The following is a 56,711-nucleotide window of genomic DNA, read 5'->3' as shown; positions in this document are numbered from 1 at the left end:
GGCGTACCTGGCCAGGTCAGCGATGTTTTTCAGGTCCGGTGCCTTGGCTTCCAGCTTGCGTTTGGCATCACCTTCGATCACATAGCGCGGCACGTACCAGCCCTCCACCGCACCAACCACCGGGGCGCCAACACCGACAACCTTGCCGGCCTTTTCGGCCTTGTTCCAGACTTCGCTGCGGCCCACCCACTCTTCGGCGAACACCTGAATATCGTTGCTGCTCAAGGCGTTTTCCATGGTGATGGAGTTGCCCGGCAGGCTGTCGGTTTTGCAGTCGTAGCCTTTTTCCAGCACGGTTTGCAGGATGTCGGTGAGCAACATGCCGCTTTCCCAATTCAGCCCGGCGAATTTCACCGGCTTGCCGGATTCGCACCAGCCGGCCGCCTGGGCGCCGGCACTCGCCAGCAAGCCCGCAGAGAGCAACGTAGTCAGCAGGGTCTTATGCATTTTCATTGTTGTGACGCTCCCAATCATGAAATGGATTACGGCAGTCAAAAGGCGTCCTGCCTCGTCCACGTCCCATCAGGCTTGTGCAGCCAGCCCGTCTGTTGTGGGTAAAGCGCCCTGCTCTTTTGGCAGGATCAGGTGATCGGGTACCGTGCCGTGCCATTTTTTCGCACACACGTAATAGAGGGCCGCAGGCAGCACCAGGCCGATGATCCAGGAAATATCCACGTCACCCAGCGCGGCCACCAAAGGACCGGTGTAGAACTTGGTCGAGATGAACGGCAACTGCACCAGCACGCCGAAGACATACACGCTGATACCCAGCAAGTTCCAGCGACCATAACGACCGTTGGGGTCGGCCAGTGCCGGCACGTCATAGCGTTCGCGGGTTATGCAGTAGTAATCCACCAGATTGATCGCGCTCCAGGGCGTGAAAAACGCCAGCAGGAACAGGATGAACGACTTGAATGCACCGAGGAACGAGTGCTGGCCGAGCAAGGCGATCAGGGTTGCCGTACCGACGATGGCCAGCACGAACACCAGGCGTTGCAGACGCGTGACCTCCAGGCGTCCACGGAAACCGCTGATGATGGTCGCAATGCACATGAAGCTGCCGTAGGAGTTGAGCGTGGAGATGGTGACCTTGCCGAATGCGATGCTGAAATACAGCAACGCAGCGGTGGCTCCCGTGCCGCTCAATCCCACGATGTAGGCCACTTCATGCCCGGCAAACTGGCCGTTGGACATGGCCGCGGCGAACACGCCGAGCACCATTGCCACCTGCGCGCCGATGACCGATCCCGCGCCGGCGGCGAGAAAGGTTTTCACTGACGACGTATTGCTCGGCAGGTAACGCGAATAGTCCGCCACGTAGGGGCCGAAAGCGATCTGCCAGGAGGCCGCAAGCGACACGGCCAACAGAAAGCTGCTCCAGCTGAAGTGGCGGATTTGCAGGAGCGCGCCAACGTCGGTCTGGCTCATCAGGCGACTGAACAGATATACAAAGGCAATCACGCCGATGATGCTGGCGACACGGCCGATGAAGTGGATCACCCGGTAACCCAGTACGGTGACCAGCACGATGACACTGGCGAAAATCAGAATACCTACGCTGTCGCTGACTCCGAACAATTGGCCCAGTGCCTGACCCGACAGCACGGTGCCGGTCGCGGTGAAACCCACGTACATCAAGCACACCAGCACGATCGGGATAGCCGCACCATACACGCCGAACTGCACCCGACTGGAGATCATCTGCGGCAAGCCGAGCTTGGGCCCTTGCGCGGCATGCAACGCCATGACGCCGCCGCCGATCAGTTGACCGATGAGCAGGCCGATCAACGACCAGAACACATCACCACCCAGCACCACGGCCAACGCCCCGGTGACAATCGCAGTGATCTGCAGGTTGGCACCCATCCACAGGGTGAACTGGCTGAATAGACGACCATGTCTTTCCGCTTCCGGGATGTAGTCGATCGAACGTTTCTCGATCAACGGGGTGGTGTCGTTTGCAGCCATGTTGTTCAACCTCTGATGGATTGTTTTGTATGCATCTTGCTCTTCTGTGGGAGCTGGCTTGCCTGCGATAGCATCGCCTCGGTCTTACTGTCAGACCGCGTCGTCTGCATCGCAGGCAAGCCAGCTCCCACAGGTACTGCGCCAGCCGTTACTTGATCATCGGCAGGTTCAGGCCCTGTTCCTTGGCGCAGTCGATAGCAATCTGATAACCCGCATCGGCATGACGCATCACCCCGGTCGCCGGGTCGTTGTGCAGCACCCGCGCAATCCGCTCGGCCGCTTCGTCAGTACCGTCGCAGACGATTACCATCCCTGAGTGCTGGGAGAAGCCCATGCCCACACCGCCGCCGTGGTGCAACGAGACCCAGGTCGCACCGCTCGCGGTATTGAGCAAGGCATTGAGCAACGGCCAGTCGGACACGGCATCGGAGCCATCCTGCATGGCTTCGGTTTCACGGTTGGGGCTGGCGACAGAGCCCGAGTCCAGGTGGTCACGGCCAATCACGACCGGCGCGGACAGCTCGCCGCTGCGCACCATTTCGTTGAACGCCAGGCCCAACTTGGCGCGTTGGCCCAGGCCGACCCAGCAGATACGTGCCGGCAGGCCCTGGAAGCTGATGCGCTCGCGGGCCATGTCCAGCCAGTTGTGCAGGTGGGCGTCATCCGGGATCAGTTCTTTGACTTTGGCGTCGGTCTTGTAGATGTCTTGCGGGTCCCCGGACAGCGCCGCCCAGCGGAACGGGCCGATACCACGGCAGAACAGTGGGCGGATGTAGGCCGGTACAAAACCCGGGAAGTCGAACGCGTTTTCCACGCCCTCTTCCTGGGCCATCTGGCGAATGTTGTTGCCGTAGTCGAAGGTCGGGATGCCTTGCTTCTGGAATTCGAGCATGGCTTTAACGTGCACGGCCATGGACTGTTTGGCGGCCTTGATCACGGCAGCCGGCTCGGTTTTGGCGCGAGCGCGGTATTCGTCCCAGGTCCAGCCGGCAGGCAGGTAGCCATTGAGCGGGTCGTGGGCGCTGGTCTGGTCGGTGACCATGTCCGGGCGCACGCCACGCTTGACCAGCTCCGGCAGAATCTCGGCGGCGTTGCCCAGCAGGGCGATGGAGATGGCTTTGCCTTCCTTGGTGTATTTGGCAATGCGCGCCAGGGCGTCGTCGAGGTCGGTGGCTTGCTCGTCGACATAGCGGCTGTTCAAGCGGAAGTCGATGCTGACCTGTTGGCACTCGATGTTCAGCGAGCAGGCGCCGGCCAGGGTCGCGGCCAATGGCTGTGCGCCGCCCATGCCGCCGAGGCCCGCGGTGAGGACCCAACGGCCGGTGAGGTCACTGTTGTAATGCTGGCGCCCGGCTTCGACGAAGGTTTCGTAGGTGCCCTGGACGATGCCCTGGCTGCCGATGTAGATCCAGCTGCCGGCGGTCATCTGGCCGTACATGGCCAGGCCTTTGGCATCCAGCTCGTTGAAGTGTTCCCAACTGGCCCAGTGCGGCACCAGGTTGGAGTTGGCGATCAACACGCGCGGGGCGTTGCTGTGGGTCTTGAACACGCCGACCGGCTTGCCGGATTGCACCAGCAGGGTTTCGTCGTCGTTCAGATTGGTGAGGCTCTCGACGATCTGGTCGTAGCATTCCCAGTTGCGCGCCGCACGGCCGATACCGCCGTAAACCACCAGTTCCTTGGGGTTCTCGGCCACTTGCGGGTCGAGGTTGTTCATTAACATGCGCAACGGCGCTTCGGTCAGCCAGCTTTTGGCGGTGAGCTTGTTACCGCGGGCGGCGCGGATTTCGACGTCACGGTATTTTGTAGGCTTGGTCACAGCTAGGACTCCTCGGCGAACGATGCGCGGACACTGATGGTGCGAAGTCTTACGCACACATCTTTACTTGTATGTACAAGCATATGCAATCGAGCGGCCAACTTTAGCCGGGAGGGGTTGGGATTTTTTTGCACGGGGCGTGCGAGCCTTGTAAATCAAGGCTTCAACGCTTGATGAAATTTCTTACGGAGGTTTTTTGCAGCTAGGGGAATTTGTCACGGCAGCGAAGCTTTGCATCACGCTGGGGCGTTCGGTAACAAATGGGTGCGCGGGTTGGAAACAGATTCTGTGAACAATGCAAAAACAAATGTGGGAGCTGGCTTGCCTGCGATAGCAGTGTGTCAGTCAGCACATCCTAGGCTGATACACCGCTATCGCAGGCAAGCCAGCTCCCACAGTTTTTAACCGAGTGCGGTCAGTTCGATTACGCAGCTGCGGCCGCTGACCGAGATATCCAGCAAGCCAGTGTTACCGTCCACTTGCAGGCAATCGTGATGGCCGAGCTTCTCGCCCAGCACCTTCACCTCATCCGCCACGCTGAACACCAGCACCGTCTGCGCCGTGCTGAAAAACTGCTGCACGCCATCCACCCACTGCAACCGTGCGTGGTAACGCTGTGGCGAGTAGATCAGGTTGAAGTCGCGGATCGGCCCGGTGATCAAACGGCATGACACCTGGCTTTCGCCGTTGAACGCGAACGGCTGCAACGGTAACAAGCCGCGTTGCTCCTCACCGTCTACGGTCAACACCATACCGGCGCCTTTGATCACGGTGATCACGCGCTGGTAACCGGCAAAGGTAGAAAACCCACCCGACTCGGCGATATCGGCAATCGACAAACGCCAGCCAAATCCATCCAGGCCGGTGCCGGCGTCGCGGCTGATTTCTTCGGTGCTGCCGCCCCCGTTTTTCCACGGCATGCGCACGTAGTCGGCGGCGCGCCAGACCTTCGCTGTACTCATTTGCTGAACCGTCCTTCCAGGCTGTGACGGGAACCGGGGTGGATCAATCGCGCAGCGGTGACCGGCTGGCGACCCGACCAGGTGCGACGGCGAATCAACAGGCAGGGCTCGCTCGGCTCGATCTGCAACAGCTTGCACTCGTCTGCATCGGCCAGGATCGCTTCGACCACATGTTCACCCTCGGTGAGCGGCGCGACCTGGTTCAGATAGGCATAAGGGGTTTGCTGGGTGAAGTCCTGATGCAAGTACTCGGGTGCGACCAGGGCGTTGACGAAACGGTCTTCGATTTGCACCGGAATGTCGTTCTCGTAATGCACGATCAGCGAGTGAAACACGCGCCCGCCTTCGCGCATTTCCAGGGCGACGGCGCGTTCGGAGCCCGCGGCCTCTTCGCCCAGGGTGATGACCTGGCACGTATGCCGATGCCCACGGGAAGCGATTTCATCGGCAATGTTATGCACTTCAAACAGTGCCGACTGGCTCTTCGGCTCGGCCACGAAGGTCCCGACGCCTTGCATACGCACCAGCAAGCCTTCGGCGGTGAGTTCGCGCAGGGCACGGTTGATGGTCATGCGGCTGAAACCCAACTGGCTGACCAGTTCGCTTTCCGACGGAACGCGGTAATGGGGCGGCCAGTTGCCGTTGAGGATCTGCTGGCTGATCATCTGTTTGACGCGGGCATACAAGGGCGCCGGACTTTCGTCCATGTGGGCAGCCAGCGAAGACTTGGCAGGCGGAGTCGGCACGAGGAATCCTTGCAGGGGAAAAAGATGCATAGATTGCCGGAGTTTACCGAGCAGGCAAACGTCTGTATATGTATATACAAATAAACACACGACCGGGGTGCCTTGATCATGTCCGCTTTCTTTGCCGAACGCGCACTGCTGCCTAATGGATGGGCCAACGATGTACGTCTTGAAGTCAGCGCCGGTGGCCTGCTGACAAAGGTTGAGCCCAATGCCGGTGCAGAAGGCGCCGAACGGCTCAGAGGCCCGGTTTTGGCGGGCATGCCGAACCTGCACTCCCATGCGTTCCAGCGCGCCATGGCGGGTTTGGCCGAAGTGGCCGGCAACCCCAATGACAGCTTCTGGACCTGGCGCGATTTGATGTACCGGATGGTCGGCAAAATCAACCCCGAGCAGTTACAGATCATCGCCCGTCAGCTGTATATCGAAATGCTCAAGGCCGGCTACACCTCGGTGGCCGAGTTTCATTACGTGCATCACGATACCAATGGCCAGCCTTACGCCGACCGTACGGAACTGTCACGCCAGATCAGCCTGGCGGCCGCCGGCAGCGGCATCGGCCTGACCTTGCTGCCGGTGCTCTACACCCACGCAGGCTTTGGTGGCCAGGCGCCAAATGAAGGCCAGCGACGGTTTATCAACAGCACAGAACACTACCTGGACCTGCAAGCCCGCTTGCAGCCCATTCTGGCGGCACAACCAGCGCAGCAACTGGGCCTGTGCTTCCATTCCCTGCGCGCCGTCACCCCCGAACAAATCCACACCGTGCTGGCCGCCAGTGACAAGACCTGCCCGGTGCATATCCATATCGCCGAGCAACAAAAAGAAGTCGACGATTGCCTGGCCTGGAGCGGCAAGCGCCCGCTGCAATGGCTGTATGACAACGTTGAAGTGGACGAGCGCTGGTGCCTGGTACACGCCACCCATGCCGATGCTGACGAAGTGACACGCATGGCCAAGAGCCGAGCGATTGCCGGTTTGTGCCTGACCACCGAAGCCAACCTGGGCGATGGGATTTTCCCGGCGGTGGATTTTCTCGCCCAGGGCGGACGCATGGGTATCGGCTCCGACAGCCATGTGTCGCTGAGCGTGGTGGAGGAGCTACGTTGGTTGGAATATGGCCAGCGCCTGCGTGACCAACGGCGTAATCGCCTGTATCGCAGTGATCAGCCGATGGTTGGCCGCACGCTGTTCGATGCTGCGCTGGACGGTGGCGCACAAGCGCTGGGCCAGCCGATTGGGCGGCTGGAAGTAGGCAAGCGTGCGGATTGGATTGTGCTGGACGGTAGCGACCCGTACCTGGCGACGGCCAGTGAGGATGGGATTCTCAATCGCTGGCTATTTGCAGGTGGCGATCGCCAAGTGCGCGACGTGCTGGTCAATGGCAAGTGGGTGGTGCGAGATGGGCATCATGCAGGTGAAGAAGACAGCAGCCGGGCATTCACCCAGGTATTGAAGGATTTGCTGAACTAACGGCCAACCCATAACAACTGTGGGAGCTGGCTTGCCTGCGATACAGACACCTCGGTGCATCAGTTACACCGGGTGGATGCTATCGCAGGCAAGCCAGCTCCCACGTTTGATTGGGGATGCTGCCAATTACTGGGACGTCTTTGCCATCTGCTTGTCCGACGTACGCCAGATCAACCGCGTGGTGTCATAGCCTTGCTGTCGCGCCCTGCTGAGCAGGTCTTCGCGGGTATCGGCACTCACCGTCGGCGTGCGCGACAGGATCCACATATAGCGACGGCTCGGGCTGCCGACGATGGCGGTCTTGTAGTCATCGCTGACATACAGCACCCAGTAGTCGCCCTTGGCAACGCCCGGCAACAGTGATGTAAACCAGTTATTGAATTCCACCCACAGCTTGTCGGTCTTGCCTGGCACCTGCGGCGTGGCCGTGCCTTTGGCTTCTTGCCACTTCCATTCAGGCGTCAGGCAGCGGTTGAACACCGACATGTCGCCATCGGGCAGCAAGGTGTAACGCGCCTCGGATTGCGCGCAGTTGCGCTGGAAGTACATCGGCAATCGAGCCAACTCATACCAGGTGCCCTGGTAACGCTTGAGGTTGACGTTGGTTGCCGTCTTGGGTTGCAGATCATCGCCAGAATGGCTGGCGCAGCCCGCCAAAAACAGGCTGGCGCAAAGGAACAAAACAAAACGCATCATTCTTCTTCTCCCGCAGGCTCGCGCCCCGGTTTACTTCAGGCCTTGCCCGGAAAACATCAGAACTTTGTCACCGGCGTACTGCACGCTGATAAAGCTGTTTTTATCGCCCCAGGTGCAGCTGGACATGCCCAGTGCGCCGGAACAATCGGTCGGCTTGCCCAGCAACGACTCCACCTCGGCCTTGGCCATGCCGGCCGACAGTTTCTGGTAGTTTTCTTGATTGACCTTGCTGCAAGCGGCTAAGAGCACGCAAAAAGCCAGCAGGGCGAGACGGCGTAAAGACATGGAAAAGCTCCTGGAGAGACAAAGCAGCTGGGGTATCTGCCAGAAGCTTAGAAGGGAAAAGGGGTGTCTGGTTCCCGATGGGGGGTGGTATTTATTTTTTCTGTGAACTGGGCCCTTTAAGCGTATTCGGGAATGAATAATCACTGCCTTTGATCAGATCCGCCCTGTACCAGACCAAATTAAGACTAAAATCAGTCCCAAACTGTGTGAGGGTCATCCCATGAAATTCTCTTCCCAAATAAAACCGATCAGCTACTTGAAAAGTCATACCGCCGAGATCGTCAAAACCCTCACCGAAAGCCGTGAACCACTGGTTATCACCCAAAATGGCGAAGCGAAGCTGGTGGTGATGGATGTGAAGAGTTTTGAAGAACAGGCAGAAACCATGGCCTTGTTAAAGCTACTGGCCTTGGGCAACCGGCAAATTGAATTGGGGCAGTTTCAGGATATGGAGGACGTGTTCGCCGAACTGGACAAGGACGACGCTCAATGACCTTCAAGGTTGTGATTCTCCACTCGGCAAAACGCGACCTTAAAGACCTCAAGTCGTACCTCAGCCGGCAGTTCTCGGCAGCGACCTGGCAGCAGTCCTACGACGCGATCAAACAGGCAATACGCCTGCTTGAGGCTCAACCCTATGCAGGCTCGATACCGGAAGAAATCGAGAAGTTGAACCTGAGCCAATATCGACAGGTTGTCAGCGGAATGAACCGGATCATCTACGAAATCCGAGCCCCGTTCATTTACGTGCATATCATTGCCGACACACGTAAGAACCTGCAGGCGCTGCTGCTCAAGAACCTCATCCAATAAGAAAGCCCCGAAACGCTGACAGCATTTCGGGGCTTTTTTATTACCGCAAGATCTTATTTCTTGTGATAAGCCGTCACACGCTCAACTTCTTCCTTGGAGCCAAGGAACACCGCCACACGCTGGTGCAGGCCTTCAGGCTGGATGTCGAGAATGCGCTGATGGCCGTCGGTCGAAGCACCGCCTGCCTGCTCAACCAGGAACGACATCGGGTTGGCTTCGTACATCAGGCGCAGCTTGCCTGGCTTTGACGGCTCGCGGCTGTCGCGTGGGTACATGAACAAGCCACCACGGGTCAGGATGCGGTGTACATCGGCGACCATCGCGGCGACCCAGCGCATGTTGAAGTTCTTCTTCAACGGGCCTTCTTCGCCTTCCATCAACTCGTTGACGTAGCGCTTCACCGGTTCTTCCCAGTGACGCTGGTTGGACATGTTGATGGCGAATTCCTGGGTAGAAGCAGGAATCGAAATATCTTCGTGGGTCAGCACGAAGCTGCCCATTTCGCGGTCCAGAGTGAAGCCTTTGACGCCGTCGCCCAGGGTCAGCACCAGCATGGTCTGTGGGCCGTAGATCGCGTAACCGGCAGCCACCTGCTCGGTGCCTGGCTGCAGGAAGGCCTTTTCGTTCAGGGCTTCGTTCTGGCTCAGGTATTCGTTGGGGCAACGCAGTACCGAGAAGATGGTGCCGACCGGTGCGTTGATGTCGATGTTGGACGAACCGTCCAGTGGGTCGAATACCAACAGGTATGCGCCCTTCGGGTATTTGCCCGGGATCTGGTAGGCATTGTCCATTTCTTCGGACGCCATACCGGCCAGGTGGCCGCCCCACTCGTTGGCTTCGAGCAGGATTTCGTTGGACAGCACATCCAGTTTCTTCTGCACTTCGCCCTGCACGTTTTCAGTGCCCATGCTGCCCAGGACACCGCCCAGTGCGCCTTTGGAAACGGCGTGGCTGATTTCCTTGCAAGCACGCGCCACCACTTCGATAAGGAAGCGCAGATCGGCAGGCGTGTTGTTGCTGCGGGTCTGCTCGATCAAATAGCGACTCAAGGTAACGCGGGACATGGAAGGCTCCGGAGAATGGGGGGCTAAAAACCCGCGCAGTTTAGCGCGAGTCGGGGCTGATTTCCTCTAATCAGAGGATTTAACGCCAATAGAGTTCACGACCCGGCTTGATGTGGGAGGGGGCTTGCCCGCGATTGCGGTCATTCAGTCAATGCATGAGTGACAGATCAACCGCTATCGGGGGCAAGCCCCCTCCCACATTTTTAACCGCAGGGGTCAGTCGAGGGCTTTCCAGATCTCGGTGGCGTACTCGCGGATGGTGCGGTCCGAGCTGAACCAGCCCATGCGCGCGGTATTGAGCACCGCCGAACGCCACCACGCCTTGGAGTCGTGCCAATGCGCTTCGACCCGCGCCTGAGCGTCCCAGTAAGAGTCAAAGTCAGCACATACCAGGAAGCGGTCATAGTCGATCAGCCCGTCGATCAGGCCCACATAGCGCCCAGGATCATCCGGCGAGAACACCCCACCACGGATCGCTTGCAGCACGTCGTTTAAACGATGGGACGCAGCGATGTCCGGCCCGGCGTTGAATTCACCGGCGTGCTTGCGGGCTTCCACCTGCTGGGCACTGAGGCCGAAGATAAACATGTGCTCGGCGCCGACCCGCTCGTGCATTTCCACGTTGGCGCCGTCCATGGTGCCGATGGTCAGCGCACCGTTGAGGCCGAACTTCATATTGCTGGTGCCCGAGGCTTCAAAGCCGGCCGTGGAGATCTGCTCGGACAAATCCGCCGCCGGAATAATGCTTTCCGCCAGGCTGACGTTGTAGTTGGGCAGGAACACCACCTTGAGCAAACCGCGCACGGTCGGGTCGTTGTTGACGGTGCGGGCGATGTCGTTGGTCAACTTGATGATCAGCTTGGCCTGGTGGTAACTGGCCGCAGCCTTGCCGGCGAAGATCTTCACCCGAGGCACCCAGTCGGTGCCCGGCTCGGCGCGAATCGCCTGATACAGCGCCACGGTGTGCAGCAGGTTAAGCAGTTGGCGCTTGTACTCATGGATGCGCTTGACCTGCACATCGAACATCGCCGCCGGGTTAATCGCGATACCCAGGCGCTCATGAATGATCTGGGCCAGTGCACGCTTGCTGTGCAGGCGCTGTTCGGCGAAGGACTTGCGAAAAGCCTGTTTCTCGGCGAACGGCTCCAATTCGATCAAACGCTGCTCGGGCTGGTCGAGAATATCCGGCCCCAGGGCTTCCACCAGCATATCGGTGAGCTTGGGGTTGGCCTGGTACAGCCAGCGGCGGAAGGTAATGCCGTTGGTTTTGTTGTTGATGCGCTCGGGATACAGCTTGTGCAGCTCGGAGAACACCGTGCTGCGCATCAATTGGGTATGCAGGCCCGATACGCCATTGACGCTATGGGAGCCGAGGAAGGCCAGATTGCCCATGCGCACGCGGCGGCCGTTGTCTTCTTCGATCAGCGAGACGGCGCGCAGCACGTCGAAGTCATGGATGCCCTTGGCGCGCAGCGAGTCAATGTGCTGGGCGTTGATCAAGTAGATGATCTGCATATGCCGGGGCAACATGCGCTCCATCAGACCTACCGGCCAGGTTTCCAGCGCTTCGGGCAGCAAGGTGTGGTTGGTGTACGAAAGCGTCTCGACGGTGACATCCCACGCGGCTTCCCACGGTACATCGTGCAGGTCGACCAGTTGGCGCATCAACTCGGCCACGGCGATGGACGGGTGAGTGTCGTTGAGCTGGATGGCGGCGTGTTCGCCCAGGCTGAGCACCGAACCGTGCATGTTCTTGTGGCGGCGCAGCAAGTCCTGCAGGGACGCGGAGACGAAGAAGTATTCCTGGCGCAGGCGCAGTTCCTGCCCTGCTTCGGTGCTGTCGGCCGGGTAAAGCACGCGGGAGATGCTTTCGGCACGGGCCACTTCGGCGACGGCGCCCAAGTGGTCACCGGCATTGAAGCGCTCCAGGTGCAAGTCTTCCACCGCCCGTGCCCGCCAAAGGCGCAGGGTGTTGACGCTGGCGCCACGCCAGCCGACGACCGGGGTGTCATAGGCCACAGCCCTGACGGTTTCGTTGGGTGACCACACCTGGATCATCTTGCCGGAGGCGTCCGCCAGGGTTTCGACGCTGCCGCCAAAGCCGATCGGGTAAATCACTTCGGCGCGTTCGAATTCCCAAGGGTTACCGAAATCCAGCCAGCGTTCGGTCTGTTCCTGCTGCCAGCCGTCAACGATGGCCTGGCGGAACAAGCCGTGTTCGTAGCGGATGCCGTAACCGTGACCGGCAATACCCAGGGTCGACATGCTTTCCATAAAGCACGCCGCCAAACGGCCCAGGCCACCATTGCCGAGCGCCGCGTCGGGCTCCAGCAGGCGAATGCGCTCCAGATCCACGCCCAGCTCCGACAGCGCTTCACGGGCGATCTCCAACACGCCCAGATTGCTCAGGCTGTCGTACAGCAGACGGCCAATGAGAAATTCCAGCGAAAGGTAGTAAACGCGCTTCTGGCCTTTGCGATAAATACGCCGCGTGTGGTCCATCCAGTGATCGACCATCTGGTCGCGGGCGGCCAGGGCAATGGCTTCGAACCAGTCATGGTCGAAGGCGTGATCCGGGTCCTTGCCCACCGCGTAGGTGAGTTTGGTCAAGACAGCATCGCGGAATGCGGCTACCTCTGCTTCTCGTGCAAGCGGTTCCTGAGACATCGGTGCGACCTCGGGCGAGATTGAAGGAGTTGCTAGAGCCTAGTCGGTCTGACAGACGGTAGACGTGCTGGTTCGGCAGTTTTTTAACTCATTCACCATTGGCTTGAATTTGATGCAGGGGTCGTGCCCGATCTGGCCGCGGCGAAGCCTTTGAGCTGAAACCTGCAAAATATTGTTCAAAAAACCACCAATCCCGGTATGATCCCGCGCCCGTATACCGCCCCACCCTGGAACCCTGATGAAGCCTCAACTGATCGCCGCCGCGGAACTCGACCGTCTAGAGACCTGGCAGAAATATTCCGCCCACATGTGCGGCGGCTGCGTGTCCAGCTGCTGCACCCTGCCGGTTGAGGTGAAGATCAAGGACCTGATCCGCATTGGCATCGTCGATGAGTTCGAGCGCGGCGACCCGCCGAAGAACATCGCCAAGCGCTTGCAGAAAGAAGGCATCGTCGAGCGCTACAACAATAAATCCGAGATTTTTACCCTGCAGCGCATGAGCAACAATGATTGCCTGTACCTGGATCGTAAGACGCGCTTTTGCACTATTTATGACAAGCGTCCGGATACCTGCCGCAACCACCCGAAAATCGGGCCGCGGCCGGGTTACTGTGCCTACAAGCCCAAGGAAGTGGTGCGCGAGACCAACTTCAAGACCCTCGACAAGTTCTGATCCGGATTTTGTAGTGCCCTCAAGGGCCTCATCGCAGGCAAGCCAGCTCCCACATTTGAATGTATTCACAGATCCAAAATGTGGGAGCCGGGCTTGCCCGCGATGAGGCCGGCACAGTCACCACAAAACCTGCAGGCACAAAAAAACGCCCCCGGCCTTTCGACCGGGGGCGTTTTTCATTCAGCCTGAGTTAACTCAGTTCTTGGCTTTCTTGGCAGCGCGGGTACGCTCGCCTTCGTCCAGGATCTTCTTACGCAGGCGGATCGACTTAGGCGTGACTTCGCACAGCTCGTCGTCCTGGATGAATTCCAGGGCCTGTTCCAGGGTGAAGCGAACAGGTGGAACCAGAGCGATGGTTTCGTCTTTGCCCGAAGCACGCATGTTGTCGAGCTTCTTGCCTTTGGTTGGGTTGACGCCCATGTCGTTGTCACGGCTGTTCAGACCAACGATCTGGCCGTTGTAGATCTCTTGACCGTGTTCAACGAACAGCTTGCCACGCGCCTGGAGGGTTTCCAGGGAGTAGGTCAGCGCCTTGCCGGTTTCTACCGATACCAGAACACCGTTCTGACGGCCGGACATGTCGCCGGACTTCATGGTGTCGTAGCGATCGAAGATCGAGGTCAGGATGCCAGCACCGTTGGTCAGGGTCAGGAACTGGTTACGGAAACCGATCAGACCACGAGCAGGGATGTTGTATTCCAGACGTACACGGCCTTTGCCATCCGGCACCATGTTGGTCAGGTCGCCCTTACGCAGGCCCATCTCTTCCATGACCTTGCCCTGGGATTCTTCAGGGGTGTCGATGGTGACGTTTTCGAACGGTTCCTGCTTCACGCCGTCAACCTGACGGATGATCACTTCCGGACGACCAACACCCATTTCGAAGCCTTCGCGACGCATGGTTTCGATCAGTACCGAGAGGTGCAGCTCACCACGGCCGGAGACCTTGAACTTGTCAGCCGAGTCGCCTTCTTCAACGCGCAGAGCAACGTTGTACAGCAGCTCCTTGTCCAGACGTTCCTTGATGTTACGGGAGGTCACGAACTTGCCTTCTTTACCGCAGAACGGCGAGTCGTTTACCTGGAAGGTCATGGAAACGGTTGGCTCGTCAACGGTCAGAGGCTTCATCGCCTCAACGTTGTCCGGCTGGCACAGAGTGTCGGAGATGAACAGCGAGTCCATACCGCTCACGCAGACGATGTCGCCAGCGAAAGCTTCTTCAACGTCGATGCGGTGCAGGCCGTGGTGACCCATCAGCTTCAGGATACGACCGTTACGCTTCTTGCCGTCGGCGCCGATAGCGACAACCGGAGTGTTCGGCTTGACGCTACCACGAGCGATACGGCCAACGCCGATAACACCCAGGAAGCTGTTGTAGTCCAGTGCCGAGATTTGCATCTGGAACGGGCCGTCACGGTCAACTTTTGGCGCAGGTACGTTGTCGACGATCGACTGGTACAGCGGGGTCATGTCTTCAGCCATGTCGGTGTGGTCAAGACCAGCAATACCGTTCAGGGCCGAGGCGTAGATGACTTGGAAGTCCAGTTGTTCTTCGGTAGCACCCAGGTTGTCGAACAGGTCGAAGATCTGGTCCAGAACCCAGTCCGGACGCGCGCCTGGACGGTCAACCTTGTTGATGCACACGATCGGACGCAGGCCGGCTTCGAAAGCCTTCTTGGTCACGAAACGGGTTTGCGGCATAGGGCCGTCTTGAGCGTCAACCAGCAGCAGAACGGAGTCAACCATCGACATTACGCGTTCTACTTCGCCGCCGAAGTCGGCGTGGCCCGGGGTATCCACGATGTTGATGTGGTAGCCGTTCCAGTTGATAGCGGTGTTTTTTGCCAGGATGGTAATACCGCGCTCTTTTTCCTGGTCGTTGGAGTCCATCACGCGCTCGTCGTTGAGCTCGTTGCGCTCCAGGGTGCCGGATTGACGCAGGAGTTTGTCTACCAGGGTGGTTTTACCATGGTCAACGTGAGCAATGATGGCGATGTTACGTAGATTTTCGATCACTTGTGTATCTCGATCAGAGGATTCGGTGTGCTGACAGGTCGTGGCAGCGATTAACAGTAGAGTCAGGCCTTGCCGTTACAGCTTGACGGCAGAGTCGGGGGGCCGGTGACGCAGGCCACAGGCAAACAGCCCCGGGCTCTTAGCTCGGTCGATAAACGCGCACATTGGCATGCCCCTCACTGAGCAAATGGTGGGCATGCAGGCGACTCATCACGCCTTTGTCGCAATACAACAGGTACTGACGGCTGTTATCCAGTTCCTTGAAACGCGCGTTCAGTGCGTAGAACGGCAGCGTTTGCACGTCGATGCCAGCGATTTCCAGCGGCTCATCCTCAGCGGCATCCGGGTGACGGATGTCGATGACGATCTGGCCGGCCAGGGCTTCGCTGACTTCTTCGATTTTTACATCCTGGCCCAATTCGTCGATCACCCGATCGATTGGGACCAGCTTGGCGTTCTCGAGCGCACGCTCCAGAATCGCCATGTCGAATTCTTTCTCTTCATGCTCCACACGGTGACGCTTGGCGTGGGTCTTGGGGTTCACCGAGATGACCCCGCAGTACTCAGGCATGTGCTTGGCAAAGTCGGCGGTGCCGATTTGCTCTGCCAGGTCGATGATGTCCTGCTTGTGGCTGGCGATCAGCGGGCGTAGCACCAGCTTCTCGGTCACGCAGTCGATGATCGACAGGTTCGGCAGCGTCTGGCTGGACACTTGGGAAATCGCCTCACCGGTCACCAGGGCGTCGATCTGCAATTGATCGGCGATTCGGGACGCGGCGCGCAACATCATACGCTTCAATACCACGCCCATATGACTGTTATCGACTTTGCCGAGAATTTCGCCCAGCACTTCCTCGAACGGCACGCTTACAAATAGCACGCGCTGGGAGCTGCCGTACTTCTTCCAGATAAAGTGCGCAACTTCCATCACGCCCAATTCGTGTGCACGCCCGCCCAGGTTAAAGAAGCAGAAGTGGCTCATCAGGCCGCGGCGCATGATCTGGTAGGCCGCCACCGTGGAATCGAAACCGCCGGACATCAATACCAGGGTCTGTTCCAGGGCGCCCAGCGGGTAGCCGCCGATGCTGTTGTGCTGGCTGTGGATCACAAACAACCGTTGGTCGCGAATTTCCATGCGCACTTCAATTTGCGGCGCTTTAAGGGAAATTCCAGCGGCGCCGCACTCGCGACGCAGCTTGCTGCCGACGTATTTTTCGACATCCATGGAGCTGAAGGTGTGCTTGCCGGCACGCTTGCAGCGCACCGAAAAAATCTTGCCTTCAAGCGCACTGCCGTAGTGCTGCTTGCACTTTTCGGTGATGTCGTCGAAGTCGCCCAGCGGGTACTCATCCACCTGCAGGAAATGCGCGATACCCGGCATGCAGCTCAGGCGCTCGGTCATGTCCTTCAAGGCTTTGGCGTCGGTAATGCGGGTTTCCAGCTCGAGGTTGTCCCACACGCCGTTCACCACCACAGCCGGGTCCAGGTCACGGAGCACGGCACGGATGTTCTTGGCCAACTGACGGATGAAACGCGTCCGTACCGGTCGGCTTTTGATGGTGATCTCGGGGAAGACTTTAACGATTAATTTCATGGAAACAGCGCGCGCCGGGCCTGCTGAAAAAGGGGGGCGCGGATTATAGCGGAAATCGCTCAAGGTTTAACCAGTTAATATGCATCGAACGCGCAACGCACCAAAACGGGTCATTTATGTAAATTAACGCTACATTGCAGTGCGCTATTTACCGCGCTTTGGCCGTTTGCACCGCAATAGGGGCCATTTTGAGGCAAAAAGACCATATTGGCGCACTGGCATGTAATTTGCTCTCTTGTGAGGCAGGTTGCCTTGGCGGAGTATCCGCGCCGGCATCACCCACATTCTAAGGGCTAACTCCACTACCCAAGCCCGAAGCCACCCGGAGGACACCATGTCGAAGTCGGTTCAACTCATCAAAGATCATGACGTTAAATGGATTGATCTGCGCTTCACGGACACAAAAGGCACTCAGCACCACGTGACCATGCCGGCTCGCGACGCGCTGGATGATGCTTTCTTCGAAGAAGGCAAAATGTTCGACGGTTCCTCCATCGCCGGCTGGAAAGGCATTGAAGCTTCCGACATGATCCTGATGCCGGAGGACAGCACTGCCGTGCTGGACCCGTTCACCGAAGAGCCGACCCTGATCCTGGTCTGCGACGTGATTGAGCCGTCGACCATGCAAGGCTACGACCGCGACCCACGTGCGATCGCCAAGCGTGCCGAGGAATACCTGAAGTCCACCGGTATTGGTGACACTGTATTCGTGGGCCCGGAGCCAGAGTTCTTCATCTTTGACCAGGTGAAGTTCAAGTCCGACATCTCCGGTTCCATGTTCAAGATCTACTCCGAGCAAGGCTCGTGGATGTCCGACCAGGACGTGGAAGGCGGCAACCATGGCCACCGTCCAGGTATCAAAGGCGGCTACTTCCCGGTTCCACCGTTTGACCACGACCACGAAATCCGTACCTCCATGTGCAACGCCATGGAAGACATGGGCCTGGTCATCGAAGTGCATCACCACGAAGTGGCGACTGCCGGCCAGAACGAAATCGGTGTGAAGTTCAACACCCTGGTGGCCAAGGCTGACGAAGTTCAGACCCTGAAGTACTGCGTACACAACACTGCCGTTGCTTACGGCCGTACCGCTACCTTCATGCCCAAGCCTCTGTACGGCGATAACGGTTCGGGTATGCACGTTCACCTGTCCATCGCCAAAGAAGGCAAGAACACCTTCGCGGGTGAAGGTTATGCCGGCCTGTCCGACACCGCCCTGTACTTCATCGGCGGCATCATCAAGCACGGTAAGGCTTTGAACGGCTTCACCAACCCGTCCACCAACTCCTACAAGCGTCTGGTGCCAGGTTTCGAAGCGCCGGTGATGCTGGCCTACTCGGCACGCAACCGTTCGGCCTCGATCCGTATTCCTTACGTGTCCAGCCCGCGCGCTCGCCGTATCGAAGCTCGCTTCCCGGACCCGGCAGCCAACCCATACCTGGCCTTCGCTGCCCTGGTGATGGCTGGCCTGGACGGTATCCAGAACAAGATCCACCCTGGCGACGCCGCCGACAAAAACTTGTACGACCTGCCGCCTGAAGAGGCCAAAGAGATCCCACAAGTGTGCGGCAGCCTGAAAGAAGCCCTGGAAGAGCTGGACAAGGGCCGTGCGTTCCTGACCAAAGGCGGCGTGTTCAGCGACGACTTCATCGACGCTTACATTGCCCTGAAAAGCGAAGAAGAAATCAAGGTGCGCACCTTCGTACACCCACTGGAATACGAGCTGTACTACAGCTGCTGATCCGGTAGCGCTGCTTCTTAAGAGCGGCGTGACGAAAAAGACCTCCCCCGGGAGGTCTTTTTTTTGCCTGGGCGTTACGCTACGCCAGCTCTGCAAACCCAATCAAAGTGTGGGAGCTGGCTTGCCTGCGATAGCGCACTACCGGCCACCTGCTGTAACACTGACACACCGCCATCGCGGGCAAGCCCGCTCCCACAGGAGATCACCTTTGAGACATCGACTTGTATTTGCCCTGCTGTTCATCAGTGCCAGTGCGAGCGCTGCGCCGCCTACGCTCGAACCCCTGCTCAACAGCATTGCCGAACGCCTGGAGATTGCCGACCAGGTGGCGCTGAGTAAATGGGACAGCCACAAGCCCGTGGAGGACAAGAAGCGCGAGCAAGAGGTGATCGCCAGCGTCACTGCCCAGGCGCCGAGCTACAAGCTGGACCCGGCCGCTGCCGAGCAGTTCTTCGCCGCGCAGATCGAGGCGAACAAACTGGTGCAATACACCCACCTGTCCGACTGGCAGTTCCAGGGCAAGGCCCCCGATGATCCGCGCCCGGACCTGATCAAGCAGATTCGCCCGCAGCTCGATGAGCTGCAAAAACGCTTGCTGCAACAACTGGCCGACTTCACCCCCCAGCGCACCGACCCGCAGTGTCCGCAGTGGCTGGCCGCAGCAGTGCATGAGCCCTTGAACGATCCGCTGCGCCAGCTGGCAATGATCCGCGCCACGGCCGAGCTGTGCCTCTACAAAGCCCCCTCCCCCACTTAAACCCCGTCCACTCCTGACAGCGACTGAGCAACCTTCACAAAACCGCACTATATTGGTGCGGTAGGTTGCACCCTCCCCGCAGGCACAGCCCATTTTGGTTCGATTCTTCCCGATCAAGCTGGCAGAACGCCACAGTTTCGCGCCTAAAACCCCTATTTCAGGGCTTTAACGCTTCTTTTCGGAGCCTTGGTTTGGTTTTTGCATTTTCCTTGTATCAGCGTGTGCCTCAAGCCTGCGCCTTGCTCCAAAAGAGGTCCCGATGACCATCAGTGATGCACTGCACCGTTTGTTACTCGACAACCTGACCACCGCGACCATCCTGCTCAATGCCGATTTGCGCCTTGAGTACATGAACCCGGCGGCGGAGATGCTGCTGGCCATCAGCGGCCAGCGCAGCCATGGGCAGTTCATCAGCGAGCTGTTCACCGAGTCGGCCGAAGCCTTGAGCTCGTTGCGCCAGGCCGTGGAGCAGGCACATCCGTTCACCAAGCGCGAAGCGATGCTCACCGCCCTCACCGGCCAAACGCTGACGGTCGATTACGCCGTAACCCCCATTCTGAGCAATGGCGCCACGCTGTTGTTGCTCGAAGTCCACCCCCGCGACCGCCTGCTGCGCATCACCAAGGAAGAGGCGCAGCTGTCCAAGCAGGAAACCAGCAAGATGCTGGTGCGCGGCCTGGCCCATGAAATCAAGAACCCGCTCGGCGGGATTCGCGGCGCTGCGCAACTGCTGGCGCGCGAGCTGCCCGAAGAGCACCTCAAGGACTACACCAACGTCATCATCGAAGAAGCCGACCGCCTGCGTAACCTGGTGGACCGTATGCTCGGCTCCAACAAGTTGCCGTCATTGGCGATGACCAACGTGCATGAGGTGCTTGAGCGCGTCTGCCAACTGGTCGAGGCCGAGAGCCAGGGCTGCATCACCCTGGTACGCGACTATGACCCGAGCATTCCCGATGTATTGATCGACCGCGAGCAGATGATCCAGGCGGTGCTCAATATCGTGCGCAACGCCATGCAAGCCATCAGCAGCCAGAACGAACTGCGCCTTGGCCGCATCAGCCTGCGCACCCGCGCCCTGCGCCAGTTCACCATCGGCCATGTGCGCCATCGCCTGGTGACCAAGGTCGAAATCATCGACAACGGCCCGGGCATTCCCGCCGAGCTGCAGGAAACCATCTTCTTCCCCATGGTCAGTGGCCGCCCGGACGGTACCGGGCTGGGCCTGGCCATTACCCAGAACATCATCAGCCAGCACCAGGGCCTGATCGAATGTGAGAGCCATCCCGGCCACACCACGTTCTCGATCTTCCTGCCATTGGAACAAGGAGCCCCCACGACATGAGCCGTAGTGAAACTGTCTGGATCGTCGATGACGACCGTTCTATCCGTTGGGTCCTGGAAAAAGCCTTGCAACAGGAAGGCATGACCACCCAAAGCTTCGACAGCGCCGACGGGGTGATGAGCCGCCTGGCACGCCAGCAGCCGGACGTGATCATTTCCGACATCCGTATGCCCGGCGCCAGCGGCCTGGACTTGCTGGCGCGCATCCGCGAGCAGCACCCGCGCTTGCCGGTGATCATCATGACAGCGCACTCGGACCTGGACAGCGCTGTCGCGTCCTACCAGGGCGGCGCTTTTGAATACCTGCCCAAGCCGTTCGACGTGGATGAGGCGGTGGCGCTGGTCAAGCGCGCCAATCAGCACGCCCAGGAACAACAGAACCAGGAAGCCCCGCCAACCCTGACCCGCACCCCGGAAATCATCGGGGAAGCGCCGGCGATGCAGGAAGTGTTTCGCGCCATCGGGCGCTTGAGCCACTCCAACATCACGGTGCTGATCAATGGCGAGTCGGGCACCGGTAAAGAACTGGTGGCCCACGCCCTGCACCGTCACAGCCCGCGGGCGGCCTCGCCGTTTATCGCGCTGAACATGGCGGCGATCCCCAAGGATTTGATGGAGTCCGAGCTGTTCGGCCATGAGAAAGGCGCGTTCACCGGCGCAGCCAACCTGCGTCGCGGGCGCTTTGAACAGGCCGACGGCGGCACACTGTTTCTCGATGAAATCGGCGATATGCCGGCCGATACCCAAACTCGTTTGCTGCGCGTGCTGGCCGACGGTGAGTTCTACCGTGTGGGCGGGCATACGCCGGTCAAGGTCGATGTGCGCATCATTGCGGCCACCCACCAGAACCTGGAAACCCTGGTACACGCCGGCAAATTCCGCGAGGACTTGTTCCACCGCCTCAACGTGATCCGCATCCATATCCCGCGCATGTCGGACCGCCGCGAAGACATCCCCACCCTCGCCCGCCACTTCCTCAGCCGTGCCGCGCTTGAGTTGGCGGTGGAGCCCAAACTGCTCAAAAGCGAGACCGAGGAATACCTCAAGAACCTGCCGTGGCCCGGCAACGTGCGCCAGCTGGAGAACACCTGCCGCTGGATCACCGTGATGGCGTCCGGGCGTGAAGTACACATCAGCGACCTGCCACCGGAGCTGCTGAGCCTGCCGCAGGATTCGGCACCCGTGACCAACTGGGAACAAGCGCTGCGCCAATGGGCCGACCAGGCGTTGGCGCGCGGCCAGTCGAACCTGCTGGACAGCGCCGTGCCGGCGTTCGAACGGATCATGATCGAGACCGCGTTGAAGCACACTGCCGGCCGCCGCCGCGATGCGGCGGTGCTGCTGGGCTGGGGGCGCAATACCCTGACGCGCAAGATCAAGGAGTTGGGGATGAAGGTGGATGGCGGGGATGATGATGAGGGTGATGAGGCCTGAACCCCTGGACCGCTGAAGGCCCAGCGTGGGAGCCGGGCTTGCCCGCGATGACGGTGTGTCAGTCACCCTGTATAGGGCTGACACGCCGTCATCGCAGGCAAGCCAGCTCCCACATTGGTTTTGTGCAATGCCTGCAGACTGTGCACCGCTTCAATGCACGATGAACCGGCATTGAGCACAGACCAGAAAACCTGCATATCGCTTTCGCTACAAATTTCTTGGCAGCAGAAACAATCAAAGCCCCGTATTCCGGGGCTTTGCGCTTTTTGGCATTTTTTTCCAGCAGCAATGGCAAGTTTTGGCACGCCCCCTGCAATAACCCCAGCACAACCCAGTTTCGGGGACCTTGGTACAGGCAGGCCGAGAATCCCCTCTTTAACACCGAAGCCCTTGGCTTCAACCGTTTTGGGAGCCCTGGTACAGGCAGGCCGGGAACTCCCTCTTTTATTGCTCCTGGAGATGGATCTCCAACCGCCAGCGGTCGTCGACCTCCTGGCCCTTCCACTCCCCACGCAACGGCCGCGCCGCCACCAGGTTCAGCAGCAAACCGCCATCGGTCTTGCGCACACGCCAATTCACGTCCTTGTCATTGACCTTCAGTTGCCCGCCGGCAGGTTTGCCCAAGGCGTCGAACAGCAGCGCCACGGTACCGTCGATATGCTCACCGTGCAGCTTGGGTTCGCGGCTGAACCACACCGCTACACCGTCGACAGCCGGTACTACCTCCAGTAACTGGACCGGGTCCGGCGTGGTCAGGCGACCGATCATCAAGCCGACCATCAGGCCGACAATCGCCAACGAGCCCAAAACCCTCGGCAATAGCTTCGGCCTCGGGTCTTCTTCAGGGGTAGAATGCAGCGCATCTTTGCCTTCGGAGCCGTGCATGTTTCACGTCATCCTTTTTCAACCAGAAATTCCGCCGAATACCGGCAACGTTATCAGGCTGTGCGCCAACAGTGGCTGCCACCTGCATTTGATCGAGCCGTTGGGCTTCGACATGGACGACAAGCGCCTGCGCCGCGCCGGGCTGGACTACCACGAGTACGCCACCCTCAAGCGTCACGCCGACCTGGCCAGTTGTCTGGAAAGCCTGGGCCATCCGCGCTTGTTCGCGTTCACCACCAAGGGTTCGCGCCCGTTTCACGATGCCAGCTTTGCCGAGGGCGATGCCTTCCTGTTCGGCCCGGAAAGCCGGGGCCTGCCGGCCGAGGTGCTCGACGCATTGCCCGATGGCCACCGCCTGCGCTTGCCGATGCGTGAAGGCTGCCGCAGCCTGAACCTGTCCAACACCGTGGCCGTCGCTGTTTACGAAGGCTGGCGCCAACTGGGCTTCAAGTAATACGCAAAACAAATGTGGGAGGGGGCTTGCCCCCGATGGCGGAGTGTCAGTCATCACTTATGTGACTGGTCCACCGCTATCGGGGGCAAGCCCCCTCCCACATTGTTACCGCATCGACTTACTGAACCGTCGGCGCGCCTTCCTGTTGCATGCGCTGAAGCTCTTGGGCGTACAGGGCATCGAAGTTCACCGGAGCCAGCATCAGCGCCGGGAACGAGCCACGGGTGACCAGGCTGTCCAGGGTCTCACGGGCATACGGGAACAGGATGTTCGGGCAGAACGCGCCCAGGGTGTGGCTCATGGAGGCTTCGTCCAGACCCTGGATCAGGAAGATACCGGCCTGTTGCACTTCAGCGATGAAGGCCACTTCTTCGCCGTTCTTGACGGTAACCGACAGGGTCAGCACCACTTCGTGGAAGTCGCCTTCCAGGGCTTTTTGACGGGTGTTCAGGTCCAGCGCAACGCTTGGGGTCCATTCCTGACGGAAGATCGCCGGGCTTTTCGGCGCTTCGAACGACAGGTCGCGCACGTAGATGCGCTGCAGCGAAAACTGTGGGCCTTGAGCTTCTGCTGCTTCGGTGTTCTGTTGATCAGTCATCGCAGATCCTTCTTTATCTTGGGGTTCTTAAGGGGTTAGCAGTCAGACGGACAGCAGCGCATCAAGTTTACCGGCGCGCTCCAGAGCGAACAGGTCATCGCAACCACCGATATGCCGGGCGCCGATCCAGATCTGCGGGACCGACGTGCGGCCAGCCTTCTGGGCCATTTCGGCGCGCACCTGAGGCTTGCCATCGACCTTGATCTCATCGAAGGCGACCTTCTTGCTCTGCAGCAGCTGCTTGGCTCGAATGCAAAACGGGCAATAATCGCTGGAATATACGACAACCTGGCTCATATCACTTCACCAACGGCAGGTTATCGCCACGCCAGCTGCTGATACCACCCGACAGCTTGGCGGCGGTGAAGCCGGTCTTGAGCATCTCGCGGGCGTGGGTGCCGGAGTGCTGGCCTTGGGCGTCGACCAGAATAATGGTCTTGGCCTTGTATTTTTCCAGCTCGGCCAAGCGTGCGATCAGCTTGTCCTGGGGAATGTTCAGGGCGCCAACGATATGGCCGGCGGCATAATCCTTGGCCGGGCGAATATCGACGACAACGGCCTCATCCTTGTTGACCAGCGCGGTCAGCTCCGACGTGCTCAGGCTGCGACCACCGCGGCTCAGTTCATGCGCGATCAGCAGCGCCAGCAGGATGACGAAGGCACCCACGAGCAGGTAGTGGGCAGTGGCAAATGCAATCAGGTGATCAACCATCAAGGAGGTTCCAGGGCGTTAAAATGGCGGTAAGTATACACAGCCGCCAAGGAGGGCCAACCCCCGTAAAGCGGTGACGCGCTCGGAACTTCGCTTTAAACTGCCACTCCCTTTTCCATTGTCTTCCTTTATTACCGCCGCGAGAGGATCTATGACTACCACGCCTAAACCTTTGGTCCTGATAATTCTCGATGGCTTCGGACACAGTGAAAGCCACCACGACAACGCCGTGTACTCGGCCAACAAGCCCGTGCTGGACCGCCTGACGGCAACGGTTCCCAACGGTCTGATCTCCGGTTCCGGCATGGACGTGGGCCTGCCGGACGGCCAGATGGGCAACTCGGAAGTCGGTCACATGAACCTCGGCGCCGGACGAGTGGTATATCAAGACTTCACCCGTGTGACCAAAGCGATCCGCGATGGCGAGTTTTTCGAAAACCCGACCATCTGCGCTGCGGTCGATAAAGCCGTCGCCGCCGGTAAAGCCGTGCACTTCATGGGCCTGCTGTCGGACGGCGGCGTCCACAGCCACCAGGATCACCTGATCGCCATGGCCGAACTGGCCTTCAAGCGCGGTGCCGACAAGATCTACCTGCACGCCTTCCTCGACGGCCGCGACACCCCGCCCAAAAGCGCGCAATCGTCGATCGAGCTGCTCGACGCCACCTTCGCCGCACTCGGCAAGGGCCGCATCGCCAGCCTGGTGGGCCGTTACTTCGCCATGGACCGTGACAACCGTTGGGACCGCGTCTCCCAGGCCTACAACCTGATCGTCGACGGCCAGGCCGAATTCAACGCCGCCACCGCCCAGGAGGGTCTGGAAGCAGCCTATGCCCGTGGCGAGAGCGATGAGTTCGTCAAGGCCACCACCATCGGTGAGCCGGTGAAGGTCGAAGACGGCGATGCCGTGGTGTTCATGAACTTCCGCGCCGACCGTGCCCGCGAGCTGAGCCATGTGTTCGTCGATGACGGCTTCAAGGATTTTGCGCGTGCACGCCAGCCGAAAGTCGAGTTCGTCATGCTCACCCAATACGCTGCCAACATCCCGGCCCCGTCGGCATTCGCCCCGGGCAGCCTGGAAAACGTGCTGGGCGACTACCTGGCCAAGAACGGCAAGACCCAGCTGCGCATCGCCGAGACCGAAAAGTACGCCCACGTGACCTTCTTCTTCTCCGGTGGCCGCGAAGAGCCGTTCCCCGGCGAGGAGCGCATCCTGATCCCGTCACCAAAAGTCGCTACCTACGATTTACAGCCGGAAATGAGCGCACCGGAAGTGACCGACAAGATCGTCGACGCCATTGATCACCAGCGTTACGACGTGATCGTGGTCAACTACGCCAACGGCGACATGGTCGGCCACAGCGGCAACCTGGAAGCGGCGGTCAAGGCCGTGGAATGCCTGGACAAATGTGTTGGCCGCATCGTGGATGCGCTGGAAAAAGTCGGCGGCGAAGCGCTGATCACCGCTGACCACGGTAACTGCGAGCAGATGTCTGACGAATCCACCGGCCAGGCACACACCGCCCACACCACCGAGCCGGTGCCGTTCATCTACGTCGGCAAGCGTGATTTCAAAGTGCGTGATGGCGGCGTACTGGCGGATGTAGCGCCGACCATGCTGATGCTGATGGGGCTGGAGAAGCCGAAAGAGATGACCGGGACCTCAATCCTGGTCTGATCCAAAGTACGCCACAAAACAGTGTGGGAGCGGGCTTGCCCGCGATAGCGGCTAATCAGTCGACATCTATGTCGCTGACCCACCGCAATCGCGGGCAAGCCCGCTCCCACATTGGTTTTGTGGTGTTTGGTAGATGTCTTTTCGCCATACCATCGCCACTCGGCAGCTATCTTGCCCTACCGCCCCAATTGGGCGTTTTTTTTGCAGCGCTTGGCGGGCATACTAGGCCGTCCTTTTCCCCTGGTGTCGCCCGCCTCTATGCTTCGCGCCTTGATAACCCTCGCTCTTGTCTGCCTGCTCCAACCGGCGTTTGCCGATGAGCGCGCACAAACCCAACAACAGTTGGACGCTACGCGTCAGGACATTACCGAGCTGAAAAAGCTGCTCGGCAAGCTCCAGGAAGAAAAATCCGGAGTGCAGAAAGACCTGCGCGGCACGGAAACCGAGATGGGCAAGCTGGAAAAGCAGGTCCAGGAGCTGCAAAAAGAACTAAAGAAGAGCGAGTCGGAACTGGAGCGACTCGACGCTGAGAAAAAAAAACTCCAGAGCGCCCGCGTTGAACAGCAACGCCTGATCGCGATCCAGGCCCGCGCCGCCTACCAAAGCGGCCGCCAGGAATACCTCAAGCTGCTGCTCAACCAGCAAAACCCTGAGAAATTCGCCCGCACCCTCACTTATTACGACTACCTGAGCCAGGCGCGCCTGGCGCAATTGAAGGGGTTTAACGAAACCCTGCGCCAACTGGCCAATGTCGAACAGGAAATCGCCGACCAGCAATCACAACTGCTCGACCAGAAAACCGCCCTCGACACCCAGCGTGATCAGTTGGACAAGGTGCGCAAGGAACGCCAGCAGGCCCTGGCCAAGCTCAATAGCGATGTAAAAGCCCGCGACGCCAAGCTCCAGGCACGCGAGCAGGACCAGGCCGACCTGGCCAAAGTGCTCAAAACCATCGAAGAAACCCTGGCGCGCCAGGCACGTGAGGCCGAAGAGGCGCGGCAAAAAGCGCTGATCGCCCAGCAGGAAGCGGAAAAAAAGCGTCAGCGTGAGGCCGAACTGGCAGCCACCAGCGACGCGCCAGCACCGCGCAAACCCGAGCGTGCAAGCCCTGGCCCGCTGGTTTCCAGCAGCGGCGAGTCGTTCGGCGGCCCTTTTGCTTCAGCGCGGGGCAAACTTCCATGGCCGGTTGATGGTCGACTATTGGCACGCTTTGGAGAAACCCGCGGCGATGACACTCGCGCCAAGTGGGATGGGGTGATGATCAGCGCCTCCGCCGGCAGCCAGGTCCACGCCGTTCACGGTGGGCGCGTGGTATTTGCCGATTGGCTGCGGGGCGCCGGTTTGCTGGTGATTCTCGACCACGGAAATGGCTATTTGAGCCTTTACGGCCACAATCAGACATTACTCAAGTCGGCAGGTGATGTTGTAAAAGCCGGTGAATCCATCTCCACTGTCGGTAACAGTGGCGGCCAGGACACCCCGGCGCTGTACTTCGCTATTCGTCAGCAGGGTCGCCCGAGCGATCCCGCACAATGGTGCCGTTCCCAAGGATAGGGCCGCATCTACATTAGGAGTTCGTTCGACATGCTGCATTTGTCCCGCCTCACTTCGCTGGCCCTGACGATCGCCCTGGTGATCGGCGCGCCTCTGGCTTTTGCCGACCAGGCCGCACCAGCTGCACCCACCACGGCTGCGACGACCAAGGCGCCGTTGCCGCTGGATGAGCTGCGCACCTTTGCCGAGGTCATGGACCGGATCAAGGCAGCGTATGTCGAACCTGTAGACGACAAGGCTCTGCTGGAAAATGCCATCAAGGGCATGCTGAGCAACCTTGATCCGCACTCCGCCTACCTGGGCCCGGAAGATTTCGCCGAGTTGCAGGAAAGCACCAGCGGTGAGTTCGGCGGCCTGGGCATCGAAGTGGGCTCTGAAGACGGCCAGATCAAAGTGGTCTCGCCCATCGACGATACCCCTGCATCCAAGGCCGGTATCCAGGCTGGCGACCTGATCGTGAAGATCAACGGCCAGCCGACCCGCGGCCAGACCATGACCGAAGCCGTCGACAAAATGCGCGGCAAGCTCGGCCAGAAGATCACCCTGACCCTGGTGCGCGACGGCGGCAACCCGTTTGACGTGACCCTGGCCCGCGCGACCATCACGGTCAAGAGCGTGAAGAGCCAGTTGCTGGAGTCGGGCTACGGTTACATCCGTATCACCCAGTTCCAGGTCAAGACCGGCGACGAAGTGGCCAAGGCCCTGGCCAAGCTGCGCAAAGACAACGGCAAGAAGCTCAACGGCATCGTGCTTGACCTGCGCAACAACCCAGGCGGCGTGTTGCAGTCGGCGGTTGAAGTGGTCGACCACTTTGTCACCAAGGGCCTGATCGTCTACACCAAGGGCCGTATTGCCAACTCCGAGTTGCGCTTCTCGGCCACCGGCAACGACTTGAGCGAGAACGTACCGTTGGCGGTACTGATCAACGGCGGCAGCGCCTCGGCCTCGGAAATCGTCGCCGGCGCCCTGCAAGACCTCAAGCGCGGCGTGCTGATGGGCACCACCAGCTTCGGCAAAGGCTCGGTGCAGACCGTGTTGCCGTTGAACAACGAACGCGCACTGAAAATCACCACGGCGCTGTACTACACGCCTAACGGCCGCTCGATCCAGGCCCAGGGCATCGTGCCGGACATCGAAGTACGCAGAGCCAAGATCACCAACGAGATCGACGGCGAGTACTACAAAGAGGCCGACCTGCAAGGTCACCTGGGCAATGGCAACGGCGGTGCCGACCAGCCTACCGGCAGCGGCGCCAAGGCCAAGCCGATGCCGCAGGATGATGACTACCAGTTGGCCCAGGCACTGAGCCTGCTCAAGGGCCTGAGCATCACGCGCAGCCGTTGATCATGCGTTTTGCCCTGATCATCGCTGTGCTGTGCAGCCTGGCAGGGGTCGCTCACGCGGCCCCTGCCGACGAACCCCACAAAGCCTACCTGACTCTCATCATCGACGACCTGGGGCAAAACCTGCCGCGCGATCGCCGTGTGCTTGGGCTGCCCGGCCCGGTAACGGCCGCGATCATGCCCGACACGCCCCACGCCACTGAATTCGCCCGCGAGGCCCACAAGGCCGGCAAGATCGTGATCCTGCACATGCCCATGGACCCGGCCACCGGCCCCTTCGCCTGGCACCCGCAGCTGTCTATCGAAGAACTGGGCAAGCGCCTGGATGCCGCGTTTGAAGCGGTGCCCTACACCGCCGGTATCAACAACCATATGGGCAGCCGCATGACGGCGCAGCCCCAGGCGATGGCGTGGTTGATGGGTGAGTTGCAACGGCGTCATAAGTTCTTCGTGGACAGCCGCACCAGCGCGCAGACCGTCGCCGCCGCCGAGGCGCAGAAGATCGGTTTGGCCCATGTTTCGCGGGATGTGTTCCTTGATGACGAACGCACCGAGGCAGCGATTACCACACAACTGCAAACCGCGATCAAGCTGGCGCACAAGCAGGGCTCGGCGGTGATGATCGGGCACCCTTACCCGCAGACCCTGGCAGTGCTGGAGCGCGAATTGCCCAAGCTCAAGGCCCAGGGCGTGGAGTGGATCGATATCAAATTGATGATCAGCGTGCGCAGTAACCGGGCGATGAGTGCCCACGGCAAAAACGGCATCTATCGCTAAATGAAGGCAGCGAAGATCCAATGTGGGAGGGGGCTTGCCCCCGATGGCGGTGTGTCAGCTGAAAATGTCTTGGCTGATCTACTGCTATCGGGGGCAAGCCCCCTCCCACATTTTGACCGCGTTTATTCTGCGCAACTGCCAACTTCAGAGGTAACGCGCCATGATTTCGTCTACACGACCGCTCTTGCGTAACTCATCCAGCGCAGCCTGGAGCTTGGCGACCACCTCATCAGGCACGTCCTTGTTCAACGCCAGATAAAGCTGCGCGCTGTTGAACCGCAACACGGTCTTAAGCCCTGTTACACCGACCTGCCGCGCCAGGTAACGCCCAGCAGGATCGCCAGTAGCCCAAAGGTCGATCTGGCCTTCCATGAGTTTTTGCGCATTGTCCTGGTCGCGCAGAGCGACAATCGGGTTGAGCCCCTGCTTTCCCAAGGTTTCGGCAATCGCATCGCCCTTGTAAGCGCCGATTTTGTAGCGGCGGGCGTGCTCAAGATCGCTGAGCTGGATCTTGCTGTCGGCCTTGGCCAGCAGCACCCAATCGTCCGGGCCGATGGGGCCGACCCATTTGAACAAGGCTTCACGGTCTGGCAAGCGCGCCATGACAAATACGCCGTAACCGGGCTTTTCCAGGGCGAGCTTGTAGATTCGTTCCCAAGGGAAACGCAAGGTGAGGTTGTAGGAAATACCGGCACGCTGGAACGTCTCGCGCACGATGTCCACGGCGATGCCTTCGATGTTCTCGTCCTTGGCGAAGTTCTTGCCGTTTTTCGCCATGTTGTAGGGCGGGAAATTTTCCGTCAGCAGCACCAGGGAGGCGTCCGACGGTTCTTCGGCTTTGGCCGTACCGGCCATGAGCAGGGAGGTACTGGCAAGGGCGAGCAGCAGGTGTTTGAACATGAAGGCTACCGGAATCCATGGCAAGCGCAGAGAGTGCCGCGAGCCTGCCATGGTGTCCAGTAGCGTTTAGCGAACGACGATACCGCGCGCCGCCATATAGGCTTTGGCCTCAGGCACGGTGTATTCGCCAAAGTGGAAAATACTCGCCGCCAGCACCGCGCTGGCATGGCCCTCGATCACGCCATCGGCCAAATGCTGCAGGTTACCGACGCCACCGGAGGCGATCACCGGGATGCCCAGGGCATCGCTGATGGCGCGGGTGACGCCCAGGTCGAAGCCGTTTTTCATGCCGTCCTGGTCCATGCTGGTCAGCAGGATTTCACCGGCGCCCAAGCCTTCCATCTTCATCGCCCACTCCACCGCATCCAGCCCGGTAGGCTTGCGCCCGCCATGGGTGAAGATCTCCCAGCGCGGGGTTTCGCCCGGGCCGGAAACCTTCTTGGCGTCGATGGCGACGACGATGCATTGCGAGCCGAAGTGTTGCGCGGCTTCGCCGACAAACTCAGGGTTGAACACGGCGGCGGTGTTGATCGAGACCTTGTCCGCACCGGCATTAAGCAGGTTGCGGATGTCTTGCACGGTGCGCACGCCACCGCCCACGGTCAGCGGGATAAACACCTGGCTGGCCATGCGCTCGACGGTATGCAGCGTGGTGTCGCGGCCATCGACGCTGGCGGTGATGTCGAGGAAGGTGATCTCGTCGGCACCTTGCTCATCGTAGCGACGGGCGATTTCCACCGGGTCGCCGGCATCACGGATGTTCTCGAACTTGACGCCCTTGACCACACGACCGTTGTCGACGTCCAGGCAAGGGATGATGCGTTTGGCCAGCGCCATAGTCAGTCCTCAGCCGTTGTAGGCGTCGCAGTAAGCCTGAGCTTCGGCGACGTCCAGGGTGCCTTCATAGATCGCACGGCCGGTGATGGCGCCGATAATGCCGGGAGCCTTGGCGTCCAGCAGCGACTTGATGTCACCCAGGTTGTGAATGCCGCCCGAGGCGATCACCGGAATCTTGGTGGCCGCTGCCAGGGCTGCGGTGAAGGGTACGTTGCAGCCCTGCATCATGCCGTCTTTGGCGATGTCGGTATAAACGATGGCGGACACGCCGTCGGCTTCGAACTGCTTGGCCAGGTCGATCACCTGCACGGTGCTGATTTCAGCCCAGCCATCGGTGGCAACAAAGCCGTCCTTGGCATCCAGGCCGACGATAACCTTGCCGGGGAACGCACGGCAGGCTTCGGCGACGAAGGCTGGGTCTTTGACGGCCTTGGTGCCAATGATCACGTAGCTCACGCCCGCTTTCACGTAGTGCTCGATGGTTTCCAGGGAGCGAATGCCGCCGCCGATCTGGATCGGCAGGTTGGGGTAGCGCTTGGCAATCGCGGTGACCACCTCGCCATTGACCGGCTGGCCTTCGAAGGCACCGTTCAAGTCCACCAGATGCAAACGACGGCAGCCACCTTCCACCCATTTGGCGGCCATGCTCACCGGGTCATCGGAGAACACCGTGGAATCTTCCATGCGGCCCTGGCGCAGGCGTACACAAGCGCCGTCCTTGAGATCGATAGCGGGGATAATCAGCATCTGGCAAACCTTATTCGATATTCAGCAATGCTTGGGAAATCAGGGTTTCTCAAGCGACCACAAGTCGCTTTCGATGCTTTCGAACCTTTCTTTAAGGAGCGTCTGCGTGTCGAAAACCGCCCTGTTGTAATAATGCGGCGCCACTTCGGTGGTGAACAGCTCAAGAATCTCGGCGACCTCGAACGAACCCAGCTTGAGCTCGAAGCGGTCTTCCATGAAACGTTTGATCTTGTCGGTGGCCGCACGCTCCTGCTCGGGCGTGAGGTTCAAGATCGGCGGCTTCGGTTTCTTGGCCATTACCAGCGACCATCCCACGCGGCGAAGTTCTGCAGCAATTGCAGGCCATGGGTATGGCTCTTCTCCGGGTGGAACTGCACGGCAAAACGCGAACCTTCGGCCAGCGCTGCGGCGAAGTCGACGCCGTAATGCCCACCACCCACCACCTGGCGCGGGTTACCGGCGGCGATGTAGTAGCTGTGCACGAAGTAGAAACGCGCCATGTCCGGGATTTCATGCCACAGCGGGTGGTCGACGGTGCGGCGCACCTCGTTCCAGCCCATGTGCGGCACCTTCAGGTGCTCACCACCTTCATGCAGGTCTTTGCCAAAGAACTTCACTTGGCCCGGGAACATCCCGATGCAATCGACGCCACCGTTCTCTTCACTGCTGTCGAGCAAGGCTTGCATGCCCACGCAGATGCCGAGGAACGGGCGATCCTGGCTGACCTCGCGCACCAGGCTGTCAAAGCCCAGGCGGCGGATTTCGGCCATGCAATCGCGAATCGCACCAACGCCTGGAAACACCACACGGTCGGCTTCGCGAATCACGTTAGCATCGCTGGTGATCAGCACCTTGCCGGCACCTACATGCTCAAGGGCCTTGGCCACCGAGTGCAGGTTACCCATGCCGTAATCGATAACCGCGACCGTCTGCATTACAGAACGCCCTTGGTCGACGGCATTTGCCCGCCCATGCGCTCATCGACTTCCACAGCCATGCGCAACGCGCGGCCGAAAGCCTTGAACACGGTTTCGATCTGGTGGTGGGTGTTGGTGCCGCGCAGGTTGTCGATGTGCAGGCTGACCAGTGCGTGGTTGACGAAGCCCTGGAAGAATTCCTGGAACAGGTCCACATCAAAGCCACGGCCCACGTTGGCGCGTGTGTAGGGTACGTGCATCTGCAAGCCAGGGCGGCCGGAGAAGTCGATGACCACACGCGACAGCGCTTCATCCAGCGGGACATAGGCATGACCGTAGCGACGGATGCCCTTTTTGTCGCCGATGGCCTTGGCAAACGCCTGGCCGAGGGTGATGCCCACGTCTTCCACCATGTGGTGGTCGTCGATGTGCAGGTCGCCCTTGCCGACGATATCCAGGTCGATCAGCCCATGACGGGCGATCTGGTCCAGCATGTGCTCAAGAAAAGGGACACCGATATCAAATCGGGCCTTTCCGGTGCCATCCAGGTTGATCGAGGCTTTGATCTGGGTTTCCAGAGTGTCGCGCTCGACAGATGCCTTACGTTCGGCCATCACCAGCTCCGCAAAATCATTGGGCGAAAAAGGCAGCCATTATAGGGGCGCGGGCGCTAAACAGAAACAACGAAGGGGATAAGACTGACGAGTTGGAGCGAGGAATGTCGGGGATAGACATGTGCATACATGTGAGCATGGGTTTATGTAGGAGCTCCCACACAAGCCCGGCCCCACAGGAGCCGGGCCCACCCTTATTGCGGTGTCAGTGGAACAGTACTGCGGTCTTCTGCAGGGTCACCCACACACCCCACGCCAACGGAATACCGACCACCAGCCAGGCGGCGATCGCCAACGGCTTGCTGGCGGCGGAGGCCTTCCACTCCAGCACGGTGGTGGCATCGGCACCTTTATCATGACCCAGCGCCTGTTCGGCTGCCAGTTCGGCGTCGCTCATGAAGTACTTGTCGGCCACCGGGCGCACCAGCAGGTTGCAGATGAAACCCAGCACCAGCAGGCCGGCGAGGATGTACAAGGTGATGTCATACGCCGCGGCGCGTTCAACGCCGATGCTCAACTGGTACTCACGCAGGTAGTTCACCAGCACCGGGCCCAACACGCCCGCAGCGGCCCAGGCGGTCAACAGACGACCGTGGATCGCGCCTACCATCTGGGTGCCGAACAGGTCGGCCAGGTAGGCCGGGACCGTGGCAAAACCACCGCCGTACATCGACAGGATGATGCAGAACGCCGCCACAAACAGCGCCACGTTGCCCAGGTGCCCCAGGTTCGGGATCAGCGCGTACAGGGCAAAGCCCAGGGCGAAGAACACGAAGTAGGTGTTTTTACGCCCCAGGTAGTCAGAGAACGACGCCCAGAAGAACCGGCCACCAATGTTGAACAGGCTCAACAGGCCGGTAAAACCAGCGGCAATGGCTGCAATGAAGGCCAGCTGACCGGCATCCAGTTGACCAAATGGCACATCAACACCCAGCAACTTGCCGCCGAACACTTCCTGCAGCAGTGGCGAAGCCATGCCGAGGATGCCGATACCGGCCGATACGTTCAGGCACAGCACCAGCCATACCAGGCGGAACTGCGGGGTTTTCCACGCCACATTCACATGCACGTGACGGTGAGTGATCATCGCATTGCTGGCTTTTTTCGCCGGCGCGGTCCAGCCCTCAGGCTTCCAACCGGTCGGCGGTACGCGATACAGCAGGGCGCCACCGATCATGAACACGAAGTAAATCGCCGCCATGACCACAAAGCTCTGCCATACGCCCACGCTGGTGGGCGAAGAGAAATGGCCCATCAGTGCCGCAGCCAGGGGCGCACCCACCATCGCGCCGCCGCCAAAGCCCATGATCGCCATGCCGGTCGCCATGCCGCGCTTGTCCGGGAACCACTTGATCAAGGTCGAAACGGGCGAGATATAGCCCAGGCCCAGGCCGATACCGCCAATCACACCGGAGCCGATCCACATCAGCCAGATCTGGTGGGTATAGATACCCAGCGCCGAGATCAGCAGGCCACCGCACCAGCACAACGCCGAGACAACGCCGGCCTTGCGTGGCCCGGCATGTTCCAGCCAGCCGCCCCAGATTGCTGCCGAGCAGCCCAGGAAGATGAAGAACAGGGTGTAGATCCAGCCCAGCATGGAGATAGGCCAGTCGCATTGGGACGAGAAGACTTGGGCGATGAAGCTCATGTCTGGCGCGCAGGCGACCGGTGCGGTGATACCCAGCGCCTTGGACAACGGCAGCCAGAATACCGAGAAGCCATAGGCCATGCCGATGCACAGGTGGATGGCCAGTGCGGCCGGTGGAACCAGCCAGCGGTTGAAGCCCGGCTTGGCGATGATGCGTTCCTTGGACAGGAACGCAGGCTGTGCGGCGGCAGTGCCGGCCACAGTGCTAGTGCTCATTGGTGTTTCCCCCAGTTATTGGTATGCGTCCGTCAGGCGCTCTCCTCCTCGGCCTTGCACGCAAAGCGTGGCCGTTTTTGTGAGTGAAGCTCCATTTGAAGCGCGACGATACGTCGCAGAAGGCGGACGAACGTGCAGAGATTAGCATCAGTGGATGACAGAAAAATCAAACTGCCACCACCTTTTTAGGATTATCTGTACTTTTCTGACGTCAAAATCTCATTTCACCCCTCGTGGATACAATGTAACGATCCACGAACTGACGCAGGCCGTCGGGCGTTATACTCTTCGGCTAAATTTTGAAATCGACATACAAGGACTCGCCCATGAAAGCGTTCGGCAAAATCCTGGGTCTGGTACTTCTGGGGCTGTTGCTGATCATTGTGGCGCTCGGCTTTGCCCTGACCCACCTCTTCGATCCCAACGACTACAAAGAAGAAATTCGCCAGATAGCCCGCGACAAGGCCCACATCGAGCTGACGCTCAATGGCGATATCGGCTGGAGCCTGTTCCCCTGGCTGGGCCTGGAACTGCACGAGGCCAGCGTCGCGACCCTGAACGCACCGACTCAACCTTTCGCCGATTTGCAGATGCTCGGCCTGTCGGTACGCGTACTGCCACTGCTGCGCCGCGAAGTGCAGATGAGCGATGTGCGTGTCGAGGGCCTGAACCTGCGCCTGAACCGCGACAAGCAAGGCCACGGCAACTGGGAAGACATCGGCAAGAACCTGCCTGACGAAACCACGGACACTCCCGCTCCCGCGCCGGTCGAACCAGTGGCCGAAACCAAGCCGGAAAAACCGCCACAGCCGATCCGCCTGGACATCGACAGCCTGACCATCAACAACGCTCGTGTTGAATACACCGATGAACAAACCGGCAAGCAATTGAGTGCCGAAAGTATTCAGTTGAGTGCCGGTGCCATCCACGAAGGCGCCAGCATTCCGCTCAAACTCACCGCATTCCTGGGCAGCAACCAGCCACTGATGCGCGTCAAGACCGAGCTGAACGGCAACTTGCGCATCCAGCGGGCCCTCAAGCGCTACCAGTTCGAAGACATGCGCTTTAGTGGTGAAGCCACCGGCGAGCCGCTGCAAGGCAAGACCGTGAGCTTCTCTACCCAGGGCCAATTGCTGGTGGATCTGGCGGCCAACGTCGCCGAATGGACCAACCTGAAGCTGTCGGCCAACCAGTTGCGGGCCCTGGGCGAACTGAAGGTCAACGACCTGGACAAGACCCCGCAGGTCAGTGGCGCGCTGTCTGTGGCCCAGTTCGACTTGGCCAAGTTCCTTGAAAGCATCGGCCACCCGCTGCCAGCCATGGCACCGGGCAGCCTGAGCAAGGTCGAACTGGTGAGCCGCCTCAAGGGCACGCCCACCAGCGTGGCCCTGGAAAACCTGAACCTGAAACTCGACGAAAGCACCTTCAGCGGCCGTGTCGCTGTTGAGGATTTCGCCAAGCAGTCCCTGCGGGTACAGCTCAAGGCCGATACCTTCAATGCCGACAACTACTTGCCGGCCAAATCCGAAGCGGCCAAAGGCGCAACCGCCGCTCGCCAGGCCGAAGTTCAGAGCAGCGAGGCCGGTGCGATGGCGGCCGGCGGCAACACGCCGCTGCCGGACGCCCCGACCAAAGGCGCCTGGAGTACCGACAAGCTACTGCCGCTGACCCGCTTGCGCAGCCTGGACATCGACGCCGACCTTGCGTTTGGCCAATTGACCCTGAGCCAGTTGCCGATCCAGAACGCGGTACTCAAAGCCTCCGGCATAGACGGCCAGCTCAAGCTCGACACCCTGAGCGGCGGTCTCTATAACGGCACCTTCCAGGCCAACGGCACGCTCGATGTGCGCCAGGATCTCCCGCTTCTGGCCGTGCAAACCCATATCAAGCAAGTACCGGTTGAGAAAATCCTGCAGGCCCAGGGGAAAAACCCGCCCGTCAAAGGCCAGGTCACGCTGGACAGCAACCTGACCGGGCGCGGCAACAGCCAGAAGGCATTGATCGACAGCCTCAACGGCACCGCCAGCTTTGTGATCAATAACGGTGTGTTGCTCAACGCCAACATCGAGCAGCAGGTTTGCACCGGGATCGCCCTGCTCAACCGCAAGACCCTGAGCACTGTGCCACCGGGCAAGGACACCCCCTTCCAGGAACTGCGCGGCAACCTGACGTTCCGTAACGGCGTGGCCAGCAACCCCGACCTGAAAGTGCGCATCCCTGGGTTGACGGTCAATGGCAATGGCGATGTCGACTTGCGCGTACTGGGCATGGATTACCGCGTCGGCATCATCGTTGAAGGCGACAAGCGCGAGGTGCCGGACCCGGCTTGCCAGGTCGGCGCCAATTTCCAGGGCATTGAAGTGCCATTGCGCTGCCGTGGCCCGCTGGAGCTGGGCGCCAAGGCCTGCCGTCTGGACAAGGACGGCCTGGGCCAGGTCGCCCTCAAGGCGGCCGGCAATCGCCTGAACGAGAAGCTGGAAGAGAAGCTCGACAAGGTTAATCCCAAGCTCAAAGACGCATTGAAAGGCCTGTTCAACCGATGAAAAACGAGCAGTTTTCACAGGCGGTGCTGGACTGGTACGACCGCCACGGCCGCCACGACCTGCCCTGGCAACAGGGCATCACGCCGTATCGGGTCTGGGTGTCGGAGATCATGCTGCAACAGACCCAAGTGAGCACCGTGCTCAATTATTTCGACCGTTTCATGGCGTCTCTGCCCACGGTCGAAGCCCTGGCCGCCGCGCCGGAAGACGAAGTGCTGCACCTGTGGACGGGCCTGGGCTACTACACCCGGGCGCGTAACCTGCAAAAGACCGCGAAGATAGTGGTGGCCGAATACGGCGGCGAATTCCCCCGCGACGTCGAAAAGCTCACCGAGCTGCCGGGCATCGGCCTGTCCACCGCTGGCGCGATTGCCAGCCTGAGTATGGGCCTGCGCGCGCCGATCCTCGACGGCAACGTCAAACGCGTGCTGGCGCGCTTTACCGCGCAAGAGGGTTACCCTGGCGAGCCTCGGGTGGCCAAGCAGCTGTGGGCCACCGCAGAGCGCTTTACACCCCATACCCGCGTCAACGCCTACACCCAGGCAATGATGGACATGGGAGCCACGCTCTGCACCCGCAGCAAACCCAGTTGCTTGCTGTGCCCGCTGGAAAAAGGCTGCGAAGCCCACATGCTCGGCCTGGAGACGCGCTACCCGATCCCCAAGCCGCGCAAGACCATCCCGCAAAAGCGCACGCTGATGCCCATGCTGGCGAACGCCGAGGGCGCGATCCTGCTTTACCGTCGCCCCTCAACGGGCTTGTGGGGCGGCTTGTGGAGCTTGCCGGAGCTGGATGACCTGGGCGACCTTGACCACCTGGCCAACCAGCATGCACTCGCGCTGGGCAAGCATCAGGAACTGCCGGGGCTGATCCACACCTTCAGCCACTTCCAGCTGGCCATCGAACCCTGGCTGGTCCAGGTTGAGGAATCCGCCCATCACGTGGCCGAGGCCGACTGGCTCTGGTATAACCTCGCCACCCCGCCGCGCCTGGGCCTTGCCGCCCCGGTAAAAACATTGCTCAAGCGCGCGGCCGACGTATTGAACGCAGGAGTTTCGTCATGACCCGCACCGTTATGTGCCGCAAGTACAAAGAAGAACTGCCAGCCCTGGAACGCCCTCCGTACCCAGGTGCCAAGGGCCAGGACATCTACGACCACGTCTCCGCCAAAGCCTGGGGCGACTGGTTGAAACACCAGACCCTGCTGATCAACGAAAAGCGTTTGAACATGATGAATGCCGAAGACCGTAAATACCTGGCCGGCGAAATGGACAAGTTCTTTTCCGGCGAGGAATACGCCCAGGCCGAAGGCTACGTCCCACCTGCTCAATAATTGATCAAAAACCGGGGTCGGCACGTAAGCGACGGTAATAATTAAATATTTTTTGAAAACTTGCTTGACGACCCCCTGAAAAACCAGTTTAATGCGCCCCGTTGCCCAGATAGCTCAGTCGGTAGAGCAGGGGATTGAAAATCCCCGTGTCGGCGGTTCGATTCCGTCTCTGGGCACCAAAATACCGAAAAACCCCAAGGAACAATGTGTCCTTGGGGTTTTTTATTGCCTGCGATTTAATGCCCCCGGCCCACTTTCGACCTGAGGTTGAGCAGGAATGCCTTGGATCAGGCAATCACGATACCCGCGCCATTTATATCGCTCAAACCTACCCCCACCAGCGTTACCGAGTCACTGCCAAAGAGCAGTAGCGTATCGCTGCCCACAGCCGTGGCATGGGCTTGATAAGTGTAGTCCTGTCCTACCCCGGCTATCCCTTGGAATACAAGTTTGCTGCTCGCCGAATAGCCCTCGATTCGGTCATTGCCAAAAGCGCCATAAAACAGAAAGGTATCGCTGCCACCGCCCGAAGTAATCAGGTCGTTGCCGACGCCGCCGACAAACACATCATTACCCTTGCCGCCGATCAAATGATCGTTTCCGCTCTGGCCAAATAACCAGTCGCCGAATGCGTTGGCTTTAAGCTCATTGTCACCCGCATCGCCTTTGGCGGACGAAGCATACTGGGTCAGACCGCGGCTACTTTCCAGACCATAGTCAGTAACCTTGTGAGTCAGGTCACTCCTGTCGTGCGCCAGACCCCACCACTTGCTCGTCCATATATCACTGACGATCGCGCCGATATCACGCGTCATGCTGATGCCACCGTATTGATCACGAATGTAGAGAGTACCGTCACCGTCGTTGGCAAAGCTGAAGTAGCCCAGAGTGCTCTGCAGTTGATACGTATTGTTTCCACTTCCTCCCAGCAATATGTTGTAGCCGCCACTTTCTCTGAAAGTATCATCGCCGGCGCGCCCTTCCAGGTAATCATTGCCACTTCCACCCTTGAGCAGGTCATTGCTGTCAGTGCCAATGATAAAGGCGCTGCCCGTATGCTTTTCAGCGTTACGGTTGAGGTCTTCGACCCAGGTCTTACTCCGCATATCGTTAGACAGATTGGACACGATCAGCGTTGAGTCTCGATGGGTAAAGCTGTAGAACTCCGAGCCAGCAACGCGATTAAGTCCATCGGCATAGCCGTCAAGGGAGTGGGCCTTCCAAGAGCCAGGATTTAAAATACTCTGTGGCGCCAGATAGTTGGATATCGCGCCAGTCAGCGGATTCGGAATAATCGCGTTGACCCAGGATGCAACCAAGCCCACTGGCGCCAGCATTGAGCCAACGACACCAAGATCATTTCCGGATGCCGAAAGGTAATGATCGTTGAAATTAACAATATTGTTGGTAGCCAATACCTGCGCCTTGTCATGGACACCCAGAGACGTACTCACGCCAAAGGAGCTTCCGTCCAGCACCCTGAACACCGGGTCATTTTCATAACCAATGTTGAGTACCTGTTTTCCGGGACTTTGAGTCGGTGAAGCGAACGCCACGTAACTGGCGTCCTTGTAAAACCCACCCCAATTGTCAGCGCTTAACGCTGCCAGGCTATTGACCCCGGTACCTCCCTGGCTATGCCCGGTGACCAATACGTCTTTGCCGCTCAAACCATGAGACTGGGCATAGAGCGCAATTTTGCCGAACAAATCATTAAATCCATACTTTGCGTAGTTGTTGGCATAGTCGCTGATGAAGGCCGTCGCCAGATTGCTGAGGTTATCGCCCACCATATCTTCGACCGTGCCACCCACTCCAGTCCCCCGAAACGAAACACCAAGAGAGACCAGCTTGCCGTTATCGTACTTTCCAAGCAGAACTGCATCCGCTGTGCGAGCAAAAAACCCGTCCCCGGTAAAAATACCCTGTGCATCTACTGGCCCTCCATAATCCAGTTGCCCAGCGCTGATCGGGGCCCAACCGCCCGTTTCCGAGGCTCTTGCGGTGGGCGAATTGATATATTGAGCCGCAGCAATCGCATCCGCATACAACCCCTTGGAAGCGTCACCGGTGAAGCCTTTGTAGTCAAAGACACCCATATTGTCTCTCCTGTTATTATTGTCATTCACAACGCCAACGTTCTGAGCGCCATCGATGAGCTGAAACCTGGCAGCGATCAGAGACTCGAGAGCGGATAGACACCTTCGGACAGCCCCCAAACTGGACCAAAATTCGCGAATGCGTTTGGCAATGTCCGCCCGTCTCTGAAAATCGAACGTTTCCCTGGCGAAAACAATAGGAAAACTCCTACAAAGCAAAAAGAAAAGTCAGGTCGCATACAACAAGCTCACAGGCGCCAAAACCAAGCCCACAGCTCATCGCCCCAACAATGGACGCAGAAAAGCTCAAGGAAATATATTTATGAAGTACTGCTGGATCGCACTTGCCCTGCTGCTTGGCGCCTGTGCAGGAACCCCTTCCCCTGAGCAACAGGCAGAACAGCAGTTATGGGAACAACAGTTGATCACCCATATACAACTGTTCAAATTCTATCCGGCAAACGCTCAGGCGCAGGGGCTGGAGGGCCAGGTCAATATTGAATTCGTCATTGATGCCCACGGCAACCTGTTGCGTCAGCGCGTGATCAGTCACTCGGGCTCCGAGCTTTTTGTGGCTGCCGTACAGGCTTCTCTTCCAGCCGCATCGCCAATGCCCGCTCCGCCTGCGTCAGTTCTTGAGGATGGTGAAGTCGAGGTGCGTGCGCCCTTCGTATTTTGCCTGACCCCATCCTGCGCAGGCTAAGCTAAGCCCCAGAGCGATTGAGGCTTGTTTTTCACTGGCTTCAATCGTTCACCCTTTACTCAATTCACAGCTGTAAGGTTCCTTTCATGAAACGCCTCTTGCTCTGCTCGCTATTACTGCTGACTGCCCTGCTCAGTGGATGCGCCACGCAAATGGACGTAGCGATTTACGCAACACCTGATCCGGACTATCAATTTGACCGCCAGGCAACCGTTCTGGTGACGTCCGTCGGTGGCAGCGACGAAAACGCACTCAATGCCCGCTACTACCTGCGCGACATGGTCAGCGCCATGAAGGACCAGGGCTTTCGCAATGTCTTTACCGACACCACGCTGCCCAAGAACCACGCACCGATCAAGATGACCATCACCCTTGATGTCGAAAGCAAGCAGGTCACCTACCGCTATACCGCTACCGACTATGGTCAGGTGGCAACCAGCACTACCACGCAGTGCAAGAAGAACAAAAAGAAGACCGACCAACTGACCTGCACCAGCGTCCCGAACACCTCCTATGGCCCGGTGGGCACCTCGGAACGCACCGGCTACACCACCCTCACCACCTTCCGCGCGACCGCGCGGGATGAAGCGAGCAAGCGCGCGGTGTACGTGCTTCGAGTATCGTCCTATAACGAAGACTGCCAGGCGGCCAAGGTCGAAGCCTTCCTGGTACAGCAGGGCCTGCAGAACCTGAACTTCCAGGACCGCGTGCAGCGCAATTACACGGTGACGATGCCTGAGGGGTATCGCTGCAAATAGTCAGTAGCTCAATAGGCCCTCTGTGCGAGGGCCTCTTCACCTGAGCAAAAACACCATCAACGGATTGTCATTCAACCGCCCCGCAAAGCTTGGCGCCAATTGCTCCACCGGCGAGCCTTTCAACAGCGCAGTCTCCTTGCGCGGCACAATCACCCAGCATGGCCGCGGCAGCGCGCTCAGCTTCTCAAGCTGGTGGCGGCCGACAAACAGTGGTTGCTCATCGTGATCCAGGTTCATCATGTAGCGCACCGCCCAGGTGTCTCGGGCCAGGTCGACAAATACCAGAGGGCCTGGCTGTGATTCCCGCAGCGCCTCCACCTGGCTGACAAACCGTCGAGTGTCGAATTGCAGGTCCTTGGCCGGCTCTATCACCGCTACCAGCAACAACCATTGCGCCGCCAGTGCGATCACGCTGAGCCACACCAAACGCAACGGCCGGCGCCAGGCAATCAACGCCGCAAGTTGCAGCACCCCCAACACACCCATCATCAACGGCAGGGAAATATCCGGCCAATAACCCTGCTTGTGCCAGATGTGCCGACATACAAACAACGCAACCACGCACAACGCCGGCAGCGCCGCGACAAGCCCTTCGTAACAGCGGCGCACGCCCAATAGCCAGCCTTGCGCCTGGAGCAGCCCGTAGGCCGCGACAGCCGCAAACATCGGCACCATCGGCAAGATGTAATAAGCGCGCTTGAAGTGCGGCACAGACAAGCCGAGCAGAATCATCAAGCCACAAGCCCCGAGGCGCACCAGCAGTTGCAGTTGCTCATCGGCCCAGCGCTCCGGCCAGCGATGGCGCAGCGCGACCAGAGTGGCCAACGCCAGCGGCACCACCGGGAAGTAGCGGTACAAACTCAGCTGAAAGTAGAAATAGAACGGCTCACCAGACTCATCCAGGCGCCCGCCGACCTGCATCTTGAACACTTCATCAGCAAAGGCATCACCACCGCTGAACCGCGCGAGCTTCATCAGCAGCCACCAGCACACCGCGAGCAGCACCAGGCCGATAACACCATGGATCAAAACTTGCCGGACGCGCTCGCCCGGCCTGCCCAGCGCCCAATACACGCACACCACTCCACAGACCTCGATCAATCCTAGCGGGCCACGAATGGCGAAGGCCAGGACGAACAACGGGAACACCGCCAGTTGCCTCAGTCGTGACCCCAGGCGCTCCCCGCTGTGCAGCAGATAGAAACTGCCGACACACAGCAGCGCGATCATCTGGTCCAGGCACACCGAGCGCGATTTTTCGAGCAACTGGGTGGTGAGCAGCGTCAGCAGCACAGTCAGCAGCGCCCATGGGCGACTGAAGGGCGCCAGCAAGCGGTACATGAGCGCAATCACACCGGCGGATGCAAGCGCGGTGGGCAGCACATTCGCCAGATGGTTGGGCGCATCAAACCAGCGGGCGAACACAAAACTGAAGAAGGTCGCAGTGCCTGGGTAGTCCGCGTAAGGCTGACCGTAGGTGGTGGGGAAAAAGCTTGCGCCGTGGCGAAACATTTCCTGCATGAACAATGCCCAGCGCCCATCAAAGCCCTGGGGTTGCTGGTCCCAGATGCCCAACGTGAACAACAACAGGGCGATCAGAAAGAGGCCCAGAGACTCCAGGCGAAAACGGTTGCGATGATCCATCGGGTGACCTGTCAGGTGGGAGGCGCTGGCGTATGGTGCCGACCACAGCCCTGAATAGCGCCTGAACGAACCTGAACATTCACGCTTTTACCGACTTGCAGGCCACACCACTGCCGGGATCAGGCGAACGTAGACCAACTCGGCCACCAACTCGACCAGGGTTTGCAGGATCACCGCCGCGGCGGCCAACCCGCGCATGTCCTCCGGCAAGGCCAGCGCCAACGGCAGTACCACCAGCGAGTTGCGCGTTGACGCACTGAATGTCACTGCCCGCGCAGTTGGCGCAGGCAACGCCAATAGTCGCGAAGCCAGGATCCCCATCAACGGCGCCAGCAGTACGAAACCCAGGTAGACCGCAAGCACCGGCAGCAACAGGTCGATGTCGCGCACCACCGATGTGATCTGCGACCCAATCACCACGAACAGCACCAGGGCCATCGCCGGCACCGGCAACCAGGCCCACGCGTTGCTCCATTTACCGACGAGCGATGATCGCCGCGCCAGGTAGGCCGTCAGCACGGCCAGCAGCATCGGCACCACGATCAACCACAGAAATGCCTCGATAAACGGGCCGATCTCTACCACCACGCCCGAGTGCTCGCCCAGCATAAAAGCCAGGTACACCGGCAGCAGTGCCAGCTGCAGCAGCAACAACAACGGCGTGGCCGCCAGCATCGACCGCGAGTCGCCCTTGCCGATGTGGGTGAACACCACCACGTAATCAATACAGGGCGTCAACAACACCAGCAAGGCCCCCACCAACAGCGCGGGATGCCCCACCAGGCCTCGGGTCAGCGCCCATACCAGCAATGGCACCAGAATAAAGTTGGCCAGCAACAACGCTGAGACAAAGCGGATATTGCCCAAACCCTGGCGCAGATCGAGGAAAGGAATTTGCAGGAACATCGCGTACATCAATACCGCAATGGCAGGCGTGATCAATACACTCAAACCATGAGCCAGTGCCGGCGCAAACACACCACAGGCAGCGGCCAGCAGGATGGCGACAAAATAGAAGGGGATCTGGTTATGCTCAAGGGCATCGCGAGTCATGAAGACGCTCTGGCAGATGACAAAGGCGTAGCCTATTGATCTATGGGCTGGCGGTCGAGCGCGATGAACGAACAAACCCGCCCGGATTTCCTTGGGATTTGCCCCAACCTGCGCTTCAATACCCCACCCCCGATTCAGAACCCAAGGATGTCGATCCCATGGCTTCGCCGAACAAGCAGCAAAAACGCGCCCAGCGGGCCAAGACCAAGGCCAAGCAAAACCGCACCCAACGTGCCGTCGCGACCAAGCCGGATGCATTTGCCGGCGACGACAGCCGCATTGATCTTGAGTCGGTGGACTTGACCGACCTGTTCGTCGAGATGCGCACCGCAGGCGAGACCAGCCAGCAGGCACTGTGCGCGGTGTTCCTGGCGCACCCGCTGCTGGCGCTGGTGCTGGAACAGGAAGGCGAAGAGGAAGCGACCGACTTTATCCTGGCGGCGTTGATTGAGTATCGGCAGTGGGCGACGGACAGCGATGACGAAGCCGCTGCGTTGGCGTGGATTGAGTCGCCGCAGTTCCAGGCAGACTACGTGGCAGCATCCCAGGCGTTGACAGCCTCAACAGACTGACGCGCATCAAAATGTGAGAGGGGGCTTGCTCCCGATGGCAGAGTCTCAGTCGACATCCAAGTGACTGACACACCGCCATCGGGAGCAAGCCCCCTCCCACATTTTCATCACATTCCGTCAGTTGAGCACTGCTGCACCTACCTTCTGGGCCTTGCGCCGGCTCGCCACCACCAACCCCGCCAACACCACCAGCAAGCTCAACACCCCCGTCGCGATGATCTCGACCCGGTGCGCTTCCTGGAACAGCATGATGGTCAACGTACCGACGATAAACACCATCACGGCGTACGTCAGGCCAGGAAACAACCACATCTTGAACACGATCTTCTCGCCCGCCGCCGCACGCTTCTGGCGCATGCGCAGTTGCGACACGGCAATCACCAGGTACACCAGCAACGCAATGGCGCCGGAGCTGGCCAGCAGGAATTCGAACACGGCCGCCGGAGCCACGTAGTTGGCAAATACCGCCAGGAACGCCGCACCGGTGGACAGCAAGACCGCCCAATAAGGCGTACCACTTTTGTTAGTGCGCTTGGCCACCGCCGGTGCATCACCGCGACGGCCGAGGGAGAACAACATACGCGAGGCGGTGTAGAGCGCCGAGTTGAGGCAACTGGTAACAGCCACCAGCACCACCAGGTCGACGATCAGCTTGGCATTCGGGATGCCCATACGCTCAAGTACTGTCTGGTAGGAACCTACGGCAGCCAGGGTCGGATCGTTCCAAGGCACCAGGGACACCACGATGAAGATCGACAGCAGGTAGAACAAACCAATCCGCCAGATCACCGAATTGGTGGCCTTGGTGATTTGCTGGCCCGGGTTCTTCGATTCGGCGGCAGCAATGGTGACAATCTCGGTGCCCATGAACGAGAACATGGTGGTCAGGATCGCCGCCAATACCGCACCCATGCCGTTGGGCATGAAACCTTGGGTATCGAACAGATGGGAAACACCGCTGACCTGGCTGGTGGGCAAGAAGCCGAAGATTGCGGCCAGACCGAGGATCACAAAACCGACGATCGCCACGACCTTGATCAATGCAAACCAGAACTCGAACTCACCGTAGTTCTTCACGCTGAACAGGTTAGTTGCAGTCAGCAACAACGTAATGACCAGGGTAAACACCCAAATCGCCACGTCGGGGAACCAGGCGTGCAGGATGGTCGCCGCCGCGTTGGCCTCCAACGGAATCACCAGCACCCAGAACCACCAGTACAACCAACCAATGGTAAACCCGGCCCAGTGACCGATTGCGCGATCGGCATAGGTAGAGAACGAACCGGTATCGGGTGACGCAACAGCCATCTCGGCCAGCATCCGCATCACCAGCACCACCAACGTACCGGCCGCCGCGTAGGCCAGCAGCACGGCGGGGCCGGCGGCAGCGATCGCATGGCCGGAGCCGACAAACAAACCGGCGCCGATGACGCCGGCAATCGACAGCATGGTGACGTGCCGCGGTTTGAGCCCCTGTTCGAGGTCATTGGAGCTTTGCGTACTACTCATTGACACACCTTTGCGAGGAATTGCGAAAACGGTTCGCCCGGCCTGCAGCCTTTCTCGTGAAAAGAATCCAACAGGGCGTTCTTTATTTTTTACGCAAGATTTGCGCCAAAATGTAACAGAGCCGCAGTTGACGCGGGCTGTAGGACAATTCATCAGCACTCGCAAGTCGTTGAGAATCATGGCATTCCGCTATAGCGTTACCGTGCGACTCACCTTCAAGCCAATCCGACACACCAAAAACACACACAAAAAGTACGTGACGCCCCATAAACGGGCTGATACGGACCGTTTGCCCGGTTAACCCTTCCAACACCCGGCCAAAGCTGGCACCATCGCGCCCTTTTTTACGCGAAGCCTGTGGATCTTTCCGGTTCAAACGTCTGTAGGTTGTTGATGGCGCGACACGCTACTGCGCCGATGCGACACCCTGCCGCAGACCATCGGTTAACCGTCCGCAGCGCTGTTGGCTGTCATCCAAACGCTATGCTAGCTTGGCGCCTCGCCAGGAAGGCGGCCCAACAGCGAAGATCGCAACGAACACAATGAGGACCGCACATGGCTCAGGCCACGCCCGCGCTTGAAATCCGCAACTTGCACAAACGCTATGGTGAGCTTGAGGTACTCAAGGGTATCTCGCTGACCGCTCGCGACGGCGATGTGATCTCGATCCTGGGTTCCTCCGGTTCCGGCAAGTCCACCTTCCTGCGCTGCATCAACCTGCTGGAAAACCCGCACCAGGGTCAGATCCTGGTAGCCGGCGAAGAACTCAAGCTCAAGGCCGCCAAAAACGGCGAACTGATGGCCGCCGACGGCAAGCAGATCAACCGCCTGCGCAGCGAAATCGGGTTTGTGTTTCAAAACTTTAACCTGTGGCCGCACATGAGCATCCTCGACAACATCATCGAGGCCCCTCGTCGCGTGCTCGGCCAGAGCAAGGCCGAAGCCATAGAAGTGGCCGAGGCCCTGCTGGCCAAGGTCGGTATTGCCGACAAGCGCCATGCTTACCCTGCGCAACTCTCCGGCGGCCAGCAACAACGCGCGGCGATTGCGCGTACCTTGGCGATGCAGCCTAAAGTCATCCTGTTCGATGAGCCGACGTCGGCGCTTGACCCGGAAATGGTTCAGGAAGTACTTAATGTGATCCGCGCACTGGCCGAAGAAGGCCGCACCATGCTGCTGGTCACCCACGAAATGGGCTTCGCCCGCCAGGTATCCAGCGAAGTGGTGTTTTTGCACCAGGGTCTGGTCGAAGAGCAAGGATCGCCACAGCAGGTATTTGAAAACCCGCTTTCGGCGCGCTGCAAACAATTCATGTCCAGCAACCGCTAACGGAGCAACATGCATGCAGACCTATAAGAAATTCCTTCTGGCCGCGGCCGTCTCGATGGCGTTCAGCGCCACGGCCATGGCAGAAACCTTGAAAATGGGCATCGAAGCGGCCTACCCGCCCTTCAACAATAAAGACGCCAGCGGCAACGTGGTGGGCTTTGACAAGGACATCGGCGACGCCCTGTGCGCCAAGATGAAAGTCGAGAAGTGTGAAGTGTATGTGTCCGACTGGGACGGCATCATCCCGGCCCTGAACGCCAAGAAGTTCGACTTCCTGGTGTCTTCGCTGTCGATCACCGACGAGCGCAAGCAGGCGGTGGACTTCACCGACCCGTACTACTCCAACAAATTACAGTTCATTGCGCCCAAAGCCACGGCCGACTTCAAGACCGACGCCGCTTACCTCAAGGGCAAGGTGATCGGTGCACAGCGCGCAACGCTGGCCGGTACCTACCTGGAAGACAAGCTGCCGGACACCGAAGCCAAGCTCTACGACACGCAGGAAAACGCCTACCTCGACCTGACCTCCGGTCGCCTCGACGGCATCCTGGCTGACAAGTACGTGCAGTACGAATGGCTCAAGAGCAAAGACGGTTCGGCCTATGAATTCAAAGGCGACCCGGTGGTAGAAAGCGACAAGATCGGTATCGCCGTACGCAAGGGCGACCCACTGCGCGAGCGCCTGAACAAAGCCCTGGCAGAGATCAAGGCAGACGGCACCTACAAAAAGATCAACGACAAGTACTTCCCGTTCAGCATCGAATGATCTGAACGGCCTGCCCGACGCGCTCTTGTGAGCGCGTCGGCTTTTAGCAATGCCTGCCGCGATATGAAAACACCATGAATTTCGATCTCTACGGATTCGGCCCGGCCCTCGCCGCCGGCGCGCTGATGACCGTCAAACTGGCGCTCACGGCCCTGTGCCTGGGGCTGGTGCTCGGCCTTGCCGGCGCCTTGGCCAAGACTTCGCCGTACAAGCCGCTGCAATGGCTGGGCGGTGCGTATTCGACCATCGTTCGCGGTATTCCCGAATTACTGTGGGTGCTGCTGATTTACTTCGGCACCGTCAACCTGATGCGTGCGCTTGGTGAGTTCTTCGGCAACCCCGACCTGTCGCTGAGTGCCTTCGCCGCCGGCGTCATCGCCCTGGGCCTGTGCTTCGGCGCCTACGCAACGGAAGTGTTCCGCGGCGCGATCCTCGCCATTCCCAAGGGTCACCGCGAAGCCGGTGTGGCGTTGGGGCTGTCGAAGTTTCGGATTTTCACCCGACTGATCATGCCGCAAATGTGGCGTATCGCCCTGCCGGGCCTGGGTAACCTGTTCATGATCCTGATGAAAGACACCGCGCTGGTGTCGGTGATCGGCCTGGAAGAAATCATGCGCCACGCGCAGATCGGCGTGACCGTGACCAAGCAACCCTTCACCTTCTTCATGGTCGCGGCGTTCATGTACCTGGGCCTGACCGTACTGGCGATGACCAGCATGCACCTCCTGGAAAAACGCGCCGCCCGCGGCTTTGCAAGGAGCACCCAATGAGCGGCGACTACAGCTGGCTATCGCACTTTGACCTGGGCTTGAACTGGGCCGTGATCATCAAGTGGCTGCCGAAGTTGGCCCAGGGCGCAACCTTGACCCTGGAGCTGGTGGCAATCGCCGTGATCGCCGGCCTGCTGCTGGCGATCCCTCTGGGCATCGCCCGCTCTTCGCGCCGCTGGTACGTGAGCGCCCTGCCCTACGGCTACATTTTCTTCTTTCGTGGCACGCCGCTGCTGGTGCAGTTGTTCCTGGTGTATTACGGCCTGGCGCAGTTCGATGCCGTGCGCAACAGCTTCATGTGGCCCTACCTGCGCGACCCGTTCTGGTGCGCCACCGCCACCATGACCCTGCACACCGCAGCCTACATTGCCGAGATCCTGCGCGGCGCGATCCAGGCCATTCCGCCGGGCGAGATCGAAGCGGCGCGCGCCCTGGGCATGTCCAAGCCCAAGACGCTGTTCTACATCATCCTGCCCCGCGCCTCGCGCATCGGCCTGCCGGCCTACAGCAACGAAGTGATCCTGATGCTCAAGGCCAGCGCCCTGGCCAGCACCGTGACCCTGCTGGAACTGACCGGCATGGCGCGCACCATCATCGCCCGCACTTACCTGCCGGTAGAGATTTTCTTCGCCGCCGGGCTGTTCTACCTGCTGATGGCCTACGTGCTGGTGCGCGGCTTCAAACTGCTGGAAAAATGGCTGCGCGTCGATGCGTGCCAAGGACGTTGAGGCACGCTTCCAGGCACTGGATGCATTCCTGATCGAGCACCAAGGGCTGTGGCGACCACGGCCCTTTACCCAGTTGCAGTTGCCTTGGGAAACCGAGCATCCCGAGTTATCTCAGTGGCTACGTCGGCGTTCGTTGGCCGACGCGGAAGCCAGTCACAACCATCCCCACAACCTGCCCGCGCCAGCACCGTTTCCACAGCTGGCCGCTCACGCGCTGCGCCTCGGCGCTGTGGATAAGTTACCCACGCACACACTTGAGCCCGCTCGCCATCGCCTGAATGTCGACGTGCCCGGGCGCAAATGGCAACAGATCGAAGCCTTCGGCGCCGCGCTGACTTTTGCCCAAACGCCTGCCCACTGGCTGGACTGGTGCGCAGGCAAAGGCCACCTCGGCCGTCGCCTGCTGCAACCCGGCCAACGCTTGACGTGCCTGGAATATGACCCCGCGCTGATTGCGTCCGGCCAAGCCTTAAGTGATCACCACGGCTTGCCCGCGGCCCATTGCCTGCAAGACGTGATGGCCGACGTAGCGATCGCTCCCGAACACACACCTGTCGCCCTCCACGCTTGCGGCGACCTGCACGTGCGCCTGCTGCAACTGGCCAGTGCCGCCGGCTGCAAACAAATGGCCCTGGCGCCCTGCTGCTACAACCGCATCAATGCCGATCGCTACCAGGCACTGTCCACCGCTGGGCGCGCATCCCTGCTGGCCCTGTCGGTCGATGACCTGGGATTGCCCCTGAGCGAAACCGTCACCGCCGGCAACCGCGTGCGCCAGCAACGGGACACCTCCATGGCGCGGCGCCTGGGTTTTGACCGACTACAGCGGCAACTGCGCGGCTGCGACGACTACCTGCCAACACCCTCCCTGCCCGCCAGTTGGCTGGATAAATCCTTCGCCGACTACTGCCGTGAGCTGGCAAACCTCAAGAATTTATCCACAGGTGAACAAGACTGGCCGGCGCTCGAAGCCCACGGCTGGCAGCGCCTGGCCGAAGTGCGAAACCTGGAGTTGGTAAGGGGTTTGTTTCGACGCCCTCTGGAAATATGGCTGGTGCTGGACCGCGCTCTGTTTCTGACCGAACAGGGCTACAACGTCGAAGTCGGCAGCTTCTGCGAACCAGCCCTCACCCCACGCAACCTGATGGTGCTGGCCCAGCGCGATTAAGGGGCAAAATTTCATACACGCGCCCTGTGGATAACTCTGTTGATGGAATCTTTACAGAGCCTGTAGTTATCAGCGCTAGACGCCAAAAGCCATGCTGGTCATTTTTTGTTCACAAAATAAAACGCACACAAAACAGGCAGTTGCAGCGTGTTGAGAACAGCTGCACAAAATAGCGGTTTGGTGACCGCTGTTACTAACCGATTGTGCATAAGCATCTGGTGTTAAGCGTATAAAGCGAACTTTAGGGAGTGTTTTTTGATGATTTCTGCGATCGGAAAACCTCGTTGGGGCGCCTTATCACGCAGGTGCACGCGTTACGTGGCCTGACGCCAAAGGGATGGCTTTCCACGCCACGACACCGTGCGGAAAACGCGCTAATCGCAAGAAACCTAGGTTTTTGCAAAAATAGTCAGAATTCAGGGGTTTACAGAACCTTTCCAATCGCTATAATCGTCGCCCTAACACGCCGGTATAGCTCAGTTGGTAGAGCAACTGACTTGTAATCAGTAGGTCCCGGGTTCGACTCCTGGTGCCGGCACCATATCTCGAAGCCCCGCAATGCGGGGCTTTGTGATTTCTGGGGTTTGGAAAAGCTTGAAAATTTGATGTGCCGTTTTCGTCGAAACGTCCACAAAACGTCCACACTCATTTTTTTCTTCGGGTTTTCAGACGCTGCCATGCAGATGCTGATGGCCTCGTAAGCTCTTCCCCCACCCCAATTGCGACTGCAAGAATTTCCGCAGTCTCTCCCCAGTCTTCATGGTTCGTCGAACCATTTGCCAGAATCCCACCTTTCGTAAGATCCGCGCGGACGCTATCCGCTAGCTGATAAAAACGGACTATCTGTGCAGCCTCAGCGGAAGACAACGCCCCCAGACGAGACAAATTCGCTTGGTAAACCCGGTTGTAGTTCTCGCCATTAGGAAGCGCGAAACTGAACTCCTTTTCGTCCAAAGACTCGAGCTGAGCTTGAGGGAGATCGGCCAGATGTTTGTCCATTAGTCTTAGGTTTTGCAGATAATGCCGCCTCTCTACCATCTCAAGCAGCGCTGAAACCTCCGCAAGAAGGGATGCTCTAACACTTGCACGCTCTTTCCGCGCCTGCATATGCCAAAGCACAACCGGACCGCTCGCCTCCGCTAGGCCCGAAGCAAGTGATACACACACGGTCGTCCACTGAATCCCTTCAAGCATATTTTTCAACCTCAGTAGGTTCAACTCTCGATAAGGGATTCAAGCGGATAACCTCCGCCAAATGCCCTGGACTGAAATGCGCATACTTCATGGTCATAGCCAACGATGCATGCCCCAATACCCGCTGCAATGTCAGGATGTCGCCTCCATTCATCATGTAATGGCTAGCAAATGTGTGCCGCAGTACATGCGTCAACTGCCCCGCCGGCAAAGCTAACTTCACCGCGTCGACTGAGGCCTCAAACTTTTTGTAGCAATCTCCGAACGGCAGGGCTGCCCTGATCTGCTTTTGCAGCTCCTCAGATATAGGCACCGTTCGATTCTTCGATGACTTAGTGCGCGCAAAGTGAATACGCCCTCCCCGCACCTGGCGACTGGTCAGCCCTTCGGCCTCAGACCACCGGGCGCCAGTGGCGAGACAAATCCTTGCAACAACACCAGTAGCAACATCCCGCCTGTCCAAGTCGGCTAGCAGAGGTAGAATCTCCTCTGCCTCTAGATACGCCATTTCTGTCTCATCAAATTTCAGGGCACGTACCTTACCGACTGGATTTTCCCCCTCCCACTCCCCCAAACGCTCCAACTCGTTGAAGAGCGCTCGCAGATAAGACAGCTCATGGTTCACGGTATTGGCGCAGACCGGTTTGGCCTCTTCCCCCTTCTTGCGCCCGCTGCCTATAGACACCCGACAAAACTTCCCGGCAAGACGCTCCGCCCGGTAGGTAGTGAAATGGCTGGTGGTCAAATCCGCAGCGCACGGATCGCCCATCCGTTCGACCATACTTTCCAATGCTCTCTTACGCTCTTCACCACGTTTGAGCGACTGGCCATGGCCGTCAAACCACAACGTGATCAACGCCGACAATCGACGCTCATCACGCTTTTTCTTCTTCTCAAACACCCCACGCGCGCCGTCGCCCATCACCTGCTTTTCGAAAACCTGGGCTTCGTTTTTCGTACGAAACTTCTTCCGGATACGCGCCCCATCTCGTCCATCCGGTCGGCAATCCACCTCATAGCGCCCGTCCTCGAGCTTCTTGATCGCCACACCTACACCGCACTGACTTGCCCACACTCCACAGCAGTGTGACCAGTCATCAGCCAAAGGGTGTATTTGGTAAACCGAGGGTGCGAAAGCACTTTGCACAGCACCCCGTACCCCATCTCAAAAACATTCGTTTCGTACTTTTTGTAACTGTTGATGCTGATATCCATCAGCGTGCAGAACTCCAGCTGGGTCAATCCCTCCACCCGTCGAATAGCCTTGAGCTTCACCGACAAATCCATAAACACCTCCCTCTTGACAGGGGCCTATTTAGGAACCATTATTTAGTTCCTATATAGGTACTTTATTTCCCCTATATTTGCGAGTGGGAGGTTAACAGAATGCAAATAAACATCGACACGCCATACGTAACAGTCGGCGAATATGCACGCCGTTCAGGACAATCCGACACGGCTATCAGAAAAGAGATCGAGCAAGGCCACTACCTGATACGCCCCAAAAAGCCAGGCTCCAAATCTGCGGTGCTGATCAACATGGTTCACATCGTCATCGAGGCCGCCGAACAGGCCGAGCGCGTTCTGCCCCACATCGTCAAAAAGAGCGGAGCGCGCTAATGGCCCTTCGCACAAAACTCGCCCCCACCGTCTTCGAAGACATCTACCTCAAAGAAGTCGTCGAGGCCCTGAAACAAGACCGCGACCTCGACTTCGAAACCATCGACACCAAGTACATGCAAAAGGGCATCTGCCCCAACCCCAAATGCGGCGAACGCACCGTCTACATCGCCATCGACAAGCCCTATCGACTCAAATGCAACCGTCTCAACAACTGCCAGTACGAGGAAAAAACCCGCGAACGCTACCGCCACCTGTTCGAAAACCTCAGCAAACGCTTCCCCAAAACCGAGGCCAACCCCAACGCCACCGCCGACGCCTACCTGCAGCGCAACCGCGGCTTCGACATCAGCCAGTTGAAAGACTGGTACCAACAAGGCCGGCGCAAACTCAAGGACGGCCAATGGGCTGACACCGTGCGCTTCCCGCTGTGCGACGGCCACTGGGAACGCCTGATAGACGCCACAGCCGTGACGGCTAACGACGGAGTAAAGGCGGGTATCAAAAAGGGCATGACCTACCTGGGCAATGGCTGGGTGCCGCCGGGTATGAAGATCAACAAGGGCGATCGCATTTACGTCGTCGAAGGCATCTTCCACGCCATTGCGCTGCACCTGGCCGGGTTCAAAGTGATTGCTTCCATATCGGCCAATAACTTCCCGTGGGATCTGATCGAGGCCCACAAGGGCAAATCCATCACGTGGGTCATCGCCCTGGACGACGACGCGGCCGGGCACATGATGACGGCCAAGTACTTGCGCCAGTTGCGCGAGCAACACGAAATCGCCTGGGTAGCACTGGCGGGCGAACGTGACTGGGACGACGTCTACCGCGACGGCCAACTCAATGCCGCCTTTATGGCCAGCCCTTTCAAGGTCTTCTGTAAAATCCCCTGAAATTTCATTCAGGGGGTACCTAAACGATGTGGGCGGAAGTTCTAGCGCGTTTCGAGAAAAAAGCACCTGCCAGTGTCATGGCCAAACTGGC

General features: G+C 59.3%; 55 protein-coding genes and 2 tRNA genes (1 of these 57 running past the window's edge). 28 read left to right on the top strand and 29 right to left on the bottom strand.

Going from position 1 to position 56,711, the window contains the following annotated elements; genetic code table 11:
* The 5 genes from JFT63_RS19150 to hutC all read right to left on the bottom strand — a co-directional run.
* Positions 1 to 453, bottom strand: the 5' end (the start) of a protein-coding gene (locus JFT63_RS19150) for an ABC transporter substrate-binding protein (RefSeq protein WP_198844531.1). It extends 513 nt beyond the left edge of the window; 453 of the gene's 966 nt are visible here — the first part of the coding sequence; the start codon lies at positions 451 to 453; its stop codon lies beyond the left edge, outside the window.
* Between the two features lie 69 nt (positions 454 to 522).
* Positions 523 to 1,968: a purine-cytosine permease family protein gene (locus tag JFT63_RS19145; protein WP_186559676.1), complete on the bottom strand. Its 1,446-nt coding sequence runs from the start codon at positions 1,966 to 1,968 to the stop codon at positions 523 to 525.
* Positions 1,969 to 2,116: 148 nt separating this feature from the next.
* Complete coding sequence (gene hutU, locus JFT63_RS19140) at positions 2,117 to 3,787, bottom strand: urocanate hydratase (RefSeq protein ID WP_014716533.1); 1,671 nt, start codon at positions 3,785 to 3,787, stop codon at positions 2,117 to 2,119.
* A 401-nt stretch (positions 3,788 to 4,188) separates the two neighbouring features.
* Positions 4,189 to 4,749, bottom strand: a complete 561-nt coding sequence (locus tag JFT63_RS19135) for a HutD/Ves family protein (RefSeq protein ID WP_186559678.1) — start codon at positions 4,747 to 4,749, stop codon at positions 4,189 to 4,191.
* Positions 4,746 to 5,456: a histidine utilization repressor gene (gene hutC, locus JFT63_RS19130; protein ID WP_232910453.1), complete on the bottom strand. Its 711-nt coding sequence runs from the start codon at positions 5,454 to 5,456 to the stop codon at positions 4,746 to 4,748. The genes JFT63_RS19135 and hutC overlap by 4 nt, the downstream gene beginning before the upstream one ends.
* Positions 5,457 to 5,603: 147 nt before the next feature.
* Between hutC and JFT63_RS19125 the strand changes: the two genes are divergently transcribed.
* The gene (locus tag JFT63_RS19125; protein ID WP_198844530.1) at positions 5,604 to 6,968 is read left to right on the top strand and encodes a formimidoylglutamate deiminase; all 1,365 of its coding nucleotides are present in this window, start codon (positions 5,604 to 5,606) and stop codon (positions 6,966 to 6,968) included.
* A 126-nt stretch (positions 6,969 to 7,094) separates the two neighbouring features.
* On the opposite strand, the gene JFT63_RS19120 is transcribed toward JFT63_RS19125, so the two are convergent.
* The gene (locus JFT63_RS19120) at positions 7,095 to 7,664 is read right to left on the bottom strand and encodes a lipocalin family protein (RefSeq protein WP_057702458.1); all 570 of its coding nucleotides are present in this window, start codon (positions 7,662 to 7,664) and stop codon (positions 7,095 to 7,097) included.
* Between the two features lie 30 nt (positions 7,665 to 7,694).
* A complete protein-coding gene (locus JFT63_RS19115) occupies positions 7,695 to 7,949 on the bottom strand; it encodes a lipoprotein (RefSeq protein WP_033897714.1) in 255 nt (84 codons plus the stop codon).
* A 220-nt stretch (positions 7,950 to 8,169) separates the two neighbouring features.
* On the opposite strand from JFT63_RS19115, the gene JFT63_RS19110 reads away from it, so the two are divergent.
* Entirely contained in the window at positions 8,170 to 8,442 is a 273-nt protein-coding gene (locus JFT63_RS19110) for a type II toxin-antitoxin system Phd/YefM family antitoxin (protein ID WP_003171142.1), read from the top strand.
* Entirely contained in the window at positions 8,439 to 8,762 is a 324-nt protein-coding gene (locus JFT63_RS19105; RefSeq protein WP_198844529.1) for a type II toxin-antitoxin system RelE/ParE family toxin, read from the top strand. The genes JFT63_RS19110 and JFT63_RS19105 overlap by 4 nt, the downstream gene beginning before the upstream one ends.
* A gap of 53 nt (positions 8,763 to 8,815) precedes the next feature.
* Here JFT63_RS19105 and JFT63_RS19100 read toward each other — a convergent pair whose 3' ends face one another.
* Both JFT63_RS19100 and JFT63_RS19095 read right to left on the bottom strand, forming a co-directional pair.
* Positions 8,816 to 9,826, bottom strand: coding sequence for a class 1 fructose-bisphosphatase (locus JFT63_RS19100; RefSeq protein ID WP_003187818.1), 1,011 nt, complete (start codon positions 9,824 to 9,826; stop codon positions 8,816 to 8,818).
* Between the two features lie 216 nt (positions 9,827 to 10,042).
* Positions 10,043 to 12,493: a glycogen/starch/alpha-glucan phosphorylase gene (locus JFT63_RS19095; RefSeq protein ID WP_057702456.1), complete on the bottom strand. Its 2,451-nt coding sequence runs from the start codon at positions 12,491 to 12,493 to the stop codon at positions 10,043 to 10,045.
* Between the two features lie 238 nt (positions 12,494 to 12,731).
* Here JFT63_RS19095 and JFT63_RS19090 point away from each other — a divergent pair, with 238 nt between their 5' ends.
* Positions 12,732 to 13,166, top strand: coding sequence for a YkgJ family cysteine cluster protein (locus JFT63_RS19090; protein ID WP_003187815.1), 435 nt, complete (start codon positions 12,732 to 12,734; stop codon positions 13,164 to 13,166).
* Positions 13,167 to 13,361: 195 nt separating this feature from the next.
* On the opposite strand, the gene typA is transcribed toward JFT63_RS19090, so the two are convergent.
* Together typA and thiI are read right to left on the bottom strand one after the other, a co-directional pair.
* Positions 13,362 to 15,182: a translational GTPase TypA gene (typA, locus tag JFT63_RS19085; protein ID WP_198844528.1), complete on the bottom strand. Its 1,821-nt coding sequence runs from the start codon at positions 15,180 to 15,182 to the stop codon at positions 13,362 to 13,364.
* A 139-nt stretch (positions 15,183 to 15,321) separates the two neighbouring features.
* The gene (gene thiI / locus JFT63_RS19080; RefSeq protein WP_005783943.1) at positions 15,322 to 16,776 is read right to left on the bottom strand and encodes a tRNA uracil 4-sulfurtransferase ThiI; all 1,455 of its coding nucleotides are present in this window, start codon (positions 16,774 to 16,776) and stop codon (positions 15,322 to 15,324) included.
* 334 nt (positions 16,777 to 17,110) lie between these two features.
* On the opposite strand from thiI, the gene glnA reads away from it, so the two are divergent.
* The 4 genes from glnA (at position 17,111) to ntrC (ending at position 22,052) form a co-directional block, all read left to right on the top strand.
* A complete protein-coding gene (gene glnA / locus JFT63_RS19075) occupies positions 17,111 to 18,517 on the top strand; it encodes a type I glutamate--ammonia ligase (protein ID WP_198844527.1) in 1,407 nt (468 codons plus the stop codon).
* A gap of 208 nt (positions 18,518 to 18,725) precedes the next feature.
* Positions 18,726 to 19,274: a chorismate mutase gene (locus JFT63_RS19070; protein WP_186559687.1), complete on the top strand. Its 549-nt coding sequence runs from the start codon at positions 18,726 to 18,728 to the stop codon at positions 19,272 to 19,274.
* Between the two features lie 259 nt (positions 19,275 to 19,533).
* Positions 19,534 to 20,619 (top strand): nitrogen regulation protein NR(II), encoded by a 1,086-nt coding sequence (glnL, locus tag JFT63_RS19065; RefSeq protein ID WP_005783937.1) that lies wholly within the window; start codon positions 19,534 to 19,536, stop codon positions 20,617 to 20,619.
* Entirely contained in the window at positions 20,616 to 22,052 is a 1,437-nt protein-coding gene (gene ntrC / locus JFT63_RS19060) for a nitrogen regulation protein NR(I) (RefSeq protein WP_003187806.1), read from the top strand. Before glnL ends, ntrC begins: the two co-directional genes overlap by 4 nt.
* A gap of 444 nt (positions 22,053 to 22,496) precedes the next feature.
* On the opposite strand, the gene JFT63_RS19055 is transcribed toward ntrC, so the two are convergent.
* Entirely contained in the window at positions 22,497 to 22,937 is a 441-nt protein-coding gene (locus tag JFT63_RS19055; RefSeq protein ID WP_186559689.1) for a hypothetical protein, read from the bottom strand.
* Here JFT63_RS19055 and JFT63_RS19050 point away from each other — a divergent pair.
* On the top strand, positions 22,936 to 23,391 hold the full coding sequence (locus JFT63_RS19050) for a tRNA (cytidine(34)-2'-O)-methyltransferase (RefSeq protein ID WP_003171120.1): 456 nt from the start codon (positions 22,936 to 22,938) through the stop codon (positions 23,389 to 23,391). The two genes, JFT63_RS19055 and JFT63_RS19050, sit on opposite strands and share 2 nt — an antisense overlap.
* Before the next feature lie 118 nt (positions 23,392 to 23,509).
* Here the strand turns inward: JFT63_RS19050 and secB are convergent, their stop codons facing one another.
* From secB to JFT63_RS19035, 3 genes are read right to left on the bottom strand one after another with little or no spacing between them, the layout of a single operon-like run.
* Complete coding sequence (secB, locus tag JFT63_RS19045; RefSeq protein ID WP_014716520.1) at positions 23,510 to 23,989, bottom strand: protein-export chaperone SecB; 480 nt, start codon at positions 23,987 to 23,989, stop codon at positions 23,510 to 23,512.
* 42 nt (positions 23,990 to 24,031) lie between these two features.
* Positions 24,032 to 24,286, bottom strand: a complete 255-nt coding sequence (gene grxC, locus JFT63_RS19040) for a glutaredoxin 3 (RefSeq protein ID WP_057702451.1) — start codon at positions 24,284 to 24,286, stop codon at positions 24,032 to 24,034.
* Between the two features lies 1 nt (position 24,287).
* A complete protein-coding gene (locus tag JFT63_RS19035; protein ID WP_003187796.1) occupies positions 24,288 to 24,701 on the bottom strand; it encodes a rhodanese-like domain-containing protein in 414 nt (137 codons plus the stop codon).
* Positions 24,702 to 24,852: 151 nt separating this feature from the next.
* On the opposite strand from JFT63_RS19035, the gene gpmI reads away from it, so the two are divergent.
* The 4 genes from gpmI (at position 24,853) to JFT63_RS19015 (ending at position 30,053) form a co-directional block, all read left to right on the top strand.
* The gene (gpmI, locus tag JFT63_RS19030) at positions 24,853 to 26,379 is read left to right on the top strand and encodes a 2,3-bisphosphoglycerate-independent phosphoglycerate mutase (RefSeq protein WP_198707881.1); all 1,527 of its coding nucleotides are present in this window, start codon (positions 24,853 to 24,855) and stop codon (positions 26,377 to 26,379) included.
* A gap of 258 nt (positions 26,380 to 26,637) precedes the next feature.
* Complete coding sequence (locus JFT63_RS19025) at positions 26,638 to 27,933, top strand: murein hydrolase activator EnvC family protein (protein ID WP_186561451.1); 1,296 nt, start codon at positions 26,638 to 26,640, stop codon at positions 27,931 to 27,933.
* A gap of 30 nt (positions 27,934 to 27,963) precedes the next feature.
* On the top strand, positions 27,964 to 29,277 hold the full coding sequence (locus JFT63_RS19020; RefSeq protein WP_198844526.1) for a S41 family peptidase: 1,314 nt from the start codon (positions 27,964 to 27,966) through the stop codon (positions 29,275 to 29,277).
* Between the two features lie 2 nt (positions 29,278 to 29,279).
* Positions 29,280 to 30,053, top strand: coding sequence for a divergent polysaccharide deacetylase family protein (locus JFT63_RS19015; RefSeq protein ID WP_198844525.1), 774 nt, complete (start codon positions 29,280 to 29,282; stop codon positions 30,051 to 30,053).
* Between the two features lie 144 nt (positions 30,054 to 30,197).
* Here JFT63_RS19015 and JFT63_RS19010 read toward each other — a convergent pair whose 3' ends face one another.
* From JFT63_RS19010 to JFT63_RS18980, 7 genes are all read right to left on the bottom strand, one after another.
* Positions 30,198 to 30,953, bottom strand: a complete 756-nt coding sequence (locus tag JFT63_RS19010) for a substrate-binding periplasmic protein (protein ID WP_198844524.1) — start codon at positions 30,951 to 30,953, stop codon at positions 30,198 to 30,200.
* A gap of 66 nt (positions 30,954 to 31,019) precedes the next feature.
* Positions 31,020 to 31,790: an imidazole glycerol phosphate synthase subunit HisF gene (hisF, locus tag JFT63_RS19005; RefSeq protein ID WP_003171107.1), complete on the bottom strand. Its 771-nt coding sequence runs from the start codon at positions 31,788 to 31,790 to the stop codon at positions 31,020 to 31,022.
* Positions 31,791 to 31,799: 9 nt separating this feature from the next.
* Positions 31,800 to 32,537 carry a 1-(5-phosphoribosyl)-5-[(5-phosphoribosylamino)methylideneamino]imidazole-4-carboxamide isomerase gene (gene hisA, locus JFT63_RS19000; protein ID WP_003187784.1) on the bottom strand — a complete coding sequence of 246 codons (738 nt, stop codon included), beginning with the start codon at positions 32,535 to 32,537 and terminating at the stop codon, positions 31,800 to 31,802.
* A gap of 39 nt (positions 32,538 to 32,576) precedes the next feature.
* Positions 32,577 to 32,834, bottom strand: a complete 258-nt coding sequence (locus tag JFT63_RS18995) for a DUF2164 domain-containing protein (protein WP_014716514.1) — start codon at positions 32,832 to 32,834, stop codon at positions 32,577 to 32,579.
* Entirely contained in the window at positions 32,834 to 33,472 is a 639-nt protein-coding gene (gene hisH, locus JFT63_RS18990) for an imidazole glycerol phosphate synthase subunit HisH (protein WP_186561445.1), read from the bottom strand. The genes JFT63_RS18995 and hisH overlap by 1 nt, the downstream gene beginning before the upstream one ends.
* Complete coding sequence (gene hisB, locus JFT63_RS18985; RefSeq protein WP_003187781.1) at positions 33,472 to 34,068, bottom strand: imidazoleglycerol-phosphate dehydratase HisB; 597 nt, start codon at positions 34,066 to 34,068, stop codon at positions 33,472 to 33,474. The genes hisH and hisB overlap by 1 nt, the downstream gene beginning before the upstream one ends.
* Before the next feature lie 205 nt (positions 34,069 to 34,273).
* Positions 34,274 to 35,935, bottom strand: coding sequence for an OFA family MFS transporter (locus JFT63_RS18980; protein ID WP_198844523.1), 1,662 nt, complete (start codon positions 35,933 to 35,935; stop codon positions 34,274 to 34,276).
* 326 nt (positions 35,936 to 36,261) lie between these two features.
* Here JFT63_RS18980 and JFT63_RS18975 point away from each other — a divergent pair, with 326 nt between their 5' ends.
* The 4 genes from JFT63_RS18975 to JFT63_RS18960 all read left to right on the top strand — a co-directional run bounded on the left by JFT63_RS18975 (position 36,262) and on the right by JFT63_RS18960 (position 39,990).
* A complete protein-coding gene (locus tag JFT63_RS18975; protein WP_198707561.1) occupies positions 36,262 to 38,478 on the top strand; it encodes an AsmA family protein in 2,217 nt (738 codons plus the stop codon).
* A complete protein-coding gene (mutY, locus tag JFT63_RS18970) occupies positions 38,475 to 39,542 on the top strand; it encodes an A/G-specific adenine glycosylase (RefSeq protein WP_198844522.1) in 1,068 nt (355 codons plus the stop codon). Before JFT63_RS18975 ends, mutY begins: the two co-directional genes overlap by 4 nt.
* A complete protein-coding gene (locus JFT63_RS18965) occupies positions 39,539 to 39,811 on the top strand; it encodes an oxidative damage protection protein (protein WP_017529562.1) in 273 nt (90 codons plus the stop codon). The genes mutY and JFT63_RS18965 overlap by 4 nt, the downstream gene beginning before the upstream one ends.
* A gap of 103 nt (positions 39,812 to 39,914) precedes the next feature.
* Positions 39,915 to 39,990, top strand: a tRNA-Phe gene (locus JFT63_RS18960).
* A gap of 108 nt (positions 39,991 to 40,098) precedes the next feature.
* Here the strand turns inward: JFT63_RS18960 and JFT63_RS18955 are convergent.
* Entirely contained in the window at positions 40,099 to 41,910 is a 1,812-nt protein-coding gene (locus tag JFT63_RS18955; RefSeq protein ID WP_198844521.1) for a polyurethanase, read from the bottom strand.
* 322 nt (positions 41,911 to 42,232) lie between these two features.
* Between JFT63_RS18955 and JFT63_RS18950 the strand changes: the two genes are divergently transcribed.
* On the top strand, positions 42,233 to 42,613 hold the full coding sequence (locus tag JFT63_RS18950; RefSeq protein ID WP_198844520.1) for an energy transducer TonB: 381 nt from the start codon (positions 42,233 to 42,235) through the stop codon (positions 42,611 to 42,613).
* Between the two features lie 86 nt (positions 42,614 to 42,699).
* Positions 42,700 to 43,371, top strand: coding sequence for a hypothetical protein (locus JFT63_RS18945; protein WP_198844519.1), 672 nt, complete (start codon positions 42,700 to 42,702; stop codon positions 43,369 to 43,371).
* Between the two features lie 36 nt (positions 43,372 to 43,407).
* On the opposite strand, the gene JFT63_RS18940 is transcribed toward JFT63_RS18945, so the two are convergent.
* Positions 43,408 to 45,015, bottom strand: a complete 1,608-nt coding sequence (locus JFT63_RS18940; protein WP_186561437.1) for a hypothetical protein — start codon at positions 45,013 to 45,015, stop codon at positions 43,408 to 43,410.
* A gap of 87 nt (positions 45,016 to 45,102) precedes the next feature.
* Positions 45,103 to 46,068, bottom strand: a complete 966-nt coding sequence (locus JFT63_RS18935; RefSeq protein ID WP_186561435.1) for an arsenic resistance protein — start codon at positions 46,066 to 46,068, stop codon at positions 45,103 to 45,105.
* A 158-nt stretch (positions 46,069 to 46,226) separates the two neighbouring features.
* Here JFT63_RS18935 and JFT63_RS18930 point away from each other — a divergent pair, with 158 nt between their 5' ends.
* Entirely contained in the window at positions 46,227 to 46,640 is a 414-nt protein-coding gene (locus JFT63_RS18930; protein WP_198844518.1) for a hypothetical protein, read from the top strand.
* 117 nt (positions 46,641 to 46,757) lie between these two features.
* On the opposite strand, the gene gabP is transcribed toward JFT63_RS18930, so the two are convergent.
* Entirely contained in the window at positions 46,758 to 48,149 is a 1,392-nt protein-coding gene (gene gabP / locus JFT63_RS18925; protein ID WP_198844517.1) for a GABA permease, read from the bottom strand.
* Between the two features lie 555 nt (positions 48,150 to 48,704).
* Between gabP and JFT63_RS18920 the strand changes: the two genes are divergently transcribed.
* The 6 genes from JFT63_RS18920 to JFT63_RS18895 all read left to right on the top strand — a co-directional run bounded on the left by JFT63_RS18920 (position 48,705) and on the right by JFT63_RS18895 (position 53,451).
* Positions 48,705 to 49,478, top strand: a complete 774-nt coding sequence (locus JFT63_RS18920; RefSeq protein WP_003187760.1) for an ABC transporter ATP-binding protein — start codon at positions 48,705 to 48,707, stop codon at positions 49,476 to 49,478.
* Positions 49,479 to 49,491: 13 nt separating this feature from the next.
* On the top strand, positions 49,492 to 50,244 hold the full coding sequence (locus tag JFT63_RS18915) for an ABC transporter substrate-binding protein (RefSeq protein WP_005783892.1): 753 nt from the start codon (positions 49,492 to 49,494) through the stop codon (positions 50,242 to 50,244).
* A gap of 74 nt (positions 50,245 to 50,318) precedes the next feature.
* Complete coding sequence (locus JFT63_RS18910) at positions 50,319 to 51,014, top strand: ABC transporter permease (RefSeq protein ID WP_198844516.1); 696 nt, start codon at positions 50,319 to 50,321, stop codon at positions 51,012 to 51,014.
* A 38-nt stretch (positions 51,015 to 51,052) separates the two neighbouring features.
* Positions 51,053 to 51,742: an ABC transporter permease gene (locus JFT63_RS18905; protein WP_032803763.1), complete on the top strand. Its 690-nt coding sequence runs from the start codon at positions 51,053 to 51,055 to the stop codon at positions 51,740 to 51,742.
* On the top strand, positions 51,723 to 52,910 hold the full coding sequence (locus tag JFT63_RS18900; protein WP_198844515.1) for a methyltransferase: 1,188 nt from the start codon (positions 51,723 to 51,725) through the stop codon (positions 52,908 to 52,910). Before JFT63_RS18905 ends, JFT63_RS18900 begins: the two co-directional genes overlap by 20 nt.
* A gap of 465 nt (positions 52,911 to 53,375) precedes the next feature.
* A tRNA-Thr gene (locus JFT63_RS18895) sits at positions 53,376 to 53,451 on the top strand.
* A gap of 104 nt (positions 53,452 to 53,555) precedes the next feature.
* Here JFT63_RS18895 and JFT63_RS18890 read toward each other — a convergent pair.
* The 3 genes from JFT63_RS18890 to JFT63_RS18880 are packed head-to-tail and all read right to left on the bottom strand — an operon-like array spanning position 53,556 to position 55,391.
* On the bottom strand, positions 53,556 to 54,104 hold the full coding sequence (locus JFT63_RS18890; RefSeq protein ID WP_198844514.1) for a hypothetical protein: 549 nt from the start codon (positions 54,102 to 54,104) through the stop codon (positions 53,556 to 53,558).
* Positions 54,097 to 55,152 carry a phage integrase gene (locus JFT63_RS29970; RefSeq protein WP_198844513.1) on the bottom strand — a complete coding sequence of 352 codons (1,056 nt, stop codon included), beginning with the start codon at positions 55,150 to 55,152 and terminating at the stop codon, positions 54,097 to 54,099. Before JFT63_RS29970 ends, JFT63_RS18890 begins: the two co-directional genes overlap by 8 nt.
* 2 nt (positions 55,153 to 55,154) lie before the next feature.
* Complete coding sequence (locus JFT63_RS18880; RefSeq protein WP_198844512.1) at positions 55,155 to 55,391, bottom strand: helix-turn-helix domain-containing protein; 237 nt, start codon at positions 55,389 to 55,391, stop codon at positions 55,155 to 55,157.
* Positions 55,392 to 55,490: 99 nt separating this feature from the next.
* Here JFT63_RS18880 and JFT63_RS18875 point away from each other — a divergent pair, with 99 nt between their 5' ends.
* Both JFT63_RS18875 and JFT63_RS18870 read left to right on the top strand, forming a co-directional pair.
* Positions 55,491 to 55,724, top strand: coding sequence for a hypothetical protein (locus JFT63_RS18875; protein WP_198844511.1), 234 nt, complete (start codon positions 55,491 to 55,493; stop codon positions 55,722 to 55,724).
* Positions 55,724 to 56,620 (top strand): toprim domain-containing protein, encoded by an 897-nt coding sequence (locus tag JFT63_RS18870; RefSeq protein ID WP_198844510.1) that lies wholly within the window; start codon positions 55,724 to 55,726, stop codon positions 56,618 to 56,620. The genes JFT63_RS18875 and JFT63_RS18870 overlap by 1 nt, the downstream gene beginning before the upstream one ends.
* The last annotated feature ends 91 nt before the right edge of the window (positions 56,621 to 56,711 follow it).

The organism is Pseudomonas sp. MF7453 (genome assembly GCF_016405455.1).
Lineage (GTDB): Bacteria > Pseudomonadota > Gammaproteobacteria > Pseudomonadales > Pseudomonadaceae > Aquipseudomonas > Aquipseudomonas paralactis.
Note: the sequence above shows the minus strand (reverse complement) of the source record. Positions and strands in the feature narration are given on the sequence as shown.

Coding starts and splice junctions, on each gene's coding strand:
- JFT63_RS19145 (WP_186559676.1), bottom strand. CDS start 1,968: ATGGCTGCAAACGACACCACCCCGTTGATCGAGAAACGTTCGATCGAC.
- JFT63_RS19135 (WP_186559678.1), bottom strand. CDS start 4,749: ATGAGTACAGCGAAGGTCTGGCGCGCCGCCGACTACGTGCGCATGCCG.
- hutC (WP_232910453.1), bottom strand. CDS start 5,456: ATGGACGAAAGTCCGGCGCCCTTGTATGCCCGCGTCAAACAGATGATC.
- JFT63_RS19125 (WP_198844530.1), top strand. CDS start 5,604: ATGTCCGCTTTCTTTGCCGAACGCGCACTGCTGCCTAATGGATGGGCC.
- JFT63_RS19120 (WP_057702458.1), bottom strand. CDS start 7,664: ATGATGCGTTTTGTTTTGTTCCTTTGCGCCAGCCTGTTTTTGGCGGGC.
- JFT63_RS19115 (WP_033897714.1), bottom strand. CDS start 7,949: ATGTCTTTACGCCGTCTCGCCCTGCTGGCTTTTTGCGTGCTCTTAGCC.
- JFT63_RS19110 (WP_003171142.1), top strand. CDS start 8,170: ATGAAATTCTCTTCCCAAATAAAACCGATCAGCTACTTGAAAAGTCAT.
- JFT63_RS19105 (WP_198844529.1), top strand. CDS start 8,439: ATGACCTTCAAGGTTGTGATTCTCCACTCGGCAAAACGCGACCTTAAA.
- JFT63_RS19100 (WP_003187818.1), bottom strand. CDS start 9,826: ATGTCCCGCGTTACCTTGAGTCGCTATTTGATCGAGCAGACCCGCAGC.
- JFT63_RS19095 (WP_057702456.1), bottom strand. CDS start 12,493: ATGTCTCAGGAACCGCTTGCACGAGAAGCAGAGGTAGCCGCATTCCGC.
- JFT63_RS19090 (WP_003187815.1), top strand. CDS start 12,732: ATGAAGCCTCAACTGATCGCCGCCGCGGAACTCGACCGTCTAGAGACC.
- thiI (WP_005783943.1), bottom strand. CDS start 16,776: ATGAAATTAATCGTTAAAGTCTTCCCCGAGATCACCATCAAAAGCCGA.
- glnA (WP_198844527.1), top strand. CDS start 17,111: ATGTCGAAGTCGGTTCAACTCATCAAAGATCATGACGTTAAATGGATT.
- glnL (WP_005783937.1), top strand. CDS start 19,534: ATGACCATCAGTGATGCACTGCACCGTTTGTTACTCGACAACCTGACC.
- ntrC (WP_003187806.1), top strand. CDS start 20,616: ATGAGCCGTAGTGAAACTGTCTGGATCGTCGATGACGACCGTTCTATC.
- JFT63_RS19050 (WP_003171120.1), top strand. CDS start 22,936: ATGTTTCACGTCATCCTTTTTCAACCAGAAATTCCGCCGAATACCGGC.
- JFT63_RS19055 (WP_186559689.1), bottom strand. CDS start 22,937: ATGCACGGCTCCGAAGGCAAAGATGCGCTGCATTCTACCCCTGAAGAA.
- secB (WP_014716520.1), bottom strand. CDS start 23,989: ATGACTGATCAACAGAACACCGAAGCAGCAGAAGCTCAAGGCCCACAG.
- grxC (WP_057702451.1), bottom strand. CDS start 24,286: ATGAGCCAGGTTGTCGTATATTCCAGCGATTATTGCCCGTTTTGCATT.
- JFT63_RS19035 (WP_003187796.1), bottom strand. CDS start 24,701: ATGGTTGATCACCTGATTGCATTTGCCACTGCCCACTACCTGCTCGTG.
- gpmI (WP_198707881.1), top strand. CDS start 24,853: ATGACTACCACGCCTAAACCTTTGGTCCTGATAATTCTCGATGGCTTC.
- JFT63_RS19025 (WP_186561451.1), top strand. CDS start 26,638: ATGCTTCGCGCCTTGATAACCCTCGCTCTTGTCTGCCTGCTCCAACCG.
- JFT63_RS19020 (WP_198844526.1), top strand. CDS start 27,964: ATGCTGCATTTGTCCCGCCTCACTTCGCTGGCCCTGACGATCGCCCTG.
- JFT63_RS19015 (WP_198844525.1), top strand. CDS start 29,280: ATGCGTTTTGCCCTGATCATCGCTGTGCTGTGCAGCCTGGCAGGGGTC.
- JFT63_RS19010 (WP_198844524.1), bottom strand. CDS start 30,953: ATGTTCAAACACCTGCTGCTCGCCCTTGCCAGTACCTCCCTGCTCATG.
- hisF (WP_003171107.1), bottom strand. CDS start 31,790: ATGGCGCTGGCCAAACGCATCATCCCTTGCCTGGACGTCGACAACGGT.
- hisA (WP_003187784.1), bottom strand. CDS start 32,537: ATGCTGATTATCCCCGCTATCGATCTCAAGGACGGCGCTTGTGTACGC.
- JFT63_RS18995 (WP_014716514.1), bottom strand. CDS start 32,834: ATGGCCAAGAAACCGAAGCCGCCGATCTTGAACCTCACGCCCGAGCAG.
- hisH (WP_186561445.1), bottom strand. CDS start 33,472: ATGCAGACGGTCGCGGTTATCGATTACGGCATGGGTAACCTGCACTCG.
- hisB (WP_003187781.1), bottom strand. CDS start 34,068: ATGGCCGAACGTAAGGCATCTGTCGAGCGCGACACTCTGGAAACCCAG.
- JFT63_RS18980 (WP_198844523.1), bottom strand. CDS start 35,935: ATGAGCACTAGCACTGTGGCCGGCACTGCCGCCGCACAGCCTGCGTTC.
- JFT63_RS18975 (WP_198707561.1), top strand. CDS start 36,262: ATGAAAGCGTTCGGCAAAATCCTGGGTCTGGTACTTCTGGGGCTGTTG.
- mutY (WP_198844522.1), top strand. CDS start 38,475: ATGAAAAACGAGCAGTTTTCACAGGCGGTGCTGGACTGGTACGACCGC.
- JFT63_RS18965 (WP_017529562.1), top strand. CDS start 39,539: ATGACCCGCACCGTTATGTGCCGCAAGTACAAAGAAGAACTGCCAGCC.
- JFT63_RS18955 (WP_198844521.1), bottom strand. CDS start 41,910: ATGGGTGTCTTTGACTACAAAGGCTTCACCGGTGACGCTTCCAAGGGG.
- JFT63_RS18950 (WP_198844520.1), top strand. CDS start 42,233: ATGAAGTACTGCTGGATCGCACTTGCCCTGCTGCTTGGCGCCTGTGCA.
- JFT63_RS18945 (WP_198844519.1), top strand. CDS start 42,700: ATGAAACGCCTCTTGCTCTGCTCGCTATTACTGCTGACTGCCCTGCTC.
- JFT63_RS18940 (WP_186561437.1), bottom strand. CDS start 45,015: ATGGATCATCGCAACCGTTTTCGCCTGGAGTCTCTGGGCCTCTTTCTG.
- JFT63_RS18935 (WP_186561435.1), bottom strand. CDS start 46,068: ATGACTCGCGATGCCCTTGAGCATAACCAGATCCCCTTCTATTTTGTC.
- JFT63_RS18930 (WP_198844518.1), top strand. CDS start 46,227: ATGGCTTCGCCGAACAAGCAGCAAAAACGCGCCCAGCGGGCCAAGACC.
- gabP (WP_198844517.1), bottom strand. CDS start 48,149: ATGAGTAGTACGCAAAGCTCCAATGACCTCGAACAGGGGCTCAAACCG.
- JFT63_RS18920 (WP_003187760.1), top strand. CDS start 48,705: ATGGCTCAGGCCACGCCCGCGCTTGAAATCCGCAACTTGCACAAACGC.
- JFT63_RS18915 (WP_005783892.1), top strand. CDS start 49,492: ATGCAGACCTATAAGAAATTCCTTCTGGCCGCGGCCGTCTCGATGGCG.
- JFT63_RS18910 (WP_198844516.1), top strand. CDS start 50,319: ATGAATTTCGATCTCTACGGATTCGGCCCGGCCCTCGCCGCCGGCGCG.
- JFT63_RS18900 (WP_198844515.1), top strand. CDS start 51,723: ATGCGTGCCAAGGACGTTGAGGCACGCTTCCAGGCACTGGATGCATTC.
- JFT63_RS18890 (WP_198844514.1), bottom strand. CDS start 54,104: ATGCTTGAAGGGATTCAGTGGACGACCGTGTGTGTATCACTTGCTTCG.
- JFT63_RS18880 (WP_198844512.1), bottom strand. CDS start 55,391: ATGGATTTGTCGGTGAAGCTCAAGGCTATTCGACGGGTGGAGGGATTG.
- JFT63_RS18875 (WP_198844511.1), top strand. CDS start 55,491: ATGCAAATAAACATCGACACGCCATACGTAACAGTCGGCGAATATGCA.
- JFT63_RS18870 (WP_198844510.1), top strand. CDS start 55,724: ATGGCCCTTCGCACAAAACTCGCCCCCACCGTCTTCGAAGACATCTAC.